General features: G+C 39.3%; 52 protein-coding genes (2 of these 52 running past the window's edge). 22 read left to right on the forward strand and 30 right to left on the reverse strand.

The window, feature by feature from the left end:
• Positions 1–1,268, forward strand: the final stretch of a protein-coding gene (locus L1283_RS12645) for a SusC/RagA family TonB-linked outer membrane protein (RefSeq protein ID WP_429626162.1). The gene continues 1,762 nt to the left of window position 1, outside the view; the window shows 1,268 of its 3,030 coding nt (coding positions 1,763–3,030); its start codon lies beyond the left edge, outside the window; the stop codon is at positions 1,266–1,268.
• Between the two features lie 13 nt (positions 1,269–1,281).
• The gene (locus L1283_RS12650) at positions 1,282–2,904 is read left to right on the forward strand and encodes a RagB/SusD family nutrient uptake outer membrane protein (protein ID WP_286778999.1); all 1,623 of its coding nucleotides are present in this window, start codon (positions 1,282–1,284) and stop codon (positions 2,902–2,904) included.
• 48 nt (positions 2,905–2,952) lie between these two features.
• Here L1283_RS12650 and L1283_RS12655 read toward each other — a convergent pair whose 3' ends face one another.
• Positions 2,953–3,735, reverse strand: a complete 783-nt coding sequence (locus L1283_RS12655) for an MBL fold metallo-hydrolase (protein WP_429626163.1) — start codon at positions 3,733–3,735, stop codon at positions 2,953–2,955.
• 114 nt (positions 3,736–3,849) lie between these two features.
• Between L1283_RS12655 and recJ the strand changes: the two genes are divergently transcribed.
• The 3 genes from recJ (at position 3,850) to L1283_RS12670 (ending at position 7,977) form a co-directional block, all read left to right on the forward strand.
• A complete protein-coding gene (recJ, locus tag L1283_RS12660; protein WP_070560747.1) occupies positions 3,850–5,550 on the forward strand; it encodes a single-stranded-DNA-specific exonuclease RecJ in 1,701 nt (566 codons plus the stop codon).
• A 155-nt stretch (positions 5,551–5,705) separates the two neighbouring features.
• Entirely contained in the window at positions 5,706–6,440 is a 735-nt protein-coding gene (gene lptB, locus L1283_RS12665; protein ID WP_028072074.1) for an LPS export ABC transporter ATP-binding protein, read from the forward strand.
• 22 nt (positions 6,441–6,462) lie between these two features.
• Complete coding sequence (locus L1283_RS12670; RefSeq protein WP_070560751.1) at positions 6,463–7,977, forward strand: GH3 auxin-responsive promoter family protein; 1,515 nt, start codon at positions 6,463–6,465, stop codon at positions 7,975–7,977.
• Between the two features lie 192 nt (positions 7,978–8,169).
• Here the strand turns inward: L1283_RS12670 and L1283_RS12675 are convergent, their stop codons facing one another.
• The gene (locus tag L1283_RS12675) at positions 8,170–8,328 is read right to left on the reverse strand and encodes a hypothetical protein (RefSeq protein ID WP_157698580.1); all 159 of its coding nucleotides are present in this window, start codon (positions 8,326–8,328) and stop codon (positions 8,170–8,172) included.
• A 324-nt stretch (positions 8,329–8,652) separates the two neighbouring features.
• On the opposite strand from L1283_RS12675, the gene L1283_RS12680 reads away from it, so the two are divergent.
• The gene (locus tag L1283_RS12680) at positions 8,653–9,723 is read left to right on the forward strand and encodes a branched-chain amino acid aminotransferase (protein WP_145329927.1); all 1,071 of its coding nucleotides are present in this window, start codon (positions 8,653–8,655) and stop codon (positions 9,721–9,723) included.
• 153 nt (positions 9,724–9,876) lie between these two features.
• Here L1283_RS12680 and miaA read toward each other — a convergent pair whose 3' ends face one another.
• Genes miaA through pdxA form a run of 4 tightly spaced genes read right to left on the reverse strand, consistent with a single transcriptional unit; the run spans position 9,877 to position 14,027 of the window.
• Positions 9,877–10,797 carry a tRNA (adenosine(37)-N6)-dimethylallyltransferase MiaA gene (miaA, locus tag L1283_RS12685; RefSeq protein WP_145329925.1) on the reverse strand — a complete coding sequence of 307 codons (921 nt, stop codon included), beginning with the start codon at positions 10,795–10,797 and terminating at the stop codon, positions 9,877–9,879.
• A gap of 46 nt (positions 10,798–10,843) precedes the next feature.
• Positions 10,844–11,437, reverse strand: a complete 594-nt coding sequence (locus L1283_RS12690; protein WP_088163027.1) for an IS1096 element passenger TnpR family protein — start codon at positions 11,435–11,437, stop codon at positions 10,844–10,846.
• Positions 11,438–11,482: 45 nt separating this feature from the next.
• Positions 11,483–12,916, reverse strand: coding sequence for a CCA tRNA nucleotidyltransferase (locus tag L1283_RS12695; protein WP_145329923.1), 1,434 nt, complete (start codon positions 12,914–12,916; stop codon positions 11,483–11,485).
• Positions 12,917–12,971: 55 nt separating this feature from the next.
• On the reverse strand, positions 12,972–14,027 hold the full coding sequence (gene pdxA / locus L1283_RS12700) for a 4-hydroxythreonine-4-phosphate dehydrogenase PdxA (RefSeq protein WP_070560760.1): 1,056 nt from the start codon (positions 14,025–14,027) through the stop codon (positions 12,972–12,974).
• An 81-nt stretch (positions 14,028–14,108) separates the two neighbouring features.
• On the opposite strand from pdxA, the gene rsmA reads away from it, so the two are divergent.
• From rsmA to L1283_RS12715, 3 genes are read left to right on the forward strand one after another with little or no spacing between them, the layout of a single operon-like run.
• Positions 14,109–14,888: a 16S rRNA (adenine(1518)-N(6)/adenine(1519)-N(6))-dimethyltransferase RsmA gene (rsmA, locus tag L1283_RS12705; RefSeq protein WP_153845707.1), complete on the forward strand. Its 780-nt coding sequence runs from the start codon at positions 14,109–14,111 to the stop codon at positions 14,886–14,888.
• 1 nt (position 14,889) lies between these two features.
• Complete coding sequence (locus L1283_RS12710; RefSeq protein ID WP_286851241.1) at positions 14,890–16,074, forward strand: FAD-dependent monooxygenase; 1,185 nt, start codon at positions 14,890–14,892, stop codon at positions 16,072–16,074.
• Between the two features lie 59 nt (positions 16,075–16,133).
• Positions 16,134–17,066, forward strand: coding sequence for an NAD(P)-dependent oxidoreductase (locus L1283_RS12715; RefSeq protein WP_346066665.1), 933 nt, complete (start codon positions 16,134–16,136; stop codon positions 17,064–17,066).
• A gap of 154 nt (positions 17,067–17,220) precedes the next feature.
• Here L1283_RS12715 and L1283_RS12720 read toward each other — a convergent pair whose 3' ends face one another.
• Positions 17,221–18,099, reverse strand: a complete 879-nt coding sequence (locus tag L1283_RS12720) for a hypothetical protein (RefSeq protein ID WP_346066666.1) — start codon at positions 18,097–18,099, stop codon at positions 17,221–17,223.
• 184 nt (positions 18,100–18,283) lie between these two features.
• Here L1283_RS12720 and acs point away from each other — a divergent pair, with 184 nt between their 5' ends.
• Entirely contained in the window at positions 18,284–20,200 is a 1,917-nt protein-coding gene (gene acs / locus L1283_RS12725; RefSeq protein WP_429626166.1) for an acetate--CoA ligase, read from the forward strand.
• A gap of 50 nt (positions 20,201–20,250) precedes the next feature.
• Here acs and L1283_RS12730 read toward each other — a convergent pair whose 3' ends face one another.
• The 4 genes from L1283_RS12730 to L1283_RS12745 all read right to left on the reverse strand — a co-directional run bounded on the left by L1283_RS12730 (position 20,251) and on the right by L1283_RS12745 (position 24,067).
• Positions 20,251–21,249, reverse strand: coding sequence for an energy transducer TonB (locus tag L1283_RS12730; RefSeq protein ID WP_429626167.1), 999 nt, complete (start codon positions 21,247–21,249; stop codon positions 20,251–20,253).
• Between the two features lie 258 nt (positions 21,250–21,507).
• A complete protein-coding gene (locus tag L1283_RS12735) occupies positions 21,508–21,813 on the reverse strand; it encodes a hypothetical protein (RefSeq protein WP_286774690.1) in 306 nt (101 codons plus the stop codon).
• Positions 21,814–22,098: 285 nt separating this feature from the next.
• Positions 22,099–22,530, reverse strand: a complete 432-nt coding sequence (locus L1283_RS12740) for a nuclear transport factor 2 family protein (RefSeq protein ID WP_429626169.1) — start codon at positions 22,528–22,530, stop codon at positions 22,099–22,101.
• 619 nt (positions 22,531–23,149) lie between these two features.
• Positions 23,150–24,067, reverse strand: a complete 918-nt coding sequence (locus L1283_RS12745) for a hypothetical protein (protein ID WP_429626171.1) — start codon at positions 24,065–24,067, stop codon at positions 23,150–23,152.
• A 248-nt stretch (positions 24,068–24,315) separates the two neighbouring features.
• On the opposite strand from L1283_RS12745, the gene L1283_RS12750 reads away from it, so the two are divergent.
• The 3 genes from L1283_RS12750 to L1283_RS12760 all read left to right on the forward strand — a co-directional run bounded on the left by L1283_RS12750 (position 24,316) and on the right by L1283_RS12760 (position 25,252).
• A complete protein-coding gene (locus L1283_RS12750; protein WP_429626172.1) occupies positions 24,316–24,471 on the forward strand; it encodes a hypothetical protein in 156 nt (51 codons plus the stop codon).
• A gap of 81 nt (positions 24,472–24,552) precedes the next feature.
• A complete protein-coding gene (locus L1283_RS12755) occupies positions 24,553–24,828 on the forward strand; it encodes a hypothetical protein (RefSeq protein ID WP_429626173.1) in 276 nt (91 codons plus the stop codon).
• 73 nt (positions 24,829–24,901) lie between these two features.
• Positions 24,902–25,252, forward strand: coding sequence for a hypothetical protein (locus L1283_RS12760; protein ID WP_429626175.1), 351 nt, complete (start codon positions 24,902–24,904; stop codon positions 25,250–25,252).
• A 72-nt stretch (positions 25,253–25,324) separates the two neighbouring features.
• Here L1283_RS12760 and L1283_RS12765 read toward each other — a convergent pair whose 3' ends face one another.
• From L1283_RS12765 to L1283_RS12780, 4 genes are all read right to left on the reverse strand, one after another.
• On the reverse strand, positions 25,325–26,680 hold the full coding sequence (locus L1283_RS12765) for a RagB/SusD family nutrient uptake outer membrane protein (RefSeq protein ID WP_429626176.1): 1,356 nt from the start codon (positions 26,678–26,680) through the stop codon (positions 25,325–25,327).
• Between the two features lie 7 nt (positions 26,681–26,687).
• The gene (locus tag L1283_RS12770; protein ID WP_429626178.1) at positions 26,688–29,894 is read right to left on the reverse strand and encodes a SusC/RagA family TonB-linked outer membrane protein; all 3,207 of its coding nucleotides are present in this window, start codon (positions 29,892–29,894) and stop codon (positions 26,688–26,690) included.
• A 7-nt stretch (positions 29,895–29,901) separates the two neighbouring features.
• Complete coding sequence (locus L1283_RS12775) at positions 29,902–31,140, reverse strand: peroxiredoxin family protein (RefSeq protein ID WP_429626179.1); 1,239 nt, start codon at positions 31,138–31,140, stop codon at positions 29,902–29,904.
• 108 nt (positions 31,141–31,248) lie between these two features.
• A complete protein-coding gene (locus L1283_RS12780; protein ID WP_429626180.1) occupies positions 31,249–31,623 on the reverse strand; it encodes a hypothetical protein in 375 nt (124 codons plus the stop codon).
• Positions 31,624–32,300: 677 nt separating this feature from the next.
• Here L1283_RS12780 and L1283_RS12785 point away from each other — a divergent pair.
• Positions 32,301–32,528, forward strand: coding sequence for a helix-turn-helix domain-containing protein (locus L1283_RS12785; RefSeq protein ID WP_429626181.1), 228 nt, complete (start codon positions 32,301–32,303; stop codon positions 32,526–32,528).
• 413 nt (positions 32,529–32,941) lie between these two features.
• Here the strand turns inward: L1283_RS12785 and L1283_RS12790 are convergent, their stop codons facing one another.
• From L1283_RS12790 to L1283_RS12855, 14 genes are all read right to left on the reverse strand, one after another.
• Positions 32,942–33,184 carry a hypothetical protein gene (locus L1283_RS12790; protein ID WP_429626182.1) on the reverse strand — a complete coding sequence of 81 codons (243 nt, stop codon included), beginning with the start codon at positions 33,182–33,184 and terminating at the stop codon, positions 32,942–32,944.
• A gap of 441 nt (positions 33,185–33,625) precedes the next feature.
• Positions 33,626–33,883: a Txe/YoeB family addiction module toxin gene (locus tag L1283_RS12795; RefSeq protein ID WP_145329878.1), complete on the reverse strand. Its 258-nt coding sequence runs from the start codon at positions 33,881–33,883 to the stop codon at positions 33,626–33,628.
• Between the two features lies 1 nt (position 33,884).
• Positions 33,885–34,139: a type II toxin-antitoxin system Phd/YefM family antitoxin gene (locus tag L1283_RS12800; protein WP_429626184.1), complete on the reverse strand. Its 255-nt coding sequence runs from the start codon at positions 34,137–34,139 to the stop codon at positions 33,885–33,887.
• Positions 34,140–34,265: 126 nt separating this feature from the next.
• The gene (locus L1283_RS12805) at positions 34,266–34,541 is read right to left on the reverse strand and encodes a hypothetical protein (RefSeq protein WP_429626186.1); all 276 of its coding nucleotides are present in this window, start codon (positions 34,539–34,541) and stop codon (positions 34,266–34,268) included.
• A gap of 564 nt (positions 34,542–35,105) precedes the next feature.
• Positions 35,106–35,477: a hypothetical protein gene (locus L1283_RS12810; RefSeq protein ID WP_429626188.1), complete on the reverse strand. Its 372-nt coding sequence runs from the start codon at positions 35,475–35,477 to the stop codon at positions 35,106–35,108.
• A gap of 1,309 nt (positions 35,478–36,786) precedes the next feature.
• Positions 36,787–37,449, reverse strand: coding sequence for a hypothetical protein (locus L1283_RS12815; RefSeq protein ID WP_429626189.1), 663 nt, complete (start codon positions 37,447–37,449; stop codon positions 36,787–36,789).
• A 162-nt stretch (positions 37,450–37,611) separates the two neighbouring features.
• Entirely contained in the window at positions 37,612–38,052 is a 441-nt protein-coding gene (locus tag L1283_RS12820; RefSeq protein ID WP_429626190.1) for a hypothetical protein, read from the reverse strand.
• An 18-nt stretch (positions 38,053–38,070) separates the two neighbouring features.
• Positions 38,071–38,880, reverse strand: coding sequence for a hypothetical protein (locus tag L1283_RS12825; protein ID WP_429626191.1), 810 nt, complete (start codon positions 38,878–38,880; stop codon positions 38,071–38,073).
• Between the two features lie 95 nt (positions 38,881–38,975).
• On the reverse strand, positions 38,976–40,301 hold the full coding sequence (locus tag L1283_RS12830; RefSeq protein ID WP_429626193.1) for a DUF4302 domain-containing protein: 1,326 nt from the start codon (positions 40,299–40,301) through the stop codon (positions 38,976–38,978).
• A gap of 99 nt (positions 40,302–40,400) precedes the next feature.
• Positions 40,401–41,771: a substrate import-associated zinc metallohydrolase lipoprotein gene (locus L1283_RS12835; protein ID WP_429626195.1), complete on the reverse strand. Its 1,371-nt coding sequence runs from the start codon at positions 41,769–41,771 to the stop codon at positions 40,401–40,403.
• Positions 41,772–41,774: 3 nt separating this feature from the next.
• Positions 41,775–43,244 (reverse strand): RagB/SusD family nutrient uptake outer membrane protein, encoded by a 1,470-nt coding sequence (locus L1283_RS12840; protein WP_429626197.1) that lies wholly within the window; start codon positions 43,242–43,244, stop codon positions 41,775–41,777.
• A gap of 11 nt (positions 43,245–43,255) precedes the next feature.
• On the reverse strand, positions 43,256–46,882 hold the full coding sequence (locus tag L1283_RS12845) for a SusC/RagA family TonB-linked outer membrane protein (protein WP_333886173.1): 3,627 nt from the start codon (positions 46,880–46,882) through the stop codon (positions 43,256–43,258).
• A gap of 256 nt (positions 46,883–47,138) precedes the next feature.
• On the reverse strand, positions 47,139–48,296 hold the full coding sequence (locus L1283_RS12850) for a FecR family protein (RefSeq protein ID WP_075994292.1): 1,158 nt from the start codon (positions 48,294–48,296) through the stop codon (positions 47,139–47,141).
• Between the two features lie 46 nt (positions 48,297–48,342).
• A complete protein-coding gene (locus L1283_RS12855; protein WP_333886174.1) occupies positions 48,343–48,870 on the reverse strand; it encodes an RNA polymerase sigma factor in 528 nt (175 codons plus the stop codon).
• 364 nt (positions 48,871–49,234) lie between these two features.
• Between L1283_RS12855 and L1283_RS12860 the strand changes: the two genes are divergently transcribed.
• Genes L1283_RS12860 through mnhG form a run of 7 tightly spaced genes read left to right on the forward strand, consistent with a single transcriptional unit; the run spans position 49,235 to position 54,981 of the window.
• On the forward strand, positions 49,235–51,544 hold the full coding sequence (locus L1283_RS12860; protein ID WP_429626199.1) for a putative monovalent cation/H+ antiporter subunit A: 2,310 nt from the start codon (positions 49,235–49,237) through the stop codon (positions 51,542–51,544).
• A gap of 60 nt (positions 51,545–51,604) precedes the next feature.
• Positions 51,605–52,027, forward strand: coding sequence for a Na+/H+ antiporter subunit B (locus L1283_RS12865; RefSeq protein ID WP_046671608.1), 423 nt, complete (start codon positions 51,605–51,607; stop codon positions 52,025–52,027).
• Positions 52,027–52,383 carry a Na+/H+ antiporter subunit C gene (locus tag L1283_RS12870; protein ID WP_429626200.1) on the forward strand — a complete coding sequence of 119 codons (357 nt, stop codon included), beginning with the start codon at positions 52,027–52,029 and terminating at the stop codon, positions 52,381–52,383. Before L1283_RS12865 ends, L1283_RS12870 begins: the two co-directional genes overlap by 1 nt.
• Positions 52,380–53,888: a proton-conducting transporter membrane subunit gene (locus tag L1283_RS12875; RefSeq protein ID WP_088163048.1), complete on the forward strand. Its 1,509-nt coding sequence runs from the start codon at positions 52,380–52,382 to the stop codon at positions 53,886–53,888. Before L1283_RS12870 ends, L1283_RS12875 begins: the two co-directional genes overlap by 4 nt.
• Position 53,889: 1 nt before the next feature.
• Positions 53,890–54,366: a Na+/H+ antiporter subunit E gene (locus L1283_RS12880; RefSeq protein ID WP_046671611.1), complete on the forward strand. Its 477-nt coding sequence runs from the start codon at positions 53,890–53,892 to the stop codon at positions 54,364–54,366.
• Positions 54,363–54,638 (forward strand): monovalent cation/H+ antiporter complex subunit F, encoded by a 276-nt coding sequence (locus L1283_RS12885; RefSeq protein ID WP_293901889.1) that lies wholly within the window; start codon positions 54,363–54,365, stop codon positions 54,636–54,638. The genes L1283_RS12880 and L1283_RS12885 overlap by 4 nt, the downstream gene beginning before the upstream one ends.
• Positions 54,631–54,981, forward strand: a complete 351-nt coding sequence (mnhG, locus tag L1283_RS12890; RefSeq protein ID WP_309365830.1) for a monovalent cation/H(+) antiporter subunit G — start codon at positions 54,631–54,633, stop codon at positions 54,979–54,981. The genes L1283_RS12885 and mnhG overlap by 8 nt, the downstream gene beginning before the upstream one ends.
• A 41-nt stretch (positions 54,982–55,022) precedes the next feature.
• On the opposite strand, the gene L1283_RS12895 is transcribed toward mnhG, so the two are convergent.
• Entirely contained in the window at positions 55,023–56,114 is a 1,092-nt protein-coding gene (locus L1283_RS12895; protein ID WP_429626201.1) for a lactonase family protein, read from the reverse strand.
• Between the two features lie 528 nt (positions 56,115–56,642).
• Between L1283_RS12895 and L1283_RS12900 the strand changes: the two genes are divergently transcribed.
• Positions 56,643–57,671, forward strand: partial view of a peptidylprolyl isomerase gene (locus tag L1283_RS12900; RefSeq protein ID WP_293901880.1) — the 5' portion only. Its footprint extends 321 nt past the window's final position; the window shows 1,029 of its 1,350 coding nt (coding positions 1–1,029); it begins with the start codon at positions 56,643–56,645; its stop codon lies off the right edge, out of view.

Below are 57,671 nucleotides of genomic sequence, written 5' to 3' on the forward strand. Positions count from 1 at the left end.
TAACCTTAACAGGTCGTTCGGACGGTTATAGCGCATTTTCTGTTAACAACCGATATGCATTTTTCCCATCCGTTGCAGGAGCCTGGGTAATTTCTAAAGAAGGGAATGTGCAGGACTATTTCGACTTGTTAAAACTTCGTGTTTCTTATGGTAAAAATGGAAATCAGGCCGTATCACCTTATCAAACTTATGACCGTCTGACCAACGTCGATTATATTTATGGTCTTGACCCAGTCAAAGGACTTGTGATGAATTTCAATGGACGTGGAAGCAATCTAACGTGGGAAACGACAGCTTCATTAAACCTTGGTTTGGATTTTGGGATTCTCAAAAATAGACTTTCAGGAACGATCGACTACTACTCCTCAAAAACATCGGATCTTTTATTAAGTGAACAGGTCCCTGTCATGAACGGCTATAACACCATTTTGACCAATATCGGTGAAACTTCCAACAAAGGGATAGAAGTTACCTTGAATGCCATACCTGTCAAAAATGACCATTTCCAATGGAATGTAAATACAACCTTTGCTTATAACAACAATAAAATCACCAAACTGCGCGCTGACGGAAAAGATGATTTGACCAATGCCTGGTTAATCGGAAAGCCTATCCGTATTTTCTACGATTATAAAGTCATTGGTGTATGGCAAGAGGGCGACGACATCGCAAACTCCTATCAACCTAAAGCGAAACCTGGCGATGCCAAGTTAGCAGATCTCAACAACGACGGTATAATCGATGCCAATGACCGTACCATGATGGGGAACAAAATATCACCTTATACACTTGGTATAGGCAATGATTTCACGTACAAAAATTTCTCCCTGTCGTTCTTTATGAATGGGGCATTTGGTGGAACGAAAATAGATGATTTCAAAAACATCGAACGTTTCTTACCTAACAACGGCGCCAATTATCTTGCTGACATGCCTTACTGGACACCGGAGCGTACAAACACAGACATCCCATCCCCTGGATACACGCCAGTAAACAACCATACGTATTATATCAATTCATCCTATTGGCGAATTAGGGACTTTAGCTTGGGCTATACCTTTGATGGCGATTTTCTAAAAAGATTGAATCTCTCTTCCATTAAAGCATTTATTAACGCCCGTAACCTCTATACATTCTCCAAAATCAAAGGTTACAACGTAGAGGCATTGAGCGTAAGTTCGACCACAGGTAATCCAACAACGACAAATATTGCCAGTCCTTATCCTGTTGCGAGAACATTCTCATTGGGAGTAAATGTCCAATTCTAAACACATCAAGATCATGAAGAAAAGAAATACAACTTTATATACAATGCTAGCTGGCCTAAGCTTACTTTTTACAGGCTGCAGCAAGAACTTCTTAAATGAAGACACCAGCAGCTTTCAGTCACCTGATAATACCTATATCAATACGAAAGGCTTCGAAACTGGACTAAATGGTTTATACTCTTATGCCCGCATGGAATTCCTGACCTGGAACGGTAGTATCTTTTCCCAAGGAGCAACTCCACAGGAGGCGTTACAGGTCGGAACAGATATCGTTGCTATCAAAACCACAGGTACAGACGCTACATTGGCTCCATTCAGCAATTATACGTTAAATCCTGCTTCGTCTTATGTCCGCAATTATTGGAAATATGCCTACGGATTTATTGGCAATACCAATACCATCCTTGAGGCTTTAAAAAAGGATGGTATTAGCTGGACAGACAAGGACAACGATCCAAAACGTGTGGAAGCAACGGCTCGTTTCTTCCGTGCCTACAGTTATCGCTACTTAGTCAACCTGTACGGCGATGTGCCTTGGGTGGACAAAGTATCCGAAACACCCCGTCGCGATTTCACACGTACACCGAAAGCTGAAATCTTGACGCACATGATTGAAGACCTTAAGTATGCAAGTGAAAACCTACCCGACAATCCAGGAACAATTCAGGAAGGTAAATTGACGAAATGGGCTGCTTTACACTACCTGGCAGAAGCATATATCGAAGCTGGACAGCCAGATTTAGCTGCAGAAGCTGCCAACAAAGTTATTCAAAGTGGTTACTTTAAATTGAACGATCAACGTTTTGGCGCCGAAAAAGATAAACCCGGGGATTATTTCCACGATATGTTTATCGAAAACAATCAAAATCGCGGTTCTGGCAATCAAGAAACGATCTGGGCCATCCAATTGGAATACAATACACAAGGGGGCGGCGACCGCTACACGGATTGGAGTAAACGTGCCTGGGTACCTTTCTATTCGCAACAAAAAGGATTTGCCTTGGCCGACTCACTTGGTGGAAGAGGTCTTGGGCACGTACGCCCTTATCAATGGTGGCTGGATAGTTATGAAAAACAAGATGTCAGAAATTCATCTTTCAATATCAAACGCGATTGGTATTACAACGATCCGTCCGTCCCTGAACTTTATGGCAAGAAGATCGAACTTACCGACGCCATCAAAGAATCAGGCAATGTATTCCCGACAACAACCAAATTTTTCTACGGAAAGACAGCTGTTGACCCTGCATTTGAAGGAAATATGAAGGACCGTGTGAAAGTACGTTTGGCAGAAACTTACCTGCTATTGGCTGAAGCATACTGGCGCGCCAATAAACCGGCACAAGCTAAAGACGCCATCAATGCTGTCCGCGCCCGTGCAAAGGCGTCATTAATCGATGCTACAGCAATCAATGCTGATTTGATTCTCGACGAACGCGCCCGGGAGCTTATTGGTGAGGAAATGCGCCGTATGACCCTTGCCCGTTTTGGTGACGACATCTTTTTACGTCGCGTGCAAACATTAAACACACAATCAAAAAATGTGGTGAAAAAAGAATTTATTCTTTGGCCTATTCCACAAGAAGTTATCGACAGTAACACTGGTGCAGCCTTCCCGCAAAATCCGGGATACTAAACCTTCCAAAAACCTCCATGTTCCCAAAAGGTCATGGAGGTTTTTCCTTTATGACTTTGCATCAACTAGCTTATAGGTTCCATCTTCCCGGATCTGACTACGGCCAATGGTTATATTTTTAGAATGATAAAACAAAAAAATCCAGCCCGCTGGCGCGCCTTCTGCCCAATACTCCTGACGCAAGGCTTTGGAGCGCCGACCATCGAAATCATATTTGGCGACATAATTATGGAAAATTTCTTCAGGCTCAGGTAATACATCTCCGCCAAAGAAATAGTGCTGATCATCCGTTTGAATATGAAATGCCTGATGATGCGCGGTATGTCCACCATTGAGCGCATAGCTGATTTCATCATTTATTTTTCCTTCACCTTCCACCAGTACCAAATTTCCACTGCGTTGAATCACATCAAAAATCTCGGTCCTGTATGAACTGGAGATGCCTGAATAGGCGTCTTCCCATTCGCCACGTTGAACAATATATTCGGCTTCAGGAAATGCGATACGTCCTGTTCCGTTTTCAAATGTCACCATCCCACCGGCATGATCCTTATGAAGATGGGACATCAGTACATATTTTACATCTTCGGGTCTAAAGCCAGCCTTACGGATATTATGATGCAGCTGTAGCACAGCACTGTCATCCGTATAGCCAAGGCCGGTATCACAGAGAACAAGCCCGGAATTAGTTTGGATCAAGAAGGGATGGACATGGATAAACATCGCCCCCGGTCGGTCCTTAGGGTCGTCTAGAAGTGGGTCAAAGGGAATAAATTTTCTACTCTTGTCTACGGAAAAAGAACCTTCATATAAAGAATAAGCCTGCACCATATTTAAAACATTGGGAATATGCACGTTAAGCAACAGCGGATCAATACCGGGTTTAGGAATTAGGTAAGTCCAGCCTTAAAACGTATATTTACACTTAAAATATTGTGCAAAGATATGCAAAAAAGGTGGGTACTAAAATCTAAAACTGATGTCAAAATAACCAACAAACTGCGCGAGGAATTAAACATCAACACTGTATTGGCAGAGTTGCTCGTGAGCAGGGGAATTGAGACTTTTGACGAATCAAAGCAGTTTTTTAGACCTCAACTATCGGATTTGCATGATCCATTTTTGATGCGGGACATGGAGAAAGCCATCACCCGTATTATCCAAGCCATCGGCAACAAAGAAAAAATTCTGATCTATGGAGACTATGACGTAGACGGTACCACAGCGGTAGCCGTTGTTTATAGTTTTTTCAGGGAATTTCATAGCCAGCTGGAGTTTTATATACCAGACCGCTATGCCGAAGGTTATGGCATCTCTACACAAGGCATCGACTATGCCGCAGCAAATGGTTTCAGCTTAATTATTGCATTGGACTGTGGTATCAAGGCAGTCGATAAAATAGATTACGCAAATAGCAAAGGAATTGATTTTATCATTGGCGATCACCACCTTCCCGGTGAAGAACTTCCTAAAGCCTATGCCGTATTAGATCCCAAGCGTGCAGACTGTGAATATCCCTATAAAGAACTTTCAGGTTGTGGAATCGGCTTTAAGATTATTCAGGCTTTTATATTGACCAATGGCATGGATATCAATGCCTGCTATCAGTTTCTAGATCTTGTGGCCGTGAGTATCGCTTCGGACATTGTTCCGATTACCGGTGAAAATAGAATACTCAGCCACTTTGGCCTTATTAAACTTAATACGAATCCCTGCGTCGGACTAAAGGCACTGATTGATTTATCAAATAATCGAACGAAGATCTTTACAGTTAACGACATCGTGTTCCAGATCGGCCCACGCATTAATGCTGCGGGCAGAATAGACCATGCCAAAGACGCCGTCAAGCTTTTGATTTCCAAATCGCTACAAGAAGCCAAAGACTTCAGTTCGAGCATAGACGATCAAAATAATGTCCGTAAAGATTTTGATCTCAAAATAACAGAAGAAGCGCTGGCACTCATTGAGGACAATGCCCTACTTAAAAGCCGCAAATCCACGGTATTGTATAAAGCCGACTGGCACAAAGGTGTCATTGGTATTGTAGCTTCCCGCCTGACCGAAAAATATTACCGTCCGACGATTATATTGACCGAAACAAATGGTCATATTGCAGGTTCCTGCCGTTCGGTACTGGGTTTTGACTTGTATGAAGCCTTAAGCGAATGCGCCGATCTATTGGAACAATTTGGCGGTCATAAATATGCTGCCGGATTAACGATGTCCTTAGATAATGTCACCCTATTCCAAGATCGTTTTGAGGAAGTGGTATCGCGACGTATCAGTCCTGAAATGCTGACCCAAGAAATTTTGATCGATGCTAAGCTAGCGTTGAAGGATATAGATGCTAAGTTCTTCCGTATTCTCCAGCAGTTTGAACCTTTCGGGCCCCAAAATGAATCTCCTATTTTCCTAAGTAAAAAGGTAAATGCAGTAGGACAAGCTTTTATTGTAGGCACCAATCACCTCAAGATGACCGTTGTTCAAGAAGACTCTCCTTCATTTGACTGTATCGGTTTTGGACTAGCAGAACATATCACACATATCAATTCCGGACAAAGTTTCGACATCTGTTACAGCATTGAAGAGAATGTGTGGCGCAACAAAAGAAACTTACAGCTAAACATCAAAGGGATTAAGTATTAGTATTGCAATAGTAAGAAGATATTAAATATATTTACACAAGATTTGGTCAGGCATAAAACCCTCATACTGGATTAGATACCAGGCATGAAAGAACGGTGAGGGTTCTTAAGTAGTCCTATTGAACAGATACATATAACACAAGACACTCCACGAAGATGATTTTAAAGGCAGAACATCTCATAAAAAAATATAAGCAGCGAACCGTTGTCAACAATGTTTCCTTCCATGTGGAACAAGGAGAGATTGTCGGGTTATTGGGCCCCAATGGGGCAGGAAAAACGACCTCATTCTATATGATTGTTGGTCTGATCAAGCCCAATGAAGGCAAAGTATTCCTCGACGATCAGGAGATTACGCAGGATGCGATGTACCAACGTGCCCAACGTGGGATAGGTTACCTCGCTCAGGAAGCATCCGTCTTTCGGAAGCTCTCCGTAGAAAACAACATCCTGGCTGTATTAGAAATCCACTATCCAAATAAAGAAGAACGCTTGGCAAAACTGGAAGAACTACTCACAGAATTCAGCCTACACCGTGTCCGCAAAAACAGGGGTGATTTGTTATCCGGTGGTGAGCGTCGACGTACCGAAATTGCGCGAGCATTAGCTGCAAATCCATCTTTTATACTTTTGGATGAACCTTTTGCAGGGGTTGACCCAATCGCCGTAGAAGAAATTCAGACGATCGTAGCCAAGCTCAAAACCCGTAATATCGGCATCTTAATTACCGACCACAACGTACAGGAAACCCTATCTATTACGGACAGGGCCTACCTCCTGACCGAAGGAAAGATTATGCTGACGGGTACACCTGAGGAAATTGCAGATAATGAGCTTGCCCGTAAATTTTATCTCGGTAGACATTTTGAATTAAGAAGGAAAAAATTTTAAAGATTAAAGAATCTCTCCCCCTATGGCCTTATTAAACTCCATTTTTACTTGGTTCATGAAAAAAAGAATTCACCAGATTGAACTTTTCATGAAATACCCACACGATGTACAAGAAGAATGGTTTCAGAGTTTAATTGCCACTGCTGAAGCTACGGAATGGGGAAAAAAATACGATTATACAAGTATATTAACGCCCGAAATCTTCAAAGAACGCGTCCCTATACAGGACTATGATGATATTAAGGGCTACGTTGATCGCATGATAAAAGGCGAACAGAATATCCTGTGGCCTTCTGATATCAAATGGTTTGCGAAATCCTCAGGTACCACATCTGATCGTAGCAAATTTATTCCCGTTAGTGAGGAAGCGCTCGAAGAGTGTCACTTCCAGGGCGGTAAAGATATGCTTACAATCTATTGTCATAACCGACCCGAAAATCGCGTATTTACGGGAAAATCTGTTGTTATTGGTGGTTCTTCACAAATCAACAATTTCAGTCCGGATTCCTACTACGGCGATCTTTCATCAATCCTCATCCGTAACCTTCCTTTCTGGGCAGAATTTAAGCGAACGCCCAATATGGAGGTTACTTTAAATCCAAACTTTGAAGAGAAAATTGAGCAGATTGCCCAAATTACACTCAAAGAAAACGTAACGAGCCTAGCTGGCGTACCGACCTGGAATATTGTTATGGCCAAGCGTATTCTTGAGATTACAGGCAAAGACAACCTCTTGGAGGTATGGCCAAATCTAGAGTTTTATGGGCATGGCGGAGTGAGCTTCAAACCTTACCGCGAGCAATTCCAAAAATTGATCCCTTCTGACAATATGTATTATCTAGAGAATTATAATGCCTCAGAAGGATATTTTGGTTTACAAGATCAATCGGATTCGGAAGATCTTCTGCTTATGCTAGATTATGGTATTTATTACGAATTCTTACCTACTGAGCGAATGCACGAAGAAAATCCGTCAACCTTACGTTTGGATCAGGTGGAGCTTGGCAAAAACTATGCATTGATCATTTCAACGAATGCTGGTTTGTGGCGTTATAAAATCGGAGATACCATCAAGTTTACGTCATTATCTCCTTATCGTTTTCAGATCTCCGGACGTACCAAACAATACATTAACACCTTTGGCGAAGAGGTTATTGTTGACAACGCCGAACAGGCCCTGGCCGAAGCGAGCAAATTGACACAGGCACGTATAAAAGATTATACCGCTGGACCTGTCTATTTTAAAGATGCCGAAGCCGGAGCACATGAATGGGTGATAGAATTTGAACAACAACCCAATGATTTTAGGCGTTTTTGTGAAATATTGGATGCTAAACTCCGTGAAATCAATTCGGATTATGACGCCAAACGTTTTAAGAATATGGCCCTACGACCACCTATTGTACACAATGCGCCCGAAGATACGTTCTATAAATGGATGAAATCAAGAGGTAAGCTAGGTGGACAAAATAAGGTTCCAAGATTGAGCAATAGTCGCGAATATCTCGACCCGCTGTTGAAAATACTAGCCGAATAATACGGCATACAGACTAAAATATTCCGCACATTGACCGAATAATAGGGGGTCTCCGGCTGGAGATTAGCCAAAATTTTTTGGATTCCCTTATTTTGGCTAATCTCGTATTGCTGAATTTTGTTGTTTTAAAGAACCGCTGTGCGTTCGTCTAATTGGTAAGCTCAAGAAAGCTTAGACTTTAATGGAGGTTTGTTAAGGTTTAATTGCCGTTTTATATAAAAAAACAAAAAAACCAAGGATAAAATTCATAGAAATACCTTTCTTCTGAACTTCAACTTCACCCTGTAACACTGAGCGATTGTCGCCTGATGTTACTTCACTACTTTTGTTAAGACTGTGAGTCAATTCCATACTAAGTTTATTTTTATGATAAGTGATTTTATAGCGTTACTGCGGACCAAAAAGCCCATCTATAGGACCGCATTCTTTATGGCCAAACTTTATGCCATAATATGGAATCACGGTATTAATTAATAAATACTTAACACATTTAATTATTAATACAGTCTAGTCGAGAAATATGAAGTAAAATTCTTCCATTTCAAAAAAAGTGTAGTAAAATAGGGAACAACTGTCCGAAATAAAAGGCATATCAACGCGGGTAAATTATCCGGATACACGTGCAACTTATATTTCATTTTTTTCCTAACTTAGCCTAAGTAATTAAAAAATAAGATGAACGCGACAGAGAACTATTCAATTCGCGTAGAGCCAACTCAAAATTCAAGACTCTCGCAAGTAGATTTCGACAATCTAAAATTCGGAAAGATTTTATCCGACCACATGCTGGTCGCAAACTATGATGACGGTGAATGGAAAGATGTCAGCATCGTCCCTTATGGAGATATCAGTATTAGTCCTTCGATGTCCGCTTTACATTATGGTCAAGCGATCTTTGAAGGAATCAAAGCTTATAAATTTGCAGATGGAGCAGTGAGTATCTTCCGTCCGGACAGAAACTGGGAAAGATTCAACAAATCTGCCGCACGGCTTCAAATGCCGGAGGTACCTGAGGAGATTTTTATGGATGGCCTAAGCAAACTATTGGACATCGATCGTAACTGGATCCCGGCAAAAGAAGGTTCATCATTGTACATCCGTCCTTTTATGTTCGCAACAGAAGCAGCATTAGGTGTACACCCTTCAAAGTCATACAAATTTATCATTATCACTGGCCCTGTAGGCGCATATTACAGCAAAGCAATCAGCTTAAAAGTTGAGACCTACTATACGCGTGCAGCAGAAGGTGGTGTTGGCTTTTCTAAAAATGCAGGTAACTATGCATTATCGCTTTACCCTACACAATTGGCCAATGATGAAGGTTATGACCAAATTATGTGGACAGATGCTTCTGAACATAAATATATTGAAGAAGCAGGTACGGCAAACCTTATTTTCCGCATTGGAGATACGATTATTACACCACATGGTGATACAATCTTACACGGTGTAACACGACGTACAATTATGGAATTGGCGGAGAAATGGGGTTATAAAGCCGAGCAGAGAAAGGTATCTATTCAAGAACTAATTGACGGTATTAAAGCCGGTACAGTAACTGAAGCTTTCGCAGCTGGTACTGCAGCCACAATTACGGATATCAGCCGTATCGGTTTTGAAGGAGAAGATTACCACTTGCCACCAGTAGAGGGCCGCGAGTTTTCAAATCGTGTTTTGAATTACCTCAACGACTTGCGCTATGGCAAAGTAGAAGATCCATTCGGATGGAACTATTTAGTAAAGTAGTTTCCAAAATGAAATAGAAAAGCCTTTGTTATTAATAACAAAGGCTTTTTTTATGGTCTATATACGTTATGCACGTTATGCACACCTTGAAAAGCGGTCTATAAACCTCGTTTGAACCTTTGCGGATAACGTCTAGTGTCTACTGCTAGATCCTTAGGAATGCTCTCCTGTCAGCTCCTTTTGAATAAAATCAATTATAGTAGCTGTCTCCTGGGACTGAAACCAATGCGTATTGCCATATTTTTTAAACCATGTAATCTGTCGCTTGGCATAACGTCTCGAATTTTGTTTGATTTTCTCGGTCGCTTCCGTCAAAGACTGCTTGCCATCGAGATAATCAAACAACTCAGCGTAGCCAACAGTGAGCAATGCAGGCTTCGTTCTGAAAGGAAGTAAAGCTTTCACTTCGTCCAGTAAGCCATTTTTCATCATCAAATCTACACGTAAATTGATCCTTTCATACAAGTTCGCCCGATCCATATTCAAGCCAATGGTAAGGATATCAAAAGGTCTTTTCTCGACATCTTTCTTATGGTAAAATGACATCGGTTTACCAGTCGCCTCAAAAACTTCAAGCGCCCGTACGACACGTTGCGGATTATCGATGTCTGCCGTTTCAAAATATGCAGGGTCAATACTTTTCAATCGATCTTTTAAGACCTCCAATCCCAATACTGCAAGTTCATGATTAAGTCGCTCGCGCACTTCATCCCCCGCCTTGGGCAGATCATCCAATCCTTCGCACAGGGCCCGAACAAACAGGCCCGATCCACCTACCATAATTACGACATCATGCAATTGAAATAGTTCTTCTAGTTTCAGTAAGGCCTCACGTTCAAAATCGCCTGCAGAATAATCCTGCGTGATGGAGTGTGAATCAATGAAATAATGAGGAGCAGCAGCAAGTTCCGCTGGATCTGGTTTAGCTGTACCAATAGACATTTCCCGATAGAACTGACGAGAATCAGCAGAAATTATCGCTGTTTTAAAATATTGCGCCAATGAAATAGCCATTGTGGTCTTACCAACAGCAGTTGGCCCCACAATGGCTATCAATGTTTTTTTATTTGCCATAATATAGCACTTCACAGGCTGAAAAAAACCTGTAAAGTCTTGTTAATTAATATTCGTCTTCGTAGCCGTTGGATTCTTCACGCTCTTCACCTTCTTCGCCCTCTTCCTCATCGTCACCATCGCTGTCGAAGCCATCCAATTCGTCTTCATCATCGACGCCATATTGCGTATCGTCTTCCTCCACATAATCGTCCTCTTCAACCGCATCAGACACGGGGAAATTAGCCGCAGTCATAGTTTTGGGAACCTGACCCATAGACTTAAACAGCGCCGGATAGTCTTTTCCATCCTCTTCCTTCAAGATCTTGATCAATTCAACCTGGAAATCATAAGGACGATCAAAATTGTAAACGTAGTAAAATTTCTGATGTGGATCATCAATAAACTTACTTAAACGGATATTCTCCATCAACAATACCTCAGCATCTTTTTTACGTTGTGTAGGCTTGAATGCAATCTCCGTTCCCTTTTTCCACTGATCATTGCTCACATAGAACGAGGAAGATGCATCCGCAGCATAACCTGTTGATTTATGGATTTCCTCATGCAGGTCTATAAATGTACTTTTAGAAGGCATGTCGATCTCACGATATACATCTTCATAATCCTCAAAAGTAACTCTAAATCTATAAATTGCCATCTCTGCTATTTTCTTCTTTTAACCCTCTAAAATTAATACTATATTTTAAGAATTGGAAATTTCCAATGGGATTTCTTGTTTGATCGTCAGGTTCATTTCCCCTGCTTTTTTCACCAAGAATTGATAAGCTTCTACTCTGGAATTTGGAATATCGCCCTCCAGAATAGCCTCACGAATCAAATTTTTCAGCTGGCCTACAGTACGCCCTGGTGCTAAGCCAAATAGGATCATGATATCCTCTCCACTGATCGGCGGCTGCCAGTTTCGAACCTTGTCCCGCTCTTCGACATCCTTCAATTTTTGTTTGACAAGTTCAAAATTCTGACGATATTTTTTCTTTTTAAACTCATTTTTTGTGGTCACATCCGCATGGCATAGCATCATAAGGGCTTCAATATCATCCCCCGCCTCAAACAAGAGACGACGTACAGCAGAATCCGTTACGATATCCTGCGCCAAGACAATAGGCCGAAGATGCAATTGTACCAGCTTCTGAACAAATTTCATTTTCTCATGGAGCGGCAGCTTCAATTCAGCAAAAAGCTTTGGTACCATACGTGCACCACGATCTTCGTGGCCATGAAACGTCCAGCCGAGCTTTTTATCGAAACGTTTTGTTGCCGGTTTAGCAATATCATGCATAATCGCTGCCCAACGTAACCAAAGGTCTTCAGACAATTCACATACATTATCCAGCACTTCCAACGTATGGTAGAAATTATCTTTATGGCCTTTGCCATCAATGACATCAACTCCGTGTAAATTATACATGGCCGGAAATATCAATTCCAGGAGACCGGTATCAAAAAGATATTTAAAACCGACTGACGGCTTAGGTGAGAGAATAATCTTATTGATTTCATCGATAATACGTTCTTTCGAGATAATCTTTATTCGCTCTTTGGTATCGCTAATCGCTTTGATCGCATCAATCGTGATTTTAAAATTTAGCTGTGTCGCAAAACGGATAGCCCGCATCATACGCAGTGGATCATCGGAAAACGTTTCTATCGGATCCAACGGTGTTCGAATAACGCGCTGTTCAAGATCCTGCACGCCGTCAAATGGATCCACTAAAGTACCATAATCCGCTTTATTCAAAGAAAACGCCATCGCGTTGATCGTAAAATCACGTCGATTTTGATCATCGGATAAGGTACCGTCTTCCACAATAGGCTTACGTGAATTGGCACGATAAGATTCCCTTCGGGCACCGACAAACTCCACATTGAGTCCTTCATAAACCAACATTGCTGTACCAAAATTCTTGTAGACAGCAACTTTAGTATGTAGCCTATCACCCAATAAAGTCGCAAATTCAATGCCGCTGCCGACGACAACAATATCCACATCATTCTTAAAAGGCCGCTTCATAATATAGTCGCGAACATACCCCCCAATGACATAACATTCTGTATTTGTTATCTCGGCGAGTTCCTTAATGATTGAAAAGATTGGATGTTGTAAATTATCGTACATAGTCAAAACAGCAGGTAAAAAACCAAACAGTTTGCAAAAGTAACAATTTTTTTCCCTAATCCCTATCTTTGGACAACTTACGGAAAGCAAGTGGATTTTTAAGTAATTCGGCTTGTTCACGACGGCGTTTTACAATATGTAAAGCCGAGAAAATTGCCTCTACAAAAGAGCTTTCAGAAGCTAAGTTTTTTCCAGCAATATCATAGCCTGTACCATGATCTGGCGAAGTACGTACGATAGGTAAACCGGCTGTAAAGTTTACACCGGCACCTTTGGCAATATGCTTAAAAGGGATTAACCCCTGGTCATGGTACATCGCGAGTACCGCATCGAATTTCTCATAAGCACCTTTTGCGAAGAATCCATCGGCAGGATATGGACCAAAGCAGAAGATCCCCTGTTCGTTTGCTTTTTCTACGGTAGGTCTAATGATCTGATCATCTTCGGTGCCAATAATCCCATGATCGCCAGCATGTGGATTTAGTCCCAAAACTGCGATCTTAGGCTTTTCAATCCAAAAATCTTTCTTCAACGAGTCATTCATCAGGGCTAGCTTTTTAAGAATAGCTTCTTCGGTAATATTAGCCGCAACCTCATGCAGTGGAATATGACCTGTTACCACACCAATACGCAATTCATCACAAACCATAAACATCAATACATCATCAGCCTCTACTTTGGCCTGCAGGTATTCGGTATGGCCCGGAAATTGAAATCCCTCCTGTTGAATATTATGCTTATTAATTGGGGCAGTCACTAAAGCATCAATTTTGCCGGCTTTCAGGTCCTCAACAGCTTTCTCCAACGAAAGGAAGGCATATTTACCGCCAATTTCGTTTTCTTCACCCAACGAAATCTTCACATCTTCCTGCCAGCAATTGATCATATTTGCTCTTTTGGAATGCGCCTGCTCAGCATCATTGATCACGTTAAAACTAAAATCATTTACACCGATCGCTTTACGGTGAAAAGAAGCAACCTTTGTATTTCCGTAAACCACTGGCGTAAAGAAATCGCACATACGCTGATCTACCAAAGATTTAATGATGACTTCAAGTCCAATGCCGTTAATATCGCCTACGGTAATTCCGATTTTTAATTTATCGCTCATTCTATTTAAATGCTTTGATTCAAAAATAGGGATTTTTTTCTTAGAATGACTTTTCACTTATTTATTTTTTACTTTTGCAACATGAGCACAGTAAGAGCAAAAAAACATTTAGGACAGCATTTCTTGAACGATAAAAATGCTGCACAAAAGATTGTGGAAGCATTGGATCCTAAATTGGGTTTTAGCCAAGTGCTTGAAGTAGGTCCGGGAATGGGTGTACTTTCTGATTTTCTCTTGCAAAAAGAGGAATATGAAACCTATTTGATCGATGTGGATGACGAATCCATTGCTTATTTGGACGATAAATATCCCCAATTGGGTAAGCGATTGATCCACGGTGATTTCCTGAACCTTGACTTTTCACAGTATTTTGGTGAGAAAATGGCTGTTATTGGCAATTTCCCTTACAACATCTCCTCCCAGATTCTCTTTAAAATTTTGGATGAACGCCAACGTGTGGTTCAAATGACGGGGATGTTCCAGAAAGAAGTGGCCGAACGTTGTACAGCTAAGGCGGGCAGCAAGGAATACGGTATCTTGAGTGTCTTTTTACAGGCCTATTATAAAGTAGAATATCTTTTTACCGTAAAAGCAGGAGCTTTTAATCCGCCGCCAAAAGTGTTGTCGGGCGTTATTCGCATGACACGCAATGACCGTGAGCAATTGAATTGTGATGAAAAACTATTTTGGCGTGTTGTTAAAGCGGGCTTCAATCAACGTCGTAAAACCCTCCGTAACTCACTTTCTGGGGTTGTTCCCAAAGATAAAATGTCCGATAATCCACTGTACGAGCTACGCGCAGAACGATTGACGGTAGATGATTTTGTCGGTTTAACAAGCGAAATAGCAAACAGTCTTTAGTATGCATTCAACGGACAGCACATTTATTATCGTAGGCGGAGGTATCGCTGGATTATGTGCTGCAATTGGGCTTGCAAAAGTAGGTATTGAAGCACATGTCTATGAAAGCGCCATTGAACTCAAGGGCATAGGTGCTGGATTCGGGCTCGCTGCCAACGCCATGCAAGCTTTGGAACATCTCGGATTGAAGGATGAAATCGTTCCTATTGGGCATTACCTTGCATCTTATAATGTCTTGGATCAAAAGGGAAATATTCTTGTTGAACCAGACACCAGGTCAATCAGTCAAAAATATCAACAGGACAATTTCGCCATCCATCGGGCAGATCTGCATCAGTTTCTCTTATCCAAAATCCCCAATGGACAAGTTCATCTCGGCAAACGCGCCGTTTCCTTTGAACGAGATGGAGAAGATATTCAAGTTTATTTCGCAGACGGAAGCCATGTACGCGGCCAAGCCCTTTTGATTGCCGATGGCGTACACTCAGCATTACGACAACAACTCATACCAGGCTCGGCACCTCGTTATTCAGGCTATACCTGTTGGCGGGCCACCATCGATAATAGCAGTATACAGCTCAGTAAAGGGACGGAAACCTGGGGCTGCAAAGGACGCTTTGGGATGACACCGCTTGTCAATAACCGCATCTATTGGTACGCATGCATCAATACTGAGGCACAAAATCCGGTCTTAAAAAATTGGAAAACAAAGGAGCTCCTCGAAAATTTTAAAGATTATCATGCCCCTATTCCAACGATTCTTTCGGAAACAAAGGATAGCGAGCTAATTGCAAATGACATCATTGACATCGAACCACTTCAACAACTCGCTTTTGACAATATCCTATTATTGGGTGACGCCGGACATGCGACGACTCCCAACCTGGGCCAGGGAGCCTGTCAGGCTATTGAAGATGTTGCTGTTCTCGTGGATGAACTCCAGACCGCAGCTTCCATTAATTTGGCTTTCCAAGGATTCGAAAAAAGAAGATTGGATCGGGTAAACTATATCTGTAATACTTCCTGGAGGATAGGAAAAATCGCACAATGGGAGAATCCATTCCTGATAAGAATGCGAAATTTTGGCATGAAAATAATGCCTAACCGCATGAAACAACAACAATTGAACAAATTATTATCTGTAGATTTTATGCAGATCAACCATAATCATGACGCTGGGATCTAAATCATCGTACTACACCACAACAGTATTCACTGATCAGTCCCACATAAAAAAATAACTGAATGAAAACTACCATTTTGATCGTCGACGATATTCATGAAATCATGCTTGAGAAATTTGAAGAGGCTGGTATTGCCTACCATTATCAACCTGATATCAGCCGAGAAGAAGCTGAAAAAATCATCTCCAATTACTCCGGTATGGTTATCCGTTCCAAATTTCAGGTAGATAAGGCTTTTTTTGACCTGGCACCAAACCTCCGCTTTATCGCCCGTGCCGGTGCAGGTATGGACAATATCGACGATACAGTTGCTGCGCAAAGAGACGTGCTGTTAATTCCGGCCAATGAAGGCAATCGGGATGCTGTAGGTGAACATATGATCGGGATGTTGCTCAGTCTAATGAACAATCTGAATCGGGGTGACCAACAAATACGATCTGGCCAGTGGTTGCGTGAAGCCAATCGTGGCTACGAACTTAAGGGACGTACTGTAGGCTTGATCGGCTATGGGCACAATGGTATGGCCATGGCAAAAAAACTATCCGGTTTTGATGTACAGGTGCTTGCCTATGATAAATATCGAATCGACTATGCGGATCAATATGCATCGGCAGCAGACATGGAAAAGATCTGTAAAGAAGCCGATGTGATCAGCTTCCATATCCCCTTAACGGATGAAACAAAGGGGATGATTGATGCGGATTATCTGGCTAAATTTAAAAAACCTATTTTCTTTTTGCTGGGGGCACGAGGCGGTATTGTACAAGTACCCGCAGTGCTTAGCAGCCTTGATTCAGGTTCCATTATCGGAGCAGCATTTGATGTGTTGCCCGTAGAAAAGTTTCCAAAACTGGCTGAGCAGAACTGGTATGCAGATCTTATCCGTAGAGACAATGTGATCTTATCTCCACATGTTGCCGGATGGACATTCGAAAGTTATTATAAATTATCGGAAGTGGCTGCAGATAAGATCATCGCCTTTCTGACATCTTAATTTTTACAAAGAGCTATTTGTCAAAATCTCCAATCAATCAATCAATCAATCAATCAATCAATCAATCAATCAATCAATCAATCAATCAATCTCCTCCTATCCATACACGCTTAGGAGGTTAAAGTAACCTATTGCTCTTGAAACGTATAAAAAATCAGGTTCCGGCACTAAAGATACCGATAACAACAACAATCAGAAACTGAAGCACCAAGCTACCGTCAAGTAGATAAGCATAGTGATAATGATCTTTTGTTTTGAAAACAGCCAATTTTAGCAATGCAAATATGAGCACGTTGGTCAGAATCAATCCAATTTTAATAGGCACAGTATAAGGTACCGTCAAGATCAAAACACAATGAAGGCCCAAAAGCCCATAAGTTAGATTTTTAGCTTTTTGTTCGCCCAGCATATTAGGCAAAGTCCGCAGGTGATAATAGGAATCCTGTTGGATATCCCGAATATCAAAAGGCAGTGTACAGATAACCAAAAATATGAACTTCAATCCGCAGAGCGCAATAAAAACCCACTGATCTATTTTGACACCGACATTGGCCAGTTCCACATAGGGAAGCACCACACTGCTGCAGACCCAGACCAGGGCAATATGAAAAATCTTAGCCCCAGGTATCTGTCGAAGGCCCACTTTGCGGTCACGGAAGGTAAACAGGGGCATTCCGTATAATAGACTCAGGATTCCAATAAATCCCAAAAACAAAAAGGAATACACATGAATATACCATAAGCAATAACCGAGCACAAGCAAAGCGATACCATTGTTTAACCACATGACCCATTCATGATTAAAGATCCAGCGTGTCCGGGGGAATTTTGATTCTTTTGGGTTCTTCGGTTTGGACCACCACAGGCTAAAATTATAAAGCAACAAAGTCGCTGTCCCTTCCACTAAAACGATATACCAATTGATAGACCGTTCAAATATGATATAAGTCAACGCACATTGTGCCATGGCCGCCATGGCGATCAGAAGATTTGTATAGATTGTAATATAGAATAGCTTTCTTAGAAAAGACATCTTGGTAAATCTTGATGCAAGATAACAATCTTATAGATAAAAGTAGTTTAACATTATATTAAACATCAATTTTTTGATAAAATGGGCAAAAACCGCTAAATTGTACACCGAAATCGAAATATCAAAAACAATTTCGCAACGATAACAATATAAATTAAAATAATTCATAATAATCCTAATAACGATGAGCCTACAAATAAAATCATTTGAAGAATATCAAAGTGAATATAAGCGAAGTGTAGAACAACCTGAGGAGTTTTGGGCGAGCATTGCAGATCATTTTTTCTGGAAGAGAAAATGGAATAAAGTGCTGAGCTGGAACTTTGAGGAACCCAATGTCAAATGGTTTGAGGGTGCTAAATTAAATATTACAGAAAACTGTCTTGATCGCCATATTTATGCGAATGGTGATAAACCAGCCATCATCTGGGAACCTAACGATCCAAATGAAGCGCACCGCATTCTTTCCTATAAGCAATTACTACAAAAGGTAGAGCAATTTGCCAACGTACTTAAAAATAATAACATCAAAAAAGGAGACCGGGTATGTATTTACTTACCAATGGTTCCTGAATTGGTTATCGCTGTATTAGCCTGTGCACGTATCGGTGCCATCCACTCGGTGGTATTTGGAGGTTTTTCAGCACGTTCTATCGCGGATCGTATCGTCGATGCAGAATGCAAACTGATCGTTACTTCAGACGGTAGTTACCGTGGCAATAAAACCATTGGTTTAAAAAACATTGTGGACGATGCTTTAATGCAATGTGACACCGTTGAAAAAGTAATTGTCTTAACACGTACACGTACACCGGTATCGATGATCAAAGGCCGTGACGTATGGTGGGAAGATGAGATCAAAAAAGTAGAAACACAAGGAAATCCGGTATGTCCAGCAGAAGAGATGGATGCGGAAGACAACTTATTCATCCTTTATACATCGGGATCCACAGGTAAGCCTAAAGGTGTAGTACATACCTGTGGCGGTTATATGGTGTATACAGGCTATACCTTTATGAATACGTTCCAATATAAGCCAAACGATGTATTTTTCTGTACAGCAGATATTGGCTGGATTACAGGACACAGTTACATCGTCTACGGGCCGTTATCACAAGGAGCTACTTCTTTAATGTTTGAGGGTATTCCAACCTTCCCAGATGCGAGCCGTTATTGGGACATTGTTGATAAGTTCAACGTCAATATTATCTATACATCCCCTACTGCATTGCGCTCATTGATGGCTTTTGGTGACGAATTTGTCGACAAGAACGACCTTTCCTCTTTGCGCGTTTTGGGATCTGTAGGTGAGCCAATCAACGAAGAAGCCTGGAACTGGTTTAACGAAAAAGTTGGTAAAAAGAATTGTCCTGTTGTTGATACCTATTGGCAGACAGAGAATGGAGGCCACTTGATCACTTCTTTGGCGGGAGTAACACCGGAAAAAGCAAGTTATGCGATGTTCCCGATGCCGGGCATTCAACCCGCTTTGATGGATGAGAATGGGAAAGAAATTGAAGGCAATGATGTCACCGGAAACCTATGTATCAAGTTCCCTTGGCCAGGTATGCTACGCACGACATGGGGGGATCATGACAGATGTCGTCAAACCTATTTTTCGACGTATAAGGATATGTATTTTACAGGCGACGGGTGTTTCCGTAGTCCGGAGGGTTATTATAAAATCACAGGCCGTGTAGATGATGTATTGAACGTTTCAGGTCACCGCATTGGTACAGCAGAGGTAGAAAATGCCATCAATATGCACGCTGATGTTGTGGAGTCTGCCATTGTCGGATATCCGCACCCAGTAAAAGGCCAGGGTATTTATGCTTATGTCATTGCGAATCACCACACCGATGCAGAAGCCACCAGAAAGGATATCATGGAAACCGTTTCACGTATTATCGGTCCAATTGCTAAACCAGACATTATCCAATTTGTTGATGATTTACCAAAAACACGTTCAGGAAAGATCATGCGTCGTATTTTACGCAAGATTGCCGAAGACGATATCGCCAATGTAGGAGATACTTCAACACTTCAGGATCCTGCCGTTGTAGAAGGAATCATCAAAGGCGCTGCGGCCTTGAGAAAATAACGTATAAAGTATCTTAAAAAAATAACAGCCTTCCAATAGGAAGGCTGTTATTATATTCCCCTCAAGTTTAACCTTATCGGCAATGTATAGCCAACCCGCACAGGCTCACCACGCAGCATACCAGGTTTCCATTTTCTAAGCTTTTTGACTACTTGTATACCAGCAGCCCCTGTACCGAAACCCAAATCGTTCTTTATTTTCAAATCTTCTAATCGCCCTTGTTGATTTATAATGAACGCTATTTCTACAGTACCGCTTATACCATTCATCATGGCTTGTTTTGGATATTCGTAATTTCTTGCCACAAAATACATCATTTCTTTGATACCTCCAGGGTATTCTGGCTGTGTTCTATAGGTAGTAGAATCATATGAAATGACGACACCATTTTCTTTTGTTTTAGTTCCTGAGCGTAATTTATCCTCCTTATAATGCTCGACAAAAGAATCAGGTCCCCTCTTTCCTCGCCACTCCCCCTCGCGCAAATTATTGACCAGCTGACCTTCTTCAGTTTCGTCCTGTTCATCTATACTAAAACGAATAAAACCATTTCCATTTTCTAACTTTTTATTGTTTAAAGAATCATAATACACCACATAGATTGGCTTCTTTATCAGTAGTTTCTTTTTCTTCACTTCACTCGGATAGAATACAATCATCTTCAACCTATTGTTGGGGTATAGATAAAATGCCGAATCTATCAATTTACTCTCATCACTGAACTTCTCAAGACTCTTCAACGTACCATTTTCATAGAATTCATATTTTTTACCCAAAAATCTGAATGGCGGGTGTCCACTCTCGCTGATCGCATTAAGCTTTAGCGAGTCATTCCGCAGATAATACTCCTCGATTTGATAAACTTTATCCTTTCCCAACGCATCAATATGAATTTCTCTTAAAAAATAAGCCGAGTCTTGCTTCTTAGTCTCCTCCCCATCTTTCCTATGGTAAGTGGTAAAAGTAACTTGAGCCGAAAGGCTCAATCCGCACAGGTTCAATAGAAAAAAACAAATAAGTTTCGTCGAAAAGTCTAAATAATACTTCATAATAATTGTTAATACAGGGGTAATAATAACAAATATCTAGGATAGTTAAAAAATTAATCGGTTAAATAATGTTTATTTCTGTTATGGCCGGCACGGCTGCATACCATTAAGTTTTCCACAGGGTGTTAACAACACTGTTGATAACTTAGAAAACCTACTCACCTTCATCCTCTCGAAGTCTGACAATTTCTTCCAATGCCTGAACATCGATCTGATCCTTTGGTCTATTGATTGCCTTTTTATTAGCGATGAGCTGGTTTATATATAACCTTTCATATCCGTCAGAATGTCCAAGCGAAGCCCATTATTCAAGTGAAAATCTGTCCAGCCAACTACGAAAGGAATAGTTTCCAGCTGTGGAATATCACCAAGGTCAGATAGTCTGAATGCTTCCCTTAACCGTTTTCTATTATCCAATGAGTCTTTTATCCAAATATCTAAATCACCAGTAAACCTTTGAAAACCGTGCAAATTAGTTGCATACCCCCCAATCATAATGTACGCTACATTTGATTGCTCTAAATTCTGCCAAAACTCTAAAATTTCCTGATCAAAAATATCCATACACTATTTCTGATAAAAGGGTTTATGAATAATTTTTGCCTTTTTAAGCGTTTGTTGAATTTTATAGAGACGGGTAGTCATTTCAAATCGCTCCTTATAAGTACGATTAAGTCCGGCCCTCAATAAAGCAATTTCAGATTCGCTAAGAGATTGTGAAGTATGTTCTTTGTGACCATCCATTTCGGTTATACTTAGTTAAACAGATCTACTAACAAAGATACAACAAAAAAAGCCACATCATCCCGACGTGGCTAAAATAAACATATGAATTTAATTAAACAGTTTCTATTTATACGAGTTTACGGAGCTTGCAACCTTCCAGGTTCCCGATTCATTGATCAATGTCACCAAATCTGTTTTCGTGAAATCCTCAAACTTCATGGTGATACGTGCTACCATATAGTTTTCAGACTCCTCGAGTACTTCGGTACTTGTACTGCAGTTCAATTTTTCACCTTTTTGCTTTTTTAGGAACGAAATGACTTCCGAACGGCTATTGGTGCGTGCAGCTTTTCCCTGAAATTTTTGATTGAATTCGGATGCGAACAATTTTTCTACGCCCTGAGATGCACCTTCTGTCATTACCGATACATAGCTATCGATGGCCAAATCGGCTGTGGAAAGGTTCAATGCTTTACCAGGGTCAGTTGCTGCCATTGCAAAAGTTGATAGTGTAATCAATGCTGCAGCTGCGAATGTCTTTACTAAAGTTTTCATAATACTTTATTTATATTGTTAGTTTTTTTATCTCTTTTCTTATTGTCGCAAGGAAGTTGATTTTGTTGCATCATTTCCTTTAAGATTCTGATTCAAAAGTAAGACAACGCAGCATCCCATTTTATTACATTTAGATCAACGGAATAAAAAAGTCGGTAAATGGAGGTAAAGGAGCGGTAAATGATGGCCACTCCGATAAGAGAAGCAAAGTTATAGGCAGGAATTTGTCATAAATTGATATGACGTTTGTATCGAAAAAGTATAGCTATATACGTCCTGCACCTTTATTGAAGTTTGCGGATAAAGTAATCACGACGCTGCTTGATATAAAACCTACAAATATGGAATCTCGAACGGAAGATTTGTCATCCAAAAAATAGTAAACCGACGCTGCAATTAAAAAACATACGACAAAGACCAATATTAAAACAAGCACAAATCTGATTTTCATTTTTAAGGTGTTAATACAGTATAGTTAAAAATACAAAAATTATATAAACCCTGGAAGTCACTCCACTTTAATTTTCTAGCTCAATGAGGTTTGACTACAAATTGTGATATTATGGAGAGAGTAAAACGTTTTCCACATCGTTATTAACATCATGTGGAAAACCTAAAATTACCCATTATTTTCTTTCAACAACCATTTCGCAAAATCATCAATTTTATCTTTATTGATCACAAGCTGCTGTTCAAGTGGAAAATCTAATTGCAGTCTAAAGTTTTTATCACCATTTACTTCATATCCTTTTATAACACTTCGGTGTACCAGTTCCCAGCGAGTGATCTGATAATATTCCTTCGTATCTAACCTCTCGACGAGGTATTTTAACGCATGGCTATCCTGAATAGGTGGATTTGCTGGATTACGTTCATAGATCGTATTCATCCCATTATTATTGCAGATTAAAACAATGTCCAAATCCAGCAGTCGGATATCTTTGCCATCACGTATGGTTATGACCGGATTATCCTGTAAATTATTCTGTTTGATAGCTGCTATCTTTCCCTGCTTTTCGTCATTTATTAAAATCTCAACTTCCCCAATTCCAGCCATATATTCTCTGTACAATGAAGCCAAACTATAGAACAATGTATAAATCAGCGATATACCCATAGAGAATGGCAATTGAAGAATATTTTGGGGAATCCGAAAAAGAGCGCGATCCGTTATTTGAAGATATAATCGGTCCATACATTCGAGATAAAAAATGGTCGGCAGATAGATAAATATGACCTGAATAAAGAAACGTTTTAGAAATTCGTTCCGCCAAGGTTGCTTTTGATCAAAATATGTTGTCGTCTGCATGGTCCACTCCGCAATAACGTATAGGAAGAAGATACTCCAGAGGAAATCGATATAGAAATTTGTGCTGGACAAACAATATTTGTAGATCTTCCATCCACCTCCGATACGATATCCGGCAGAAGCGTTATAAAAAGAAAAAATAAGAATCCATATTGTTCTGGATTTCCAATGATTGACCGAGAGGTCCCAGTCTCCATCTGTGCTTTCGGTACTTTTTACAGATTCCATAATTTATACAGTTTGGCTAATGGTTAACAGCTAATTAACACGATATACTATAATATCAAAAAAATGCCAAAAAATCAACTATTTAGATTTTTATTCAATTTGACTCATCATTTTTTACACGCTAATCATGAATATCAACCAATAAATATGGAAAAGGATGAAGCTTGTATTTCTTTTGCTTTCAGACACTGAGATAAACAGCCGATGTCTTTTATAAATTTTCAAGGTAAAGACATCGCTATCAAAAGATGACGATAATAAATAATAACGAAATGGCGAGCGTACTGCTGTTACATCCACTCCGTCTTTCCCGACGGGGCGCTCCAGCGATCTTCAGTACGCTTGTGAAGGGTTTGGCGGGATCGCTGGAGCAATATAAAATAGGGACGCGGGTACAGCGATAAAGTGCAAAACAAAACAGAGGGCAGGCCGCGCCAAGGCTGTGCCGCTGCGCAACAGGTTATGGATAGGTAAAATAAACGGAGATGAAAAGTCTACAAACAGCGAAAGAAACAATCAAACGACTTGGCCTACATTTAGGGCCAGTGTTCCAATCCTTATGGATGAGGCTGTTCGGGCGGTTTGTCCTTCCGTTTAGGTATCGTGTCGTTCCTTTGTTCAAGGAGCTTTGCTATGCCCCTATCTGTCTATCCTTGGCCCTAAAGAGAGTTGTGGACAAGATGTGGTATCCGCGCAAGTTTGCACTATTCCCGATTATATTGGTCTCCCGGTTTCAAGGAAGTTGGCTGACCTCAACCTAGGATCCCTCGATCGCATGGCTGTGAGGCAAAACCGAAATGCAAAAAATAACTAATATTATATAAACTTAAAAAGATGCTTATGCGCACTTTAAAAATTAACTGGTTACGTACCGGTCTTGTATTATCTTTCTTTTTATTGATTGGAGCCTTTTGGGTAGTAAAGGCGATGGAGAAGAAGGAAGAAGCAAAGGTAGAGAAGAAGGTTTTAGAAGAGGAAGTATGGTTCGATTACACGAGTTCTTCTACAACGCCATCGGACTACAATATTTCAACTAATTATCATCTTGCTGGAGATGGCACAGAAGAACCAGACTGTCCAGAAGGAGACGACATCCGATGTGCTGTGAAAGCTAAACGATCAACTAGCAATCCTAATCAGCCTGACATGTCCACTGTTGTCGCTAGCCGCAACAGAGCACAATAAATTTCAGCTGTTATTGATTCAAAAAGGCCTCCCAAACTTAAAGTCGAGTTTGGGAGGCCTTTATTTATCCTTTTATTCGTTCTGCATCATACCATTATTGTTAATCACTTTTTGCGGAATTTGAAAGATATAAGACCTACTCTCAGGCATTAACTGAAAAATCTCTCCATTCAAATTTCTCGAGATAACCGTTTTAAACCTACGATCTTTATTGAGCCTTCGGAGATCTGACCACCTCAGCCCTCTAAATACCAACGATTTTCGCCTTTCCGCCAAAACTTTTGCCAATACGACATCTCTATTCGATTCCGACAAGGGATTATATTTGACAACATTACTCCACCGCTTCTGCAGTAAGGTATTTAGATCATTCAATGCCGACTCAATATTACCTGTTCTAGCCGCACATTCAGCCCTGATGAGATAAAGTTCATCCGTGGCTAGCCCACCAAACATAGTACTTCCACCTTGATAACTTCCTTTGAAACTATATAAATCTGTTCCCGGTGCTTCTCTAAAATAAAGTACCTTGCGGAGATCATTTTCTTCATATTGATCGTATAAAGTAGGTTCTATACGGGCTAAACTGATCGGTTGGCCAAAAAGGGTATAATGAAATATAACTTCGTCATTGAAGAGTGAAAATGGTCTAATGGATGTCTTACTGATGGTATTGTAATCTATGAGCTTATCATAATCCTTAAGACTTTCATCAGCCATGTTAGCCGCTTCTTGATATTTTTCCATACTAAGATACACTCGGGCCAACAAAGCCTTACAAGCAGTTAAACTAGGTCTTGTTTTTGCAAGAACTGTCTTCGGTAAGATCTCCAATGCAACATGTAGATCATTCAGTATAGCCTCATAGGTATCTTTCATCGAAGAACGTTGACTGGGCTCGTTAATATCCGGCGTCAAACGGAGGACAATTCCTAATTCCTCACCTGCATTTTCATTATCATATGGTTTCATAAAGAGCTGCGAGAGGTTATAAAATGCCAACGCTCTATAAAAGAGAGCTGTCCCTTTGATAGTCTCCCATTTTTCTTTTTCCTGTATTGTTGGAGTAATTTTATTTAATGCTTCAAGCACTACATTAGAATAAAATACTACCGCGTAGCATAGGGACCAATCATTTCGATCACCGTCATCGAATACATTTTTCTTCCATATATATGCATTTTTTGTGACTAAACCTGCTACTGCATTATAGTTCTGATCATTTAGGTAATAATTGTCGCTTGCAACTTCCCCTGTTGCAGGATAACGCTGATTCATCGTGTAGGTATCATCAAGGAGAGCCTGCAGATCATCTAATGTTTGCGGAACCACCAATGCTTTGTCAGGTTTCTTTTCCAAAAAATCCTTAGTACAACTCATGACCAATGTAGCAAGGATAATGGCAGCTATTTTTATCAATTTTTTCATAATGCTATTATTTTAACGACATTTTTAATCCCAGTGAAAAAGCTCTTGGGGCAGGCAATCCAACAACATAATCAGGATCCAATCCTTTCTTATTTGCCCGCCATAATATTCCCAAATTATTTATATAGAAATAAGCTTGTACCATTTCAAAAGGTGTCTTTCGGCTTGTATTTTTCCAAATATAGCTGAGGTTAATATCTTGCAGGCGAATATGATCTCCCTTTTCTACCAACACCGAAGACTGACTATAATAACTGTCTCTCAGCGGATCATTCGGATATACCATAGATGGAACGGAAGTCTGACTTTCGTCTCCAGCTTTCTGCCATCGCCGCACATAATCGCCATGAGATTCGTAACCATTAAATAACTTATTATAATTGATCGAATTAGTCACAAAATAATATCCTAATCTATAAGTTATATTAAAAGAGAGGGCCACACTCTTATAGGTAAAGCTATTTCTAAGCGCTCCAAAACTAGTAGGCATCGCAGGCCCATTGTATATTAATTCCTCTGCTTTGGTATTATTTAAAATTGCCGAATAATCTGTACTCAAATTATTCCCCAGATATCCCTGTGGATTACCATGTGCGTCTAGCCCCCCCCATCTATAGCTGAATATTGCCAATAACGGCTTCCCCACGATGGGATTAACAGCATAGCCACCGTTAACGTATAGCCTTGGATCAGTAATATCGCTTTCATAAGATACCAACTTGTTCGTTGAAAGACTATACATTAAATCAGTTTGCCACCTCAATTGTCTCTTCATATTTACCGAATGTAGCTGAATATCTAGCCCTTTCCCTTTCATACTAGCAGAATTGGTTATATATTCAAAAGTGAGATTGGGATTGATCGCGCCAGTCGTTTGGTCAAGCAAGGTTTTTCCAAATAGATCTACACCTTTTTTATTGTAATACTCAATGGATCCATAAATAAGTCCACCTTTCGATTCAAAATCGAGCCCAAGATTGAGTACACCCACTTTTTCCCATCTCAGATCTGGATTGGGTACATTTTCTATCGATGCATATGGTAAATTAGCTAGATTGCCACTCGAATACCTAATTGTTGTCAAAGCAGAGAGACTATTGTTAACATTTCCATTGAATCCGTAGGTAGCCCTCAACTTTAGTATCGGTAGAGGTTCAAATCTATAGAATGACTCTCTACCGATATTCCAGCTTGTACCAACTGACCACAGGGGAACAAGCTTCTGATTGCTTTTTACACCAAAAAGATTTGATCCATCCTGTCTAGCACTCCATGAAACAGCATATCTCTTGGCATAGGTATATGCTCCATTCAAATAAAAAGAACGCATTCGGTCCATCTTGTCAGAATAACCTGTTGCATCAGGAATTCGGCCAGAACCGCCTGTATATAAAGGAAAAGACGTAGCATAGTCGACCCTAGAGGTAGTCAATATTGCGTCATCATAACCATAAGTCTGCCCTCTTGCACCAATTGAATTGACCTGTCTAAGTTCCGTACCAACTAATACATCAAGATCGGTATTGAGACCTGAATAACTATAATTGAGTTGGGTTCTCAAAGACTGGCTCTTTACTTTATTTGAGGAAAATGCAAGAATGTCACCATCAGGGATATTTCTTTGAAGGCTACCATTCGATAAGATCTGTGAATACCTATTTACAAGGTCTCGCACTTCATACGAGTTCCTATTCTTTAAATTTCTTCGATCGGCAGAAGCTGTTCCATATTGATATTTTACTTCTGCGCGAAAATTTTTTAGAAAGCTATAGGTCATTCCCGAATTAACAAACAGCTCACTGTTCACTGTCTTATTATTTAATAATGATACCTCTTCCATTGGACGATATTCCCAATCTAATAGCCCTTTTGCCAATGCTTCCTGTTTGAAACTTCCTTCATAATCTTTATTCACTGCCATTGGAGTGCCATCGTCGTCCGTTAACCTTGCATAGGGAAATAAATATTTTCCTGAGGTAAAATAAAGATTGTCGTAGGGAGTAATTCCTTCTTTGTTTTCTGCAGAAATATACTGCATCCCCAGTTCAAATACCAAGTGGTCTGTAATTTTATAGGAATTATCCGAACGCAGGGTTGTTCGTTTATAACGACTTTTTAAACTGCCGTCATTTCGGTCATATCCTACCGAAAATGCATAAGACAATCGATCAGTTCCACCTCGCAATGCAAGAGACGACTGTCGCATAAGTCCTTTCTGATATACCCCATCAAAATATTCCCTGCGTGCATCATTGACACGAAGTTTTTCTATTTGGGCATCAATGTCAGCCGCTTGCTCCGGATTATCCCTTTTCTTGATCAGTAATTCGACAATGGGAGAAAGTGCGGATTTATCGGGATCACTCTCAGCACCTACATAGAATCCATTTTCAAAAAGGTATTTTTCAACATCAATAAAATCAGAACTAGACATCCGAGACTGGTAAAATAGCTTGGGTTTCTCCGTTACTGTATAGTTAGAATTTACTGACACTTTGAGAGGCATATTACGCCTTCCCCGTTTTGTCGTTATTACAATTACACCATTCCCAGCCCTGACTCCCCAGATTGAGGCCGCTGCCGCATCTTTGAGTATCGTAATATTTTCTACATCATTAGGATTTATATTGGAAATATCTCCATCATAAGGGAAATTATCCAGAACTATCAAAGGGGAAGTTGTTGCATGGATCGAGCTCACCCCCCGCACTGTAATATTGTCATTTGTTAGCCCCCTTTTATCAAATAACACAGCATTAGCGTTCCCATCAAGATGCTCCAATATATTTGTTGACGCCTGTCTATTCAGTAGATCGTTATCTATTACATCAAATGAGCCTGTCAAGCGTTCTTTCGGAATAGTCTGATACCCTGTTGATACCACTACTTCATCCATGCGACGGGAAGATGCTAGTATATGGTACTGATATATTCCATTAACCAGTTTCCCATCGGAAATCTGAACACGAGTTTCCTCATATCCCAAATGTGATAGGATCAACGAATCTGTCACAAGTGTGTCCATCCTAAAATATCCATTTTTATCCGTTTGTAACTTGAATTTATTGTTCGGGGACCGTAGGTTTACCCGACTCAAAGGAGCATCGGTATATCCATCGACTACTCTTCCTAAAATATATTGCTGTTGCTGTCCTTTCACCGTCAAAATACTGAAGCCAAAGACCAGCAAGCAAAAAAATAAAACCTGTTTCATCTGTCGACTATTTTATAGTATTGTATTTTCTTTCAACTTGTTCTAGCACAAAATATTCTACACCATTTCGATACTCAATACGGCCCATAATAGCAAGATATCTTTCGAGATCCTGCCTGATCATTTTCCGCCATTGCTCGTTATCCATTGGAGGGACATTGAGTTCGTAGCAATATAAATTTTTCGCGTTCCAAGCGTCAATTGACACCCCATCATCCTTTTGCTTCTTTAATTTGTCTTTAGGTAAATTGATGATTAACTGTTCCTGTGGAAGGCGATTCAATTGAGGAAATGCCAGTCCAAAAAGACCCAATATACCCATATTGGTTGCCGATATGCGCCATTTTTCTCTATTTGCTCCAATAACTATACTTGTTCTTGATGGTATCCCTTTTTTAAATGGGGTAAAAATGCTCCTGTACTTAAAAGTAGAATCACTACCTCCGTTATTATCAATCAAAAATGCCTTGTTGCTGTCAAAGTCCAATTGATCTATTTTACTGGTGGTCTTCAGGACTCCGGTTTCAAGAATCTTTTTGATCGTTTCCTCATTGACATCCCGAGCATATGTGATTCCTTGGACAATATTATCTTTGATCCAGACCTCGTGGGGTACCATTTTATGCGGAAAAAATAATGAAACAGCTTCCGCATCTGTAACGGAATATAATCTTAGGGAATCCAATATCTTATTACCTCTGGAAAAAGTTTCGATATGCCGTTTGGATTGCCTATTGATCGGCAAAATTTCCAAATCTGCCTCAAACGTATCATTTAAAATATGGAACCTCGGCATAGCTGCGATGCAGGATCCGCACCAGGTAGACCAAAAATCTAGTATTAGTAGCTTTTTGTCCTTGTAATCGGATAAAGAAATTGTTTCCTTTCCATCTGGATGGTTGATAACAACAAGCGGCATTTTCCATAATGCTTCTGGGATCGTATCACCGATCTGTAATGGCTTGATGCTATTTAGCCCATCCGCCCCACTGTCCTTGCGGGGCGTCTGAGCCGATAAACTAAACATAGAAACTACTGCGATGCAACAGAGCATTACCCGACCAATACCTGCCGAATTTCTACATTTCATCGGATTTTCATCGGGTCGGCATCGGGTTTTGGTCGGTATGGCCCGATGAAATCCCGATGAAAACTTGGAGCCAATAGCATAAAAGGCAGAAGTTGGGGCGAAGTTGGTCAGGCAAAAGACAGAAGAAAGTGGCCTTAACATTCGCTTGATTTGCACAGGCCTTTTTCTTAAGTAGTGTTTGGCAAGCACTTGAAATATATAGCTGATATAAAGCCTTAGGAAGGCTAATAATTTAAGGGTATTCATAATTTTTTTTGTTAGTGGTTATTTCGATAAACGACCGAAAAAGTCAACGATTTTTTTGCTCATTTCCAGCTCTTTTACAATACGCTCTTTTGCTTCCGTTGACAGTTGCATGTTACCGAGGTCTATATTGCGATGGTTGGCGATACAATAAGCAACCAGCGCCCGACATAGTGCGGTTACAAAAACTTGCATTTCCTCATCTTTCAGAAAGCTATTTTTTTCCGCGTCACCATCAACATACACATTCAATAGCCCCAAAGTATTAGTAGATACAGCCTCCAGCGCATAGTGATTCCAGAATGCCTCAATTTCCTTTATAGGGTCGTAATCGGCCTTGTGAACATCATAAATCAAACGGTCAAAAGCGAATTGTATCGCCAAAATCCTGTTCATATTTCAGTCTTGCAAACCGCAACCTAAAGCACATAGAGTCCCTTTCCGGCCGAAATCAGCTTTTTACGGGGCCTGACTATGCTCAGGTTACATAAGTAAAAATTAATTCATTCTGGGAAGCCAGAGCGCGTTTGATTGAGGGGTCACAAAGGTATATATATTGGCATTACGCGTTCCATGGCAAGGGAAGACAAATCTTATTTGTCCAGACCATCCGAGCTACTCGGGGGCCGCAATGATGTTTTTTGATTGTTGCTTTTTGTTCATACTCATCTTTCAATTTACTATAATTGATGAGTCTTTCCGGATCAGCCCTATCACTATAGCAAGGTCCTAAGCTACCGTCGTGCTGGCTTCCGAGGGCCATTGGACCGATAAACAATAGGACCCATAACGCTATAGCGTGTACAAAAATACACAAAATAAAATTATGGGCGCTAATCCTATTGCCTCGTCCAATGAAATGTTCGGAATTCGCACGAGAGACTCTATATTTTACGCCATTAAACGAACAAAATAAGATTTGTTCGCTGATTCAAAAATAATAATTTTTAAACTAAAATCATAATTATTTATGAATAAATCATAAATAATTATGACCAAACCAAAACAAATCACTTGATAATCAAAAGATTGAGATTTTAATCTTCTTATATTTTACATTACTTTCGTATTCTATGGCAAGGGAAAAGAAAGAACCTGTATTTAGGATCGGTGCAATCTTAGCAGAGAAGAATATGTCAAACAATGAATTTGCAGAAAAAATGGGAGTATCAATTGGGACCGTATCTGAATGGGTGAATCATAAAGTATATCCCGATCCATCTAAATTCAGATTGATTGCAGAAGTGACTAACGTAAATATGCAAGAAATTTTAATTAAAACAGAACCTATTAAAGATTAAACTCACCGATCCCAATATCCACTTAAAATAGTACCAACATCTCCGTAACTACCAGTTCCTCAATAGTTAAAACAATTGATTATTTTATCCTGCTTATCTTGACCAAAGCAGTTATAAAACCAAAACAGGTACTTATCTTATATTTCACGATATTTAGACACTATACCTCTACATACGCCTCTTTAATGCTATAAACGAAAGCTTTAGTCTTCCTCCTCCATATTTTCACTTCCCCTCTCAAAAGAATTTTGAGTGGTGGCGATAATCAATGATTCTGCAGTGCTGGGATTCAAATATTTGCTTATATATTTTAACTCAGCCATCATAATTAGGTAACTGGTTATGATGGCTAAATACAAAAAAAAGCCACTCCCGAAAGAATGGCTCCAAAAATATTTTATAAATAAAAAATTCTATTTCAGCACCTCTACCTGTTCGATAGTCAGTCCTAAAGCTTTAGCTATATCCTCAACAGCTACACCAATTTTCTTAAATTCCAACGCCGATTTCAGTTTATCAGCTAATTGTTCAGCTTCAGCTTTGGCTCGCTCTTCCAATCTGCCTTTCTCTAAACCTTTTTCCATACCTTCCTTTTCAGCATACGCAATCGTAGCGTTATAAACACGTATTTGTTCTAAGTTTGATATGTATGACATCTTCTCTTTCGGCGTTAAATTTGCCAGTTCTCCTATAGCAAAACTAAGCTAAATATCAATACAAAAGAAATTGAAAGATGTCTCATCCAATTGTCTATGAAAGAACATTGATTGATCAAAGTTAAAAAACAGCTAGATTAGTTGCTGCATCTACATGTCCTAGTCTGCAAAAACTGACTACTAAATCCAGTAAAAAATAGCTGTTACACAAATTTTTCAGATTAAATATATCGTTGATAAGCCCTTCTAATTTGTTAAACAAGCTTGACAATGTAGATCTTACATTTCAAACATAATTTTTCCGATCTGCGTAGTTATCAATATGAAATTTTACAATAGACAAATTGTTTCCTAAATACCAAATCGAAACCCAGTGTTTGTCATTGGAAGATATGTAGGGGAGAAAGTATGGCTCGACTTGATTTAGACGCTCCAATATACTCAATCATAATGGAACCTACATTTAGCAATTAGAATTTGGTTTTCCTCGTATTTGTAGATCAATCGGTGTTCTTCATCAATGCGACGTGACCAGAATCCGGAATACTTATGTTTTAAGGGTTCGGGCTTACCCAACCCTTCGAATGGGGTCCTTGCGATATCTTTCAACAGTTCGTTGATCTTTTTCAGTTTCTTCTTATCTGTCTGTTGCCAGTACAGATAATCTTCCCAAGATTCATCCACGAAAACATACTTCATATTACTCCTCCGACAACTGCTTCTCAAACGATTTTCCAGCTTTCAACTTTTCAATCGCTGCATCAAGACGCAGTTCATTTGTTCGGGAAGATAATTCACGGTTTGTTGCCATCAAGGAATTATATTCTTCAAGCGACATAACAACAATACCCGAATCTTTACCTCGATTAATAATTAAGGTTTCAAAGTTTTTGGAAACCTTATCCAGATAGCGTTTTATGTCTTTCCGGAAATCAGATACACTAGCAATCAACATAACAAGTACTTTTATCTGTACAAAGATACGTACAAATTATTGACAAATTAAATTTCGTTACACCATCTTGGAATTAGAAAGAAAAAAGCTATTCCCGAAAGAATGGCTCTGCAATATTTTGTTATCTCATTTCTCCAAAAACCAAATTTCTTTATGGGTTACCTGTCGTCCCTCTACTTTTTGATCAATATCCCTTGTTATCAATTGAAGTCCTCCCTTGTCAAGAGCATAACGGTATTTGGAATTTGATTGTCCACCATCATATTTGAACTGAACATTGATAAAATTACCTTCCAATCCGAAGGTACCTCTTGATTCTTCAAGTGACTGGCCCGGGTCTTGAATATGATATTTTTCACCAATTGAGAAAACACTACCACGTTCAGGAGCTATAAATATCACACTATATTTATCGAAGAAATGTATTTCCTTAACTAACGTAGGATAGAACCTCGTTCAGACAGAAATTTATTCACATCTGCAGTTTCCTCTACTAAGCCATTAACAGGATCTGTGTGTTTCATATAAATACTTTTAATTTTCCAATCGCCCAAAAGTGGATTTAACTCGTCCTTTTCTTTGCTACATCCCATTATCACTAAACTACTAATGGTAATAAGTATTAGATTCTTTTTCATCGATTTAAATTATTTATGAGATATGGATCAATTGGCTCTGCAATTGCTTTTCCAGTGATGGTCCGCCACCAGCAACCGGTTTGCGTTCATCATACCGACCTGTATCACGCCGAGATTATCTTTTATCTCTCTCGCGTCGTATAGGCTTATCTTGCCATATTTAGCTTGTTCAAAGAACTTAACAGATTTCTTAAATGAAATGGCCTGTTTTTTTGCTGCGCTTGCAAGGCAACTGCATTTATAATACTAATCAACAGGATGACAATGATTCGTTTCATTGGAGCTTTAATCGATTTTCAAAAATTAGGCAATACGCGAAGTTATACTATTAATTTCTTTTCCGCAATGTCCATACTTCTTTATGGATCACAGGCTTTCCGTCCAACTCGCTATCAATATCTTTTACAGTAAGTTCAAGAAAACCATTCACGAAAGCATAACGATAAGTTAACTTCTGCGAGACTGGTAATGGTTCCAATTGAAAAGTGATGGTATTGCCTTCGACCTTATAGCTCGCTCTTATCCTATCGGTGGTTTTGCTTTCGCTATCAGGTTTGTCCGGGTCCTCATATAGGTGCCCATCATCGTTGGGCAGCGTGAATATCTCCGATGTTATCAATGCGGCACTATCAACAGCATAAAACAGCAGTCCTTTATAGGTCGATGGGTAATAGCCATTCTTTGTCAAAAATGTTTTCACGTCCGTTGTTTACTCTTTTAGTCCAGCAACCGGGTCGCTATACTTTATATAGATAGTCTTGATTTCCCATTCTCCTAAGAAAGGATTACCATCGTCTTTTTCTTTCTTACATCCTAGAAAGAAAACAACAAAGGGAATAATAAACAATAATCTTTTCATCATTTTTCGGTCAAATACGTCGTTATCTAATATAGAAGTTAGAGTTTGCAATTACAATCACAGCACCGTTAGAAAGTCAGATAATATAGCTTCATTTCAAAAAAAATAACTATCTTTAAGTATGCCAAATTTAAACCTATAATACAATAATCAGAATGATGAAAACATACTTAAACGGGAAATCCCCATTGTCATTAGTTTTGAACATTATTACTGCTCTATTCTTACTCAGCCAAATGCCTCAGCATATCCTAATACATCGAGATGCTGAAATACTGAAAATTATATCAGTAACATTAGTTGATATCTGTGCTATTGCAATTCTGATTTATTCTCTATATAGACTTATCTTTAATAGATTAAAATTCTAGCAATGAAAACAATTCCATAAAGAATAGAACACTTAAATCGATTATTAAATTACAAAATGAACACAATTTTATTAAAGATTTATCAATTTTTTACGACAACCACTATCGTCGAAATATCTATAGGTCGATGGCTTAAAATAATATTTTCTTTCCTTTTATTGGTTATAGGTATAAAGGATAGTCACCATTTAACCATTTGGATCGCACTCCTATTTATTGTGACAGAATTGAATGTCGGCGTTTTGTCCAAAAGAAGCTCAAAAATTAGAAACGAGGAGTAGTTAACTTTTATTCCAAACAGCGGGCTCTTGCCGAGCTTTAAGTGGGAACAAATTAGAATGTTGATAGGTCCTTTTCAGCAACGGATTTATATCTTCTTTTCCTTTCTGACAGCCTAGTAATAAAAAATTGGTCGGGAGAGCAAGAAATGATAATCTTTTCATCATTTGTTTTGGTTAAATAGTCTGCTTTGCTATGTTTTTCAAGATTTCAGATCCTGTTATAACAACTGATATATTTAAAGATCCGAAATTATTTAACTTTTTTAGTCCTAATTTCCACGAATGTGAGCAACAACGCCCCTACTATCAAATACACACATGTTGCAACTATTCTACCGACGGTAAATTCTGTCACTTCATCTCGAAAGTAAACGTCAATAAGTTGCTGACTGAGTATGATTACTAACATGATCTGGCAGTAGATAAAAAATAATTTGCGGTGTGTTTTCATAAAGATCTATAAGTGGTAACTACAGAAATATTTAAAATTTAACTTTTCTATCGTCCAATACCCCAAGCTAATTGCACATAGAAATGTCCCAGTCTATCCTTCGGTGCATTCGAAATTGCAGCATTTACGACTTTCCATTCATTTTTTGTAATAGAAGATTTATAACCTACTCTGCATTCAGGACGAAAGCTAGTTCGTTCGGAATTCGATGTTTTCAACGTAACACTTAAATCGACAATAGCAGCATCATGTTCCATTTTTGTTTGGTTGGACTGCGTTGTCAAAAAATCCTCAAATCCTCCATTTAGATTCTTCTTTTGAACAGTAAAAGTAGTGGACTGCGTACCGACTCCCAGCTGCGGACTAAGGATCAATCTGCCTGTTCGTATCGCATTGGTAGATACATATAGCGTAAAATCTCCTGTGTTCATTGTATTGTCATTTTTACTGCTTGTCGAAAGGCTAAAATTCACGCCAATGAGGGTTTGTTTGATCCTATATGCAAGTCCAGCTCCAGCATTCCACCCAAACCCAGGCACCTTTCCAGTATTATGATCTTTCAAAATCCGGTTTAGATTGCTAGCGTTGTTAAATTGAACACCAGCGAAATAGATCGTCTCAAATGGCAGATGTTTAGTTTGATTGTTTTTTTGTTGCGCGAATAATGGAGCTGCAAAAACAAATAAAAGGGCACTAAAAAAATACTTCATAAAAATTACAATTTGGTTCATATTAATTAAGGCAAACACTTTTGCACTTTAATTAGGACAACTGAAGGGGCCAATTCATTACATGGAAAGGAATATTTACAAAACCTTTGCCCAAGGAAATGAAACCTCAATTAGTATTCACGTATTTTTATAAAAAGCAAACTATCTACCTTCGATAACATCGATGCTTGGCGCAATCTGCCGCAATTTATCAATAAATTCCGTCGGATTTTCCTGATCAACGAATATATCATCAATCACATTATAATGCAGGATCATTCCCCTCCTATAGGGCCTTAAAACGGTGAACCTCATCGATCCAAACCAAAACACCTTATCAGCTTCAACTTTGCGCATGGAGTTGACTTCAACAGAATCGGTTCCCCAGATACTTTTAATAAACAGTTTATTGTCTTCAATCCAATAACGTTTATAGAAGAAAGTGAAATACCAGGTTAATGCAAATACCAAAAACAACAAAAGTGCCCCAGTGTAAAGTCCTTGCTCCAAGTCACCATATGATACCATGGCAATAAATATAATCATCCCAGCCCCCCATATATAACTACCGAAGGGTATGTGGGTATTAAATACTTCTTTCATAATCAATAGTTTGCTAGGTCAGTTACTTTTATTCCAAACGGTAAAATTTTGCTTAACTGAAAGCGGAAACAAATTATAGACTTCACGATATTGTTCGAAATCTTCTTTCGTATTAACCTGAATATGGTAGATTGGAGGAATGACCTCGCTGTCTATATTATCTTTCATAAAATTTATTTCTTCACGTAACAGTGCTGTTTTAACATTTGGCAACCAATCTTTTGCTAAGAGCGCGTTTAATCGCTCTGAATCCTCGAATAATTTAAGATCATTATAATGTGCCACTACTTGTTGAAGACTATCTTTTTGATGTCGATTTTTAGCCCTATAACGATCTACTAATGCTAAGTATCTATTATATAACTTGTTGTTTGCTCCATCGGATACTACTGCAATTTTAATTGATTCACTCCCATTCTTAGCCAACAATAATTCTTCTAGCTCCGATTGTTGATAAGTACTGTCCAGTAACAATGTATAATTATTTGACTCTTTTGCATCTAACCAAAATGTGGCTGACAAATAATATTTTGGTATACCAAGTTCAGGTTGACGGGCAAATCGTTCGATCTCCTGTGGCTTCACCACATCCCTCTCCCAGGAAAAAACGATTTGATAGATTCCTTTTGGAAGTTTATCAAGCTTTATCTTGAAGGTGTCGCTATATAGCGTGTCTGCGATAACTTTACTTCCACTTTCCATCTCATATAAATCAAAATAAAACGGCGGCTTGACTTCCAGACTTCCGGTAAGATCCACCTTTTGATTCCTTTCACAAGCAAATAGACTTAGAAAGAAAAAATATATTATTCCGTGATATTTTAACATAATCCTATATTAGTAATCCTATACGCACTTCATGCGGATAATAGGATATTAGGTTCGACATACTGCATCGAACCTAATATTAAATCAAGATGTTATTAATTATTTTGTCCAGTAAAATAGAAATCAGGATGTTCAATGCTTTTAAATTGAGACATTACCTCAAATGTTTCAGGATTTACAAAATAATCTAATTCAAATGTATCGGTGTTGATTCTTTCTTGAAGTAAATAGCGTACATCATTATAAAGTGCACCTTCATTACCGCCTGGCGTTCCACTAGGTGTAAATTTAAATTTGCCGTTTTCTACTGTATACGTATAATTGTACGTCAATGTCGTTCTGTTTTCGCCATATTTAATGTTAAATACAACAGCCATCTTGTTGTTCACAACTTGAAATTTAAAATCTGTCGTATTTAAAATAAGGGTCTGGCCACCAATATTCCATCGACCGATACCTGCCTTTGTTGACGCCTTCCTTGCGATAAAATCTGTACTCCACCCGTTAAAGGTTGTAACATCTGGAATAGTAATGATTGAAAAACTAGTCCCCAATGCTGTAATATAAGGAATAACAGAAGAAGAATTAATTTTCACAGGATATTCTTTACCTCCGCTGTCGATTCCAACAATCGAATTTTCATCCTTCCAAATAAAACGTTCTATTTTAGCATTACTTAATAGCGCTCCGCCAACAATCTCTAGTCCATCAATCGTACTACAAAAATCTGCAAACGAAGAAGAAAATGTACCATCTGAATTAGCAACAACCACAGACATCTTTTTCGTACTAAAACCAAATGCTATTTCTGCTTCTACCCCGTCAACGACAATGGAGGTCAATGGGTTCTTCTTAAAAAATGTCCTATTTTTTGTAATCGTATTCAGATAATCTTTCGCAATATATTTACTTGCTTCTGATTCGTTCGCCTTTACCAAAATTAAAGGCTTTTGAAACTTTCTTCCTTCAAAAAACAAAGTATCTCCGTGAGTTTTAACATAATCGAACTCAACATCACTTCCCATTCCTTTACCAGCCTGACCTCCATATGTTCCCGGATTTGGATCCTGTAGCATGGTGAGATAGTTATAGGTATCAAATGACAGGGTCGCCGCCATAATTTGACGGACCCGAAAAGTAGATTCTTTGAGTTCCGAAGAAGTTGCATCATTTAAATCGGCAACCATTTTTACGCGATCGTTATCGCCAAATTGCATGTAAAACCCATAGCCGCCAGAATACTCTGTCGTTAAACTTGCTTTCCATCCATATGGTGCATCAACTAATGTTTTCCTAACATACGAAAGAGTATCAGAGATTCGAGAGTCTGGATCAGACCCCAACTCCAGTTCGACTTCTTTTGATTTTGTACAACTCATTGCGAGTAATACAAAACATATAAAATAAAATATCTTTTTCATCTATACATATTTTTTAATTTCCAATCCATAATACGGAGTTTGTTACTCCAAATTCACCTTCTTTATTAAGTGGCATTCTAAATAGAATTGGTAATATGATTAATATTTCTTAGTTGAGACCTTACCCGTGAGACCAAACTGAGGGTTTGCTAAATCCTGGATACTTACAAATTTCAAATAATTAAGTGGTGTTTGTACACCGTTTATGCTCCAGGAGAATTTAAAGCTTGTGCTCTCTAAATAATTTAACAGAGGTTTTACATCACTTATTATGTAAGAAAAATTACCGTATCCGTAGCCTGCATCAGCCCCTTGTACAGTAGACAATTTTATCTTGTAACTCTCATTATCGATCTTAATAATATCCAAATCATATAAAGCATTCCAGGTATCAGTATTATTGCCAAATGGAATGGACAAGGTCATCTTGCTCGCACTAAGCATCTTTAACTGTATCCCTTTAACCTGATAACTTCCAAATCCATCTAGAATAGGAGTAAATAATTCAATCTGCTTAGTTGATAAGACATTTTCCTGTCCCCAGCTTGATCGGATATCCATATCGATGGTTTCAGTAATGGTCTTGTTCGTTACAGCCGTCAAAAAACTATAAGATTTACTCTTGTACTGCTCCTCCATCACCCTTTGAAATTCCATTTGTAATTGAGTGACATCAATATTAAAATATTTACTCATATAGTCCCGCACAATGGTCTCTTTTTGCTTTAACTTAACATAGGGAATTGAATCAGATTGATAAGCAAACTGGTCATAGTATAACTGTCCTCCAACAATTAGATGCGACAACGTTTCGGCAAAATCCTCACCGATATTTTTACGGGCATATGGCGTGATAAATCCAAGTGCTCTCGCCGCCGCTTGCGTATTTTCTTGCGCAGTCCAATTGGAATAATAATCTCCAACACATACTTTTTCAAAATCGACTGGTATAAAGCGTGTTTGATTTAGTATATGAGTAAATTCATGATGGATCACTTGTAAATTTCCAACTACTGAATTAGGATTATTCTCATTAAGTCCGTTTAATCCATAGAGTGTTATCCGGCGCCCACCATCAGCTGTTCCTCCTTTCACAGAACCATCTGGATCATAGTCTCCAGAACCAAACAATGCGAATTGCTTGGGTGTATAGGTTTTAATAAAAGTTGATCCGCCAATTTTATTGTATACCTCCAAAAATCCCTTTTTCACAATATCCATTTGTGGAATCACTTTCGATTCATCTGCAGGAGATATATTTTTGTTTACGTCATGCATATTACGCTGGTAGCGGTAAACGACTTCAATATTATAGGGATCTGTCAGATTTTTAGTAATCCATTCATCAATCGCCCCCGGAACAAATGTATCGTAGTTCTGAAGTGTGTAATTTAGTTTATCTTCTTTATTACAGGCAAAGATTAATCCGATCAGACTAACTCCTGTAAATATTTTAACAATTGTTTTCATGATTTATCTTGGGTTTAGTTCGACACCTGCTAACTTCGCTTCTTGTGGAATTTGAAAGACTCTCCTCGGATCTTCAGGTTTAAGTTCTAGAATGGTTTCACGCTCATCATTGCCAATCATATTATGTTTAACAGTTAATCCTTTACGTATAATATCAAACCAACGGAGACCCATCGACATAAAGCCAACTTGCTTAAACTGTAATGTTGTTTCAATCAACGCTTCCTTTTCATCAGCCACACCAAAAAAATCCTTGGATTTCGCAACTGTTACAGCATAGGTATTGGGATTATAATTATTGATTCTATTGCTGGCAAACAAATTAAGATCAGCCAAAGCACCATTGGTATTCCCCAATTCAGCATAAGCTTCTGCTCGATTCAATAATACCTCATCAGTAATCAATACGGGTACCATTAACATTGGAAAACCTGTATTGGCGGTTGGATTGGTCACATACCAAAACTCTTTCCACAGATAGGTGGTATAGTGCGGCGCGCCATAACTTACACCAAAGTTATACAGCTTAGCTCCAGTAGCCGTCATACCATTATAAATATTTTGAAATACATTTATCCCCATCGCATAACGATTGTTCCACCATCTTTGGTAACCGCTATAAGTTTCATTAATCAATAAGTTATAGGGCTGTTCGGCCTTGGCAAATTCGGTACGAACGGACTCAAAGCCTAATGTCTTGAACGTGGAATTATAAGGGATTAATTTACCCGTAAAATTACCACCGAAGATCTTATTGGCATTATCCACTACTTTTTGCCATTCTCCTGTAAACAAGTAGAAACGTGTGGCAAAAGCATGAGCGGCTTCAGGTGTAAAATGGTATTTAGGGACATCCCAAACACCTTTTCCTTGGTCCAATAATGCTAGTCCTTCCTCCAGATCCTGACGGATATTATCATAAGTCGATTTAACAGTTCCTCTATCATATTTTTTTATAAGCACCGTTTCAGGTTCTTTCACATAGGGTACACCCGGAGAATCATTATTAGCTCCCGATTTTGGGTCATATACTTTTGCAAAATAGCTGGCAAGCATAAAATGACAGTAAGCACGAGCAACCAGTGCTTCTCCTTTATAAGGCAAAACATCTGCTCCAAAATCACTTTTCTCAATAGCATCCAGTGCATGATTAGCGGCTGCAATTGCCTCATAACACGAATTCCAATAGGCGGTTGGAGAATCCGTATCGTCGCCGATAATATCTTTCCACTCATAAAGAGCAGGGACTGGCTGATACAAATCGCCAACACCTTTGTCTTCGACATTGTCCGAATACGTTTCAGCCATAGCCAAAGAATTTCGCCCAGGATAGGCTGAAGCAACCAATCGTTTGACTTTATCTACAGTATTGATCTGAGCACGCATATCTGGCTCTTGATCAAGATACTTGCTACATCCACTGAACAAAAAAGCAGAGGATAAAAGAATATATTTGATAGTATTTAATTTCATGATTTATATTTTTAGAATCCCAACTTCACAGATAATGTAATTTGCTTTGGTACAGGAAGAGCAACTCCACCATTACTATAAAACTCTGGATCAACTCCGTTTAACTTCTTATCTGAGTATAATAACCATAAATTATTCCCTACAAGATTAAACTGCGCCGTTCTGAACTTAATACGTGAGACCAATTCTTTTGGAACGTTGTATCCAATAGAAATTTGTGACAAACGAATATAATCGCCTTTTGCCACACGCTCGGATGAATAGTTGTAAGCATTGTAGGTATAATTTGCCGCATTTCTTTCCCCCAAAGCATTCTTTACATCAAATTCTGCCGACAAAGGATCCAAAGTCGAAGGAATCACAGTCAGATACTCATCACCACGATATAAAAATCTATTGATCAGATCTTTCGATACATTATACATATCCAAATAAGATGAAGAGTAACTCGGTTGCAAACGAACCTTATTACCAAAAGCAAATTTCATTAAAAAGGACAAATTGAAATTTTTATATTCTAATCGGTTATAATATCCACCCGCTATTGTAGGGTCTACAGGGCCTTCATATTTTAAGAAATCAGTTTCATTGTCCTGCAGCCAAAAATACGTAGCACCTGGTGTCCCGTCAGTACCGATAAACATAGGGTACCCACCTCTTGCGTTAAGCTTGTCGAAATCGATAGAATATAAGCCACGATGTGGCTTTCCTAATTTGGCCCCACCTTCAGCAGAAACTAAATTCCAGATGTTACGTGTCACATCAAGTTTTGTAATTTCTGTTTTATTAAAGCCTAGGGTAAACTGGGTCCGCCAAGTAAAACCTTGCGGATCTTTAAAAGGATATCCGCCTAGTTGAATGTCAACACCATGCCCCTTCATATCCGCATAGTTACCCAGTTTTTCGAACTGACCTCCAATACCCGATGTTCGAATAGGCCCAATCAAATCGAAAATGTTTCTTCTATAATAATCAAAGTTCAAATCAATTCGACGATTTAAAAAGCTTAGGTCAGTACCAATATTCAATTCGTACATCTTTTCCCAAGTCAATTCTGAATTTTCTAAGCCGTCAATATTAATTTTACCTTCTTTCTCCGATTCGTAAGGTCGATATGCCACCGCATTATAAAATACAGCAGAGGAGTTTGACGCATTTCCCATATTGGCCACAAGACCATAAGTTGCTCTTAAGCGTGCTGAAGAGAGAATTTTATTTTCACGGTTGAAAAAATTTTCCTGGTCAATGTCCCATGCTCCCGATAAATTCCAGGTAGGCAACCAACGTGCAACAGTAGAATGTCCCATTTTATTTGAGCCATCATACCGTGTCGTAAAGTTGAATGAATACTTATCCTTATAATTATAAGCACCTCGAAGTGCATAGGCCAATTTTCGATCATAATTATAAGCCATTGAAAAAGGAACGTTACCACTTTCAATCGCATACTTGTAATAGCGATAGGTAGGCATTACTAAATTTCCATTGCCATATTCTATTCCTGGACCATTAAAATCATGATTTTGTTTGTCCGCATACTGAAGCTCGTAGGTTCCAAATAAATTTAATGTATGATCATTCCATTTTTGATTGTATTCTAAATTGTGACGCATATAATAACTGATCATATTATTATTGGCAACATTAAAGAATCCTCCATTGGGTAAAATCACATATTTATCCGTATTGGGGAAATCTGGATCCGCGTACAAAAACCTATTTCCCGCATTTACTGTTTGATCCTGGTTTGCTCGATATGCTTTGGAAAGATTCGCATTTTCTGTGATCATATGCTGTCTTTCGGAGTTGTAATAACGATACATCCCATTTGCAGAATAAGTCAGAGAAGGTAAAATTTTATACGTTATACCAGCTTGAACCTTAATATCCATCAATTTTAACTTGATATAATTATTATCGAGTTCATTAAGGATATTGAATGGTGCGTAGTCTCTATTAAAATACTCAAGTTTTCCATTTTCATCGTAAGCGGTTATAATACGACTCGTATTTAGCGAATAAGAGTATGGGTTAATATCAAAATCACGAGAATAGCTACCATACACAGCATCCGAAACTCTATTTAATGTTCCTGGAGTACGCTGATCCCTAATATTACTTTGGAAGATAAATTCGGTACTCAATTTATCATTGATTTTGTAATTATTACGGACATTCGCAGTAAAACGCTTCGCAGAATTCCCCAACGTAAAACCAGAATCATTCATAAAACTAGTAGATGCATAGGTCTGGCTTTTAGCCGTCCCTGTAGACATACTTAGGGAGTGATCGTGAACAAGGGACTGCTTAAAAAGTAAGTCAAACCAATCTGTATTTGCATTGGTATAGCGCTGCAAAAATTGATACCGAGAGGGAGCATCATTGCGTAAAGCATACGAATCAGTAGAAGGATCATAATCATACATCAGATTATACATCTTGTTAAAGACACCTCCAGTTGGGGAGCGAGAAACCTGTGAATGATTTAAATAGCCTTTGTTTTCCATATCAATGATCAATTGCATCTGCTCCGCTGAGTTCATGATATCAAATTGGTTGTAATTAGGCTTAATATAGGTGGTGAAGTTTCCTGAATAATTAAAATTGACAACACCATCTGTATTACGTCCCCTTTTCGTATTTACGACCACAACACCGTTCATTGCAGCAGCACCATACATGGCTGTGGCAGCAGCATCTTTCAATACAGTGATCGACTCAATATCATCTGGATTTAAACCTGCTACAGAAGAACCTAATAGCGTATTTGCATCCCCTGTTGACAATGCCTCATTGGAGATATTGACCGCCTCATCCAGGATGACACCGTCAATTACCCATAATGGTTTGTTATCTCCAGTCAATGAGGTTGCACCACGTACCCGAATTTTAGGTGCCGCACCAAAAGTACCAGACACGTTCTGAACAGAAACACCAGCCGCTTGTCCCTCCAACATACGAGAAATATCCGGAACCCCTGCACGTTCAGCCTCCTTCGCATCGATCTTCGATGAAGCGCCTGTGAATAATTTACGATCCAAATTTTGGTACCCCGTGGCAACCACATTGACTTCATCCAATTTTTGATCATTAGCTGTAAGTACAATATTTATAGTTGACTTACCAGCCATGGAAATTTCCCTGGTTCCAAACCCGACATAGCGAACGACCAAAACCGCAGATGAAGAGGCATTAATCCTAAAGTGCCCTGAATCATCTGTTTGCGTCGAAATAGAAGTTCCCTTTACAGTTACAGTAGCGCCACTTAATCCCTTTCCATTTTTATCAGTGACTGTACCTGAAACGGATTGCTGAATAGCCAATGGGACTGTCATGCTGATATTCTTTGCATTACTGTTGACCGAAATGGTGTTAGCAATAATTTTGTATTCAATATTATTGCTTTTCAAGACAGCATTCAATGCTTCCTCAACGGACGCATCCTTAACGTTCACAGAGATCCGTGCTTTAGTATTCAGATTTTCACTATATAAAACACGTAGATGGGACTGCTTGGAGATGGCAGACAATGCTTCTTCAATACGTGCATTTTTCATATTCAACGTGACTTTTTGTGCCGTGCTCTTAGCGTGCACACCCGTCACAAATGCGAATAGAAGACATGTACTAATTTTCATAATACGTAATGGTTTGCAAAATCGTGGGTCTTGAGGGATCAAGCTCCACCTTTTGCTAAGTGGTAAGTTATTCATACATTTACACTTTGTGGTTAATTGGGATTTAATTGTTCATTTTTAGATTTAGGACCTGATGATCGCATCTTTTTCTGAACAGGGATGCTGCAACATTCCTGTTCTCTTTTTTAGGTCATTGCTTTTTGATGTATTATTTTATCATAGGCGCGCTATTTTCTTTTTTATAAATTGTTAATCCTTAACTTTTGGTAGCAATAATCAATTTATTGCCTTCTACTTCAAATCTTAGGTTACTGACATAGGATAACATCTCCAATACTTGAGACAGTTTTACATCACGCTCGATACTTCCGGTATACTCCTTGTCCAACTGCACATCTCCTCGGAATGTAACATCGAGATCATACCAACGTGATAGTTGATGTGCAATATTCGTAATCGTTTCCTTCTTGAAATAAAACTCATTATTGTGCCAAGCAAGATCATGGGCCAGATCTGCTTTTCCCTTAACTAAGTTGTCTTTAAAAGAAGAAGCATATTCACCAGGAAATAATTCTACCCGTTGATCATGTTGACGTACCTCCACTCTCCCCTCTGCTAAAGTTGTTCGAACATGATCCGAATAAGAATTAATATTAAAATGCGTTCCGAGCACTTTAATTTCATTACCTTTCGATTCCACAATAAAAGGTTGATCTGACTTGGGGGCAACCTCGAAATAGGCTTCTCCATCCAAAAAGACTCTACGTTCTTTCGGTGAAAACTGCGCAGGAAATTTCAATTGCGATAGCGCATTTACCCAAACTTTTGTGCCATCAGCCAAAGTCATCTTATAGAAACTTGCTTTTGGCACAATCAAAGAATTATACTGCAATGGGATCGCTTGATCTGTTTGCTTAACGATCAGCTCATTGCTGTTCCCGATTAGATTATTGTTTTTAGTCAAGGTTTTCGTGGAATCACTATTCAAAGAGAGCCTGGAGCCATCAGCCAGCACTAATACTGCACCACTTGTAGCAGGAGCAATATCTTGCTTTTTTGAAACTATTACACTTTTATCGCCCGAAAAGAATGAGGCAAAATCACCTCTCCATAATAGAAAACCACCTAACAAGAATACAATAGATGCTGCAATGCTTAAAGACCATTTCCGGAAAGATCTCGCACTGTTGGATTCTTTATTTTTCAACCGCTCCCATGCCTGATTTACATCCAACTGCCGAATAACGGCCAAATCTTCTGCTATATTTTCCGCTTTTCGGAAGGACTCTAAAAGCTGCTTATTTTGTGAACTGGCGTTGAGCCATTCATCAAGCTGCACTTGTTCCTCTGCTGTCAATTGACCACAAAGGAATTTCTGTATTAAATCAGTGATATGTCTTGTGTTTTCTTTCATCAATTACCATAAAGAAACTTAAGACGAAGAAAAGGGTGACAAGAATTTAAATATTTTTTAACAAAAATATAATAAGGGGTATAAACTCGGGATTCAAACGTTTGAGTAACATTTTCATGCCGCGTTTCTTTTGTGTTTTTACAGTATTGATACTAATTTGCAGCTCCCGTGTAATTTCAAGATTGGATAAACCTTCAAGATAACCAAGCCGAAAAACTTGTTGACAGGCAAAAGGCATTTCCTCAATAATTTTATATATTTCCTGAATGACCTCACTGTGAATCATATTCAATTCAAGCGCCGTATTATCTTCTTCGGTAAAACCTACAACATTCCAATATTTTTGACGGACCTTTTCATGACGGATATGATTATAACAAGCGAAACGCACAGAACTATAGAGATAGTTCTTTATTGCAATCTCATTATCACTGACATGATCAGTATTTTTGAAATAAGCAATAAAAGAGTCTTGTACCAGATCTTCTGCTAGAGAAAGGTCACCCACAATCTTCCAAGCAAAATGGCAAAGTCCATTATAGTGTGTCTTAAACAATACTTCTTCTTTCTGCATAGTTAGATCTCTTCCACACTCTGATTCTATTATTTTTATAGATGAGATTATTTAGGGTAAAAAACACATCCAATTGAGGATGTTTAATAATTGTATCGTAAAAATGCTCTTTTTTTTTGTCAATCCCAAATAATAATTCTAAACCCGAATTTATTCATCTCTAAATTGCTAAACTAGTTTTGTTTTTTTTCCGACAAACAAAACAAAATTCCTGCTTTTATCATTTATAGAGAGAGAAAACGGTCAAAAACTAGCATTTTTTCGCTTTTTTTTACTATATTGTAAACTTTCAAAAAACCTTCATCGCCATATAAGCATTGGCAACGATGAAATGTAGAAGGTTAAAAATTAAAACAAAGACTACATGCTATTTACTGTTCTTTCAGGACTAATAACATCGAGCCTTATTGTTCCATTTGGTCGATTCCTAAAAACCAAATGGGGTTTTATTCTCGCATTCTTACCGGTACTTCTATTTCTATACTTTACGCAATATATTGTACCTATTGGTCAAGGCTCCTATTTCGTACAATCAACATCGTGGGTGCCCTCCTTAGGCATCAATCTGGATTTTAAATTAGATGGACTGTCGCTACTTTTCGCCTTATTGATTACTGGGATCGGATCCTGTATATTCTTTTATGCGAATGCCTATCTCAAAGGTCATCGGTATATCGATCGATTCTTTGGCTACCTCTGCCTTTTTATGTCGGCTATGCTGGGGCTTGTCCTGTCGGACAACATGTTACTATTGTTTATCTTCTGGGAACTGACCTCGATCAGCTCATTTTTTCTCATTGGATTTAACAATGACAAAAATGATTCGCGCAAAAGCGCACTGACTGCACTATCCATTACTGGGTTGGGTGGTTTTTTTCTACTGGCAGGTTTTATTTTGCTGGGTAATATTGCCGGTACTTACCATATTACAGCACTCATCGGCAAAGTATCAATCATTCAGCAACATCCACTCTTTCCCCTGGTCTTTGGCCTCGTAGCACTTGGAGCGATTACGAAATCAGCACAATTCCCTTTCCATTTTTGGTTACCCGGTGCTATGAAGGCGCCAACACCTGTGTCAGCCTACTTACATTCGGCAACCATGGTAAAGGCCGGAATCTACCTTTTGGCCCGTTTTTCACCGATACTAGGGGGCAACCCGATCTGGATGTATTCCCTCATGGCCATTGGTGGCCTCACGATGCTTTATGCCGCATTCCATTCGCTTTTCAGAACAGACCTCAAGGGAGTACTCGCTTATTCAACCATATCCGCCCTCGGTATTTTGGTTTTCTTATTGGGACTCGGTACCAAGGATGCTATTATCGCTGCAAGTGTCTTTATACTCGTACATGCCCTATATAAAGCCGCATTATTCTTGATTACGGGGATTATAGACCATGAAACGGGAACGCGAGATCTTACAGTCTTGCGGGGGCTACGCAAGGTATTAATGCCTGTCGCTATCGCAGGTCTCCTAGCGGCACTTTCCAGTGCAGGTATTCCACTTACATTTGGATTTATTGGAAAGGATCTGATTTACGAGGCAACACTACATGCCACACCCGATTTATTTCTCTATTTGACCGTCGCTGCAGTAGTAACAAATATACTCTTGGTCTCTGCTGGATTTATGGCCGGCATCAAACCTTTTGTGGGTAAGCTACCCGAGCAATTTAATACAATCCACCTGCCCTATAAAGCCATGTGGATCCCACCTCTACTTTTAGCTATATTAGGAGTTGTCTTTGGGTGCATCCCAGGACTTGTCGGCGAATGGATTGCTGGACCTACCGTAACAAGTATACTCGCAAAACCCGAAACATTTCACCTGAAAATCTGGCATGGCTTTAATTTAATCCTGCTACTAAGCGCTATTACAATTGCCGCTGGTACGTTGCTTTATTTCACAAACAGGCCCAGCGAGAAAAAATTGGCTTGGATTGCAAATTTCAATAGGATTTCTCCTGAATATATCATCCAGTTAGCTGCGCAGGAAATTGTTTTATTCTCTGCCTTCTTCACAAACAAAATGCACAACGGTTATTTGCGTTCGTATTTATTAAAAATTATCTTGTTTGCTGAATTGCTGATTGCTTATCAGCTGTACCTAGGTGGCCCGCTCCATATCAAATGGGATACGCTATCTCCCGTGAGTTTCTACGAAGTCACCACAGTCTGCATTCTGATCGGTGCTATTGTATTGACTATCCGCACTTCATCCCGATTGACAGCCGTAGTTGCAACCAGTGTTGTAGGTTATGCCATATGTCTTATTTTCGTGTTTTACAGTGCACCGGATCTAGCGATGACGCAATTCACCATCGACACCCTAACGGTGGTACTCTTTGTGTTGGTACTCTTTAAACTCCCTTCGTTCTTGAATCTGGCAAATCGACGCACCGTCATTCGTGACGCCGTCGTCGCTATCATTTTTGGCGTTTTACTGTCCATGGTCGCTCTTCGTGTTCTGCATGAACCAACAACGACAAATATCAGTGATTTCTATGGTGATTATTCCTATGTACTCGCCAAAGGAAAAAATGTGGTCAATGTATTGCTGGTGGATTTCAGGGGTTTTGACACCATGTTTGAAATCGTCGTATTGAGTATTGCTGCATTAGGAGTATATAGCTTATTAAAATTACGTTTAAAATCGTCGGATAAAGAATAATGATGTTTAACAGCTATACATTCATGAGCTAAGATCTCGTGCATAGATAAATAATAACAGATGAACAGTACAATATTACAGACCGCTACGCGGTATTTATTACCAATACTTTTACTTTTCTCGGTGTTCCTTCTACTCCGGGGGCATTATTACCCAGGCGGAGGTTTCGTGGGCGGCCTGGTTGCTTCGATTGCTTTTGTCCTGCATAGTTTTGCCTTTGGCCCTCAAAATACCATGAAATTGATTCAATACAAACCCCTGTCACTCATCCCCATCGGACTGGGAATTTCGGCCATAAGCATGTTCTTACCTGCATTTTTTGGTTATCCCGTCATGACCGGGCTTTGGCTGGAAGAGAAAATTCCCGTCATAGGGATGATAGGAACCGCCTTATTTTTTGACCTTGGTGTGTACTTTGTTGTCATTGGCGTTGTCCTGACGATTTTATTTACAATTGCTTTAACTACTGAAGAAGAAGAATAATGGAACTGATACTCGTCTTACTGATCTGCATCCTTTATGCTGCCGGAATATACCTGATCCTGCGTCGAAGCATGGTAAAATTGTTGTTGGGCATTATGTTGCTGGGCAATGGTACCAATATATTGATCTTCTTATTGGGTAATATCATTAAAGGTAAACCACCTATTATTGGCCCGGATCTGAAGGTATTCACAGATATTTATGCGGACCCGATTCCGCAAGCACTTATTTTAACGGCCATCGTGATCAGCTTTGGCCTAACCTCCTTTGCCATCGTTTTACTCAAGCGTGTATATGCATTGCTGGGTACAGATGATCTGGATGATTTGAACACGCCTGAGGAAGAAGATATATGATAGACAACCACATTATTGCCACGATTATCGTGCATTTATTTATTGCTATTGTCCAACTGATGTTGTGGCGCAAATCCACTGCACAACGTTTTCTGAGCGTTGGCGGAAGCTTGCTCGCACTTATTCTTGCCTTTAAACTGTTCTTCAAAGTTTATGATGGCGGTATTTTGACCATGAATGCAGCCAATTGGAAAGCTCCTTTTGGGATCGTTTTTGTTGCCGATCTATTCAGCAGTACCCTTGTTCTCCTCACTTCTATCGCAGGTCTGGCGGTCTCTATCTTTTCCTGTGTCGGTGTGGGGCGCCAGCGCATACTCTATGGTTATTTCCCGATCTTTCACTTTTTGATGATGGGGCTCAATGGGGCTTTTCTAACCGGTGACATCTTCAATCTGTATGTATGGTTTGAAGTTATTATTATTTCCTCTTTTGTGCTGATGACTTTGGGGGGCAGAAAATCCCAATTGGAAGGTGCCGTAAAATATATGGCCATGAATATCCTGGCTTCCACATTTTTCTTAACAGGAATAGGTATACTTTATGGCATTTCAGGCTCGTTAAACATGGCCGACCTGGCCCTCCGTATTCCTAAAATACAAAATCAGGCATTAGTAGAAATAACAGCAACATTTTTCCTGATCGGTTTTGGCATTAAATCCGCTGTATTTCCACTCTATTTCTGGTTACCGTCCTCTTACCATACGCCACCTTCGGCCGTAGCAGCGACATTTGGAGGCTTATTGACCAAGGTTGGGATTTACGCCTTGTTCCGGGTATTTTCCTTACTATTTATTCCCAATCATTTTACCAAGGAACTCCTTATCGTACTAGCCATATTGACAATTCTGACGGGCGCTTTTGGTGCATTGATCAAAACCAATATCCGGAGGTTGTTTTCCTATTTGATCGTTTGTCATATTGGTTTTATGATTGGCGGACTGGGCTTATATAGCAAATGGGCTTTATTGGGGGCAGTATTCTATCTGATCCATGATATCATGGTCAAAACGAATTTATTCCTCATAGCCGGTGTTATACGGCAACTCCGCGGCACCATGGATATGACTAAACTGGGCGGACTTTATGCCCAATACCCAAAGATTTCATTACTTTTTGCCATTGTTCTTTTTTCACTGGTGGGCATCCCGCCTCTCTCGGGATTCTGGCCTAAAATCTATCTATTCAAAGATGCCTTCCACTTAGAGAAGTATGCTTTCGCGGGAGCCCTGATTATTGGCAGCTTTATCACCTTGTTTGTCATCGCCAAAATGTGGGCGCAGGTATTCTGGAAAGATGCACCTGATCCGGAAATCATTGAGGACAAATTTGCGGGTATGATCGGCTATAAAAGAACAATGCTCATACTCCCTGTTGTTATTTTGGCATCTGCATCCCTGTATATCGGACTCAACGCCGAAGCGATTATCCATGTCGCGGATCAGATCGCTACACAATTATTGGACACATCACCTTACATAAACGCTGTATTAGGAGGGCAGAAATGATATGATCAAACAGTTTTTAATGAACCTCATGCTATCCTTTATCTGGGTCGCATTGACGGGATCGATGTATTACACCAACTTCCTTTTCGGCTTTATGTTGGGATTTGGTATCCTCTGGCTTATGAACAGGAATGAGGTGGACCAACGCTACTTTTATCGGGTCCCCAAAACATTGAGTTTTATTCTTTTTTTCCTGTGGGAAATGATTGTTGCCAATGTGCAGGTTGCCTACGACGTGATAACCCCCAAGTTTTTTATCAAACCTGCGATTGTCAAGTATCCCATGGATGCAAAAACCGATTTGGAAATTAACCTGCTTTCAACCTTTATCTCGTTGACACCCGGCACACTCATCCTCGACGTAAGTGAAGATAAAAAAACGCTCTTTATTCACGTCATGTACATGAAAAGCAAGGAACAGTTTGTTTCTACCCTTAAAAATAATGTTGAACGAAGACTTTTAGAACTCTTAAGATGACTTTAAATAGCTATTTCGATTATGTGATCCTCCCGATCCTGACTATTTCAGTCATACTGGCTTTTATTCGGCTGTATAAAGGTCCCCAGATATTTGATCGTGTGATCGCCCTGGATCTCATTATCACTACTGGAATTGGAATTATTACCGTCTATAGTATACGAACTTCGCAGGAAGTGTTTTTAGATATTGCCATGATCTTGGCACTCATCGCGTTTCTGGGTACGATAGCCTTTTCATTTTATTTAGAAAAACAAAGCAAAGATGATTGATATAACTTTAGCCATACTCAGCACCATTGGGGCACTGGCCATACTATTTGCGTCTATTGGTATCTTGCGGATGCCCGATTTTTATTTACGTCTTTCGGTTACCGTAAAGGCGGCAACATTGGGGGTTGGACTTTTACTGATCTGTGCAGCCATGACCTTCCCAGATGTATCTGTAACGACCAAAGCCATCGCCATTGGATTTTTTCTGATCCTAACGGCTCCTGTTGCAGCACATATGATCGGAAGAGCCGCCTATATCCAACGGGTTAAAACATGGAAGGGAACGACCTTAAATGATCTTGAGAACGAAGGCAAATTAGATTGTCGAAAAGAAGATTTTTAAGAGAAACAGATCTGTTTCTCTTAAAAATCTGCCTGTCGTAATTAGAATATGATACAAACAGGTGCTGGTACCGAAATTTCTTTCCCAGTATCTGTCAGCAAACCGGTTTTGGCGTCCCGGCTAAATAAAACAATATTATTGGTATATTGATTGGCGACCAAAAGATATTTTCCGTCCGGAGAAAGGTTGAAATTACGAGGTCCTTTACCTTTCACTGAAAGATTGGATATTTTCTTTAGATCCCCGTTCTTCCCAACCGAAAATGTAGCTATTGTATTTGCGTCGCCACGGTTGGTCGCATACAGAAATTTCCCATCAGCAGACATTTTAATATCCGCGCCGCCGTTATTCCCCTTAAAACCTTCAGGATTGATCTCAAAAGTACTTTGGTACATCCACGCATCACCGTCTTTCTTATATGATGCTATTTGACCGGTCATTTCCAATACGACATACAGGAATTTTTCTTTCTTATCAAATACAATATGTCGTGGACCACCGCCAGCAGGTGTAAAGATATCTTCCGATTCCTCGGCAAGAGTATAGGTATTCCCGTTTTTGTTCACCAGAAATATGGAGATCTCATCCAGGCCAAGATCCTGAACATACAACTTATCTCCTTTATTGGAAAAAAAAGTAGAATGTACATGTGGCTTTTCCTGACGCTTCGGATCAACTCCCTTGCCTTCATGTTGTATTAATCGTGCTCTCTTACTCAAAACACCATTACTTTCTAAATCAAACAAAGCTGCTGACCCACCCGTATAATTCGCCACAGCAAGCAGACTTCCTTTCGGATGCACTTCCACAAAACAAGGTGACTCTCCACCAGATGGAAGGGAGTTTAAAAATGTTAAATGACCGTCCTTAAAAGAATAAGCTGAAATACTTCCCTCCTGGTTGGGAACCTCATTGACGGCATAGATAAAGTTATTATTTCGCGCCAAAAATGAAGGGTCCTTACTCTCCTGTGTACTCGACAAGGTTGTTTCACCTGTTTTAACATCGAAATTATAAATATAGATGCCTTTGCTTTCAGTTTTGCTGGTATACGTTCCCACAAACATAGGGATCTGCTGAGCAAAACTAGCAAGTGGAAAAATCGTCATCAAATAAATAAATGCTTTTTTCATTGAAATTATGTTATAAGTATTGATACTCATTTGTTTAATGAGACCGTTAAATCAACTTCGTTCCTAAACTATACGAGATCCATCTTAAATTTGTCTATCTATTTCTACACAAGAAGATCTGAAAACGCTAGCCTTTTTGATAAGCGCAAATATCGTCAATAGACTTGTTAAATTTGGTTAAAACCGCCCTTTCTAATAGGCAAATGCGTATTTTAGCGCATCAATTTTAACAATTCTAAAATCGCTAATTTTAAATATTGCGAATACAAAAATATTGTTAAATAAAAGTACGAATAATTCATATAATCTGATAATTTTGTGCTGTTGTTCAAAAAAGTATATATTGAACAGGATTATGACTTACATCGGCAAAGGCTTGTGCCTTTAATCATGAATGAATCATAAATAAAATACGAATGAGCCGAACGAAGTCAGCTCACGAATACCTTAGAGTACTAATTTAATGAGTAAACGAGTTCATTTAAAAAGATGATGAACACTCATTAATATCTTAAATAATTTATACGGATGAAAAAAAACATTTATATATTGTTTTTATTGCTGTTTGCATCAATTCAGGCTAGTTTTGCGCAACGTCAGGTTATTGATCGCGTTGTAGCAACGGTTGGATCGGGCATTATCTTACAGTCCGATGTGGATATGCAATATTCGCAATGGTTAGCGCAAGGAAACAAACCTAACGAAAAATTTAAATGTGGCGTACTGGAGCAATTAATTATTCAGAAACTGCTCTCTCAACAGGCAGTAATTGACTCCATTGATGTAACCGAAACCGAGGTTGATGACAACCTCAATGCGCGTTTACGTCACATGTCCCAACAGGCAGGTGGGCAAGAACGTCTTGAGAAATTCCTCAACCGCTCGCTTTTACAATATAAGGAAGAAATGCGTCCCAGTGTATTTGAACAGTTGAAAGCAAATAAAATGCAACAAAATATTGTTCAAAAAGTCGATGTAACACCCTTGGAGGTCAAGCGTTATTATGAAGGTCTAAACCAAGACAGTCTTCCTTATTTTAATACCGAGGTGGAAATTGGTGAGATTGTCATGATGCCCAAATTGACGGATGCAGAGAAAAAGGAACAGCGGGAGAAAATAGAAGGTATTCGCAAACAGATTGTAGATGGATCCGACTTTGGTACAATGGCTCGTTTATATTCACAGGATCCTGGTTCTGCCCCTTATGGTGGTGATTTAGGCTTTGGTACACGCGACAATTATGTAAAAGAATTCTCTGCGATGGCCTTCAAATTAAAACCCGGCGAAATTTCACCTATTGTAGAATCAAAATTTGGCTTCCATATTATTCAGGTACTCGAAAGACGTGGTGAAGAGGTACACACACGCCATATCCTCATGAAGATCAATCCCGGTGCAGCCGCGTTGGAACGCACTAAAAATAAACTGGACAGTATCTATAAATTGGTGGTTGACAAAAAAATGGATTTTTATCATGCCGCTACCAATTATTCGGATGCGGAAGAAAGTAAGTTCAATGGAGGTATGATCCTAAATCAAGAGGGTTCAAGCCGTACC

It is taken from the genome of Sphingobacterium sp. HSC-15S19, from assembly GCF_050433745.1.
GTDB lineage: Bacteria > Bacteroidota > Bacteroidia > Sphingobacteriales > Sphingobacteriaceae > Sphingobacterium > Sphingobacterium siyangense.

Coding starts and splice junctions, on each gene's coding strand:
- L1283_RS12680 (WP_145329927.1), top strand. CDS start 8,653: ATGAACGCGACAGAGAACTATTCAATTCGCGTAGAGCCAACTCAAAAT.
- L1283_RS12880 (WP_046671611.1), top strand. CDS start 53,890: ATGATCAAACAGTTTTTAATGAACCTCATGCTATCCTTTATCTGGGTC.
- L1283_RS12840 (WP_429626197.1), bottom strand. CDS start 43,244: ATGAAATTAAATACTATCAAATATATTCTTTTATCCTCTGCTTTTTTG.
- acs (WP_429626166.1), top strand. CDS start 18,284: ATGAGCCTACAAATAAAATCATTTGAAGAATATCAAAGTGAATATAAG.
- L1283_RS12875 (WP_088163048.1), top strand. CDS start 52,380: ATGATAGACAACCACATTATTGCCACGATTATCGTGCATTTATTTATT.
- L1283_RS12835 (WP_429626195.1), bottom strand. CDS start 41,771: ATGAAAACAATTGTTAAAATATTTACAGGAGTTAGTCTGATCGGATTA.
- L1283_RS12670 (WP_070560751.1), top strand. CDS start 6,463: ATGGCCTTATTAAACTCCATTTTTACTTGGTTCATGAAAAAAAGAATT.
- L1283_RS12770 (WP_429626178.1), bottom strand. CDS start 29,894: ATGAAACAGGTTTTATTTTTTTGCTTGCTGGTCTTTGGCTTCAGTATT.
- L1283_RS12750 (WP_429626172.1), top strand. CDS start 24,316: ATGACGATAATAAATAATAACGAAATGGCGAGCGTACTGCTGTTACAT.
- L1283_RS12885 (WP_293901889.1), top strand. CDS start 54,363: ATGACTTTAAATAGCTATTTCGATTATGTGATCCTCCCGATCCTGACT.
- L1283_RS12785 (WP_429626181.1), top strand. CDS start 32,301: ATGGCAAGGGAAAAGAAAGAACCTGTATTTAGGATCGGTGCAATCTTA.
- L1283_RS12715 (WP_346066665.1), top strand. CDS start 16,134: ATGAAAACTACCATTTTGATCGTCGACGATATTCATGAAATCATGCTT.
- L1283_RS12720 (WP_346066666.1), bottom strand. CDS start 18,099: ATGTCTTTTCTAAGAAAGCTATTCTATATTACAATCTATACAAATCTT.
- L1283_RS12855 (WP_333886174.1), bottom strand. CDS start 48,870: ATGCAGAAAGAAGAAGTATTGTTTAAGACACACTATAATGGACTTTGC.
- pdxA (WP_070560760.1), bottom strand. CDS start 14,027: ATGAGCGATAAATTAAAAATCGGAATTACCGTAGGCGATATTAACGGC.
- L1283_RS12795 (WP_145329878.1), bottom strand. CDS start 33,883: ATGAAGTATGTTTTCGTGGATGAATCTTGGGAAGATTATCTGTACTGG.
- L1283_RS12830 (WP_429626193.1), bottom strand. CDS start 40,301: ATGAAAAAGATATTTTATTTTATATGTTTTGTATTACTCGCAATGAGT.
- L1283_RS12790 (WP_429626182.1), bottom strand. CDS start 33,184: ATGTCATACATATCAAACTTAGAACAAATACGTGTTTATAACGCTACG.
- L1283_RS12845 (WP_333886173.1), bottom strand. CDS start 46,882: ATGAAAATTAGTACATGTCTTCTATTCGCATTTGTGACGGGTGTGCAC.
- L1283_RS12730 (WP_429626167.1), bottom strand. CDS start 21,249: ATGAAGTATTATTTAGACTTTTCGACGAAACTTATTTGTTTTTTTCTA.
- L1283_RS12860 (WP_429626199.1), top strand. CDS start 49,235: ATGCTATTTACTGTTCTTTCAGGACTAATAACATCGAGCCTTATTGTT.
- miaA (WP_145329925.1), bottom strand. CDS start 10,797: ATGGCAAATAAAAAAACATTGATAGCCATTGTGGGGCCAACTGCTGTT.
- L1283_RS12825 (WP_429626191.1), bottom strand. CDS start 38,880: ATGTTAAAATATCACGGAATAATATATTTTTTCTTTCTAAGTCTATTT.
- L1283_RS12760 (WP_429626175.1), top strand. CDS start 24,902: ATGCTTATGCGCACTTTAAAAATTAACTGGTTACGTACCGGTCTTGTA.
- L1283_RS12850 (WP_075994292.1), bottom strand. CDS start 48,296: ATGAAAGAAAACACAAGACATATCACTGATTTAATACAGAAATTCCTT.
- L1283_RS12675 (WP_157698580.1), bottom strand. CDS start 8,328: ATGGAATTGACTCACAGTCTTAACAAAAGTAGTGAAGTAACATCAGGC.
- L1283_RS12820 (WP_429626190.1), bottom strand. CDS start 38,052: ATGAAAGAAGTATTTAATACCCACATACCCTTCGGTAGTTATATATGG.
- mnhG (WP_309365830.1), top strand. CDS start 54,631: ATGATTGATATAACTTTAGCCATACTCAGCACCATTGGGGCACTGGCC.
- L1283_RS12815 (WP_429626189.1), bottom strand. CDS start 37,449: ATGAAGTATTTTTTTAGTGCCCTTTTATTTGTTTTTGCAGCTCCATTA.
- L1283_RS12740 (WP_429626169.1), bottom strand. CDS start 22,530: ATGAAAACTTTAGTAAAGACATTCGCAGCTGCAGCATTGATTACACTA.
- recJ (WP_070560747.1), top strand. CDS start 3,850: ATGCAAAAAAGGTGGGTACTAAAATCTAAAACTGATGTCAAAATAACC.
- L1283_RS12800 (WP_429626184.1), bottom strand. CDS start 34,139: ATGTTGATTGCTAGTGTATCTGATTTCCGGAAAGACATAAAACGCTAT.
- L1283_RS12765 (WP_429626176.1), bottom strand. CDS start 26,680: ATGAAAAAATTGATAAAAATAGCTGCCATTATCCTTGCTACATTGGTC.
- L1283_RS12755 (WP_429626173.1), top strand. CDS start 24,553: ATGAAAAGTCTACAAACAGCGAAAGAAACAATCAAACGACTTGGCCTA.
- L1283_RS12745 (WP_429626171.1), bottom strand. CDS start 24,067: ATGGAATCTGTAAAAAGTACCGAAAGCACAGATGGAGACTGGGACCTC.
- L1283_RS12650 (WP_286778999.1), top strand. CDS start 1,282: ATGAAGAAAAGAAATACAACTTTATATACAATGCTAGCTGGCCTAAGC.
- lptB (WP_028072074.1), top strand. CDS start 5,706: ATGATTTTAAAGGCAGAACATCTCATAAAAAAATATAAGCAGCGAACC.
- L1283_RS12655 (WP_429626163.1), bottom strand. CDS start 3,735: ATGGTGCAGGCTTATTCTTTATATGAAGGTTCTTTTTCCGTAGACAAG.
- L1283_RS12735 (WP_286774690.1), bottom strand. CDS start 21,813: ATGGATATTTTTGATCAGGAAATTTTAGAGTTTTGGCAGAATTTAGAG.
- L1283_RS12865 (WP_046671608.1), top strand. CDS start 51,605: ATGAACAGTACAATATTACAGACCGCTACGCGGTATTTATTACCAATA.
- L1283_RS12710 (WP_286851241.1), top strand. CDS start 14,890: ATGCATTCAACGGACAGCACATTTATTATCGTAGGCGGAGGTATCGCT.
- L1283_RS12870 (WP_429626200.1), top strand. CDS start 52,027: ATGGAACTGATACTCGTCTTACTGATCTGCATCCTTTATGCTGCCGGA.
- L1283_RS12690 (WP_088163027.1), bottom strand. CDS start 11,437: ATGGCAATTTATAGATTTAGAGTTACTTTTGAGGATTATGAAGATGTA.
- L1283_RS12895 (WP_429626201.1), bottom strand. CDS start 56,114: ATGAAAAAAGCATTTATTTATTTGATGACGATTTTTCCACTTGCTAGT.
- L1283_RS12780 (WP_429626180.1), bottom strand. CDS start 31,623: ATGAACAGGATTTTGGCGATACAATTCGCTTTTGACCGTTTGATTTAT.
- rsmA (WP_153845707.1), top strand. CDS start 14,109: ATGAGCACAGTAAGAGCAAAAAAACATTTAGGACAGCATTTCTTGAAC.
- L1283_RS12695 (WP_145329923.1), bottom strand. CDS start 12,916: ATGTACGATAATTTACAACATCCAATCTTTTCAATCATTAAGGAACTC.